General features: G+C 52.7%; 54 protein-coding genes and 1 pseudogene (1 of these 55 running past the window's edge). 43 read left to right on the top strand and 12 right to left on the bottom strand.

Going from position 1 to position 57,671, the window contains the following annotated elements; all coding sequences use genetic code 11:
- Positions 1 to 504 precede the first annotated feature (504 nt).
- Positions 505 to 921 carry an aspartyl protease family protein gene (locus tag LQZ19_RS06700; RefSeq protein ID WP_411046890.1) on the top strand — a complete coding sequence of 139 codons (417 nt, stop codon included), beginning with the start codon at positions 505 to 507 and terminating at the stop codon, positions 919 to 921.
- 87 nt (positions 922 to 1,008) lie between these two features.
- Here LQZ19_RS06700 and aroA read toward each other — a convergent pair whose 3' ends face one another.
- Genes aroA through LQZ19_RS06715 form a run of 3 tightly spaced genes read right to left on the bottom strand, consistent with a single transcriptional unit; the run spans position 1,009 to position 3,416 of the window.
- Positions 1,009 to 2,379 (bottom strand): 3-phosphoshikimate 1-carboxyvinyltransferase, encoded by a 1,371-nt coding sequence (gene aroA / locus LQZ19_RS06705; RefSeq protein WP_411046891.1) that lies wholly within the window; start codon positions 2,377 to 2,379, stop codon positions 1,009 to 1,011.
- Positions 2,379 to 3,056 (bottom strand): LrgB family protein, encoded by a 678-nt coding sequence (locus tag LQZ19_RS06710; protein ID WP_411046892.1) that lies wholly within the window; start codon positions 3,054 to 3,056, stop codon positions 2,379 to 2,381. Before LQZ19_RS06710 ends, aroA begins: the two co-directional genes overlap by 1 nt.
- Positions 3,057 to 3,059: 3 nt before the next feature.
- Positions 3,060 to 3,416, bottom strand: a complete 357-nt coding sequence (locus LQZ19_RS06715) for a CidA/LrgA family protein (RefSeq protein WP_411046893.1) — start codon at positions 3,414 to 3,416, stop codon at positions 3,060 to 3,062.
- Between the two features lie 127 nt (positions 3,417 to 3,543).
- Here LQZ19_RS06715 and LQZ19_RS06720 point away from each other — a divergent pair, with 127 nt between their 5' ends.
- Complete coding sequence (locus LQZ19_RS06720; RefSeq protein ID WP_411046894.1) at positions 3,544 to 4,182, top strand: lactate utilization protein; 639 nt, start codon at positions 3,544 to 3,546, stop codon at positions 4,180 to 4,182.
- Positions 4,183 to 4,246: 64 nt separating this feature from the next.
- Here LQZ19_RS06720 and LQZ19_RS06725 read toward each other — a convergent pair whose 3' ends face one another.
- Positions 4,247 to 4,717 (bottom strand): Hsp20/alpha crystallin family protein, encoded by a 471-nt coding sequence (locus LQZ19_RS06725; RefSeq protein ID WP_411046895.1) that lies wholly within the window; start codon positions 4,715 to 4,717, stop codon positions 4,247 to 4,249.
- Between the two features lie 568 nt (positions 4,718 to 5,285).
- Here LQZ19_RS06725 and LQZ19_RS06730 point away from each other — a divergent pair.
- Both LQZ19_RS06730 and LQZ19_RS06735 read left to right on the top strand, forming a co-directional pair.
- Entirely contained in the window at positions 5,286 to 5,567 is a 282-nt protein-coding gene (locus LQZ19_RS06730; protein WP_411046896.1) for a type II toxin-antitoxin system RelB/DinJ family antitoxin, read from the top strand.
- Positions 5,560 to 5,823, top strand: coding sequence for a Txe/YoeB family addiction module toxin (locus LQZ19_RS06735; RefSeq protein WP_411046897.1), 264 nt, complete (start codon positions 5,560 to 5,562; stop codon positions 5,821 to 5,823). The genes LQZ19_RS06730 and LQZ19_RS06735 overlap by 8 nt, the downstream gene beginning before the upstream one ends.
- 11 nt (positions 5,824 to 5,834) lie before the next feature.
- Here LQZ19_RS06735 and LQZ19_RS06740 read toward each other — a convergent pair whose 3' ends face one another.
- Positions 5,835 to 6,275: a Holliday junction resolvase-like protein gene (locus LQZ19_RS06740; RefSeq protein WP_411046898.1), complete on the bottom strand. Its 441-nt coding sequence runs from the start codon at positions 6,273 to 6,275 to the stop codon at positions 5,835 to 5,837.
- 224 nt (positions 6,276 to 6,499) lie between these two features.
- Between LQZ19_RS06740 and LQZ19_RS06745 the strand changes: the two genes are divergently transcribed.
- The 11 genes from LQZ19_RS06745 to LQZ19_RS06795 all read left to right on the top strand — a co-directional run bounded on the left by LQZ19_RS06745 (position 6,500) and on the right by LQZ19_RS06795 (position 20,839).
- Positions 6,500 to 7,984, top strand: coding sequence for an anthranilate synthase component I family protein (locus LQZ19_RS06745; RefSeq protein WP_411046899.1), 1,485 nt, complete (start codon positions 6,500 to 6,502; stop codon positions 7,982 to 7,984).
- The gene (locus LQZ19_RS06750; protein ID WP_411046900.1) at positions 7,981 to 8,556 is read left to right on the top strand and encodes an anthranilate synthase component II; all 576 of its coding nucleotides are present in this window, start codon (positions 7,981 to 7,983) and stop codon (positions 8,554 to 8,556) included. The genes LQZ19_RS06745 and LQZ19_RS06750 overlap by 4 nt, the downstream gene beginning before the upstream one ends.
- Positions 8,549 to 9,580, top strand: a complete 1,032-nt coding sequence (gene trpD / locus LQZ19_RS06755; protein WP_411046901.1) for an anthranilate phosphoribosyltransferase — start codon at positions 8,549 to 8,551, stop codon at positions 9,578 to 9,580. The genes LQZ19_RS06750 and trpD overlap by 8 nt, the downstream gene beginning before the upstream one ends.
- Positions 9,577 to 10,404 (top strand): indole-3-glycerol phosphate synthase TrpC, encoded by an 828-nt coding sequence (trpC, locus tag LQZ19_RS06760; RefSeq protein ID WP_411046902.1) that lies wholly within the window; start codon positions 9,577 to 9,579, stop codon positions 10,402 to 10,404. Before trpD ends, trpC begins: the two co-directional genes overlap by 4 nt.
- A complete protein-coding gene (locus tag LQZ19_RS06765; protein ID WP_411046903.1) occupies positions 10,401 to 11,063 on the top strand; it encodes a phosphoribosylanthranilate isomerase in 663 nt (220 codons plus the stop codon). Before trpC ends, LQZ19_RS06765 begins: the two co-directional genes overlap by 4 nt.
- A complete protein-coding gene (gene trpB / locus LQZ19_RS06770) occupies positions 11,060 to 12,268 on the top strand; it encodes a tryptophan synthase subunit beta (protein ID WP_411046904.1) in 1,209 nt (402 codons plus the stop codon). Before LQZ19_RS06765 ends, trpB begins: the two co-directional genes overlap by 4 nt.
- Positions 12,261 to 13,034 (top strand): tryptophan synthase subunit alpha, encoded by a 774-nt coding sequence (gene trpA / locus LQZ19_RS06775; protein WP_411046905.1) that lies wholly within the window; start codon positions 12,261 to 12,263, stop codon positions 13,032 to 13,034. The genes trpB and trpA overlap by 8 nt, the downstream gene beginning before the upstream one ends.
- Positions 13,035 to 13,093: 59 nt before the next feature.
- Positions 13,094 to 13,468, top strand: a complete 375-nt coding sequence (locus LQZ19_RS06780; RefSeq protein WP_411046906.1) for a hypothetical protein — start codon at positions 13,094 to 13,096, stop codon at positions 13,466 to 13,468.
- An 80-nt stretch (positions 13,469 to 13,548) separates the two neighbouring features.
- Complete coding sequence (locus LQZ19_RS06785; protein WP_411046907.1) at positions 13,549 to 13,995, top strand: PTS sugar transporter subunit IIA; 447 nt, start codon at positions 13,549 to 13,551, stop codon at positions 13,993 to 13,995.
- A gap of 186 nt (positions 13,996 to 14,181) precedes the next feature.
- On the top strand, positions 14,182 to 17,118 hold the full coding sequence (locus LQZ19_RS06790; RefSeq protein WP_411046908.1) for a PD-(D/E)XK nuclease family protein: 2,937 nt from the start codon (positions 14,182 to 14,184) through the stop codon (positions 17,116 to 17,118).
- Positions 17,111 to 20,839, top strand: a complete 3,729-nt coding sequence (locus LQZ19_RS06795; protein ID WP_411046909.1) for a UvrD-helicase domain-containing protein — start codon at positions 17,111 to 17,113, stop codon at positions 20,837 to 20,839. The genes LQZ19_RS06790 and LQZ19_RS06795 overlap by 8 nt, the downstream gene beginning before the upstream one ends.
- A 38-nt stretch (positions 20,840 to 20,877) precedes the next feature.
- Here the strand turns inward: LQZ19_RS06795 and LQZ19_RS06800 are convergent, their stop codons facing one another.
- A complete protein-coding gene (locus LQZ19_RS06800) occupies positions 20,878 to 21,681 on the bottom strand; it encodes a hypothetical protein (RefSeq protein WP_411046910.1) in 804 nt (267 codons plus the stop codon).
- A gap of 55 nt (positions 21,682 to 21,736) precedes the next feature.
- Positions 21,737 to 22,198 (bottom strand): hypothetical protein, encoded by a 462-nt coding sequence (locus tag LQZ19_RS06805; RefSeq protein WP_411046911.1) that lies wholly within the window; start codon positions 22,196 to 22,198, stop codon positions 21,737 to 21,739.
- 278 nt (positions 22,199 to 22,476) lie between these two features.
- Here LQZ19_RS06805 and LQZ19_RS06810 point away from each other — a divergent pair, with 278 nt between their 5' ends.
- The 13 genes from LQZ19_RS06810 (at position 22,477) to purD (ending at position 37,422) form a co-directional block, all read left to right on the top strand.
- The gene (locus tag LQZ19_RS06810) at positions 22,477 to 24,927 is read left to right on the top strand and encodes a helix-hairpin-helix domain-containing protein (RefSeq protein WP_411046912.1); all 2,451 of its coding nucleotides are present in this window, start codon (positions 22,477 to 22,479) and stop codon (positions 24,925 to 24,927) included.
- A gap of 19 nt (positions 24,928 to 24,946) precedes the next feature.
- Entirely contained in the window at positions 24,947 to 26,077 is a 1,131-nt protein-coding gene (locus LQZ19_RS06815) for a GGDEF domain-containing protein (protein ID WP_411046913.1), read from the top strand.
- Positions 26,077 to 26,751, top strand: coding sequence for a 16S rRNA (guanine(527)-N(7))-methyltransferase RsmG (gene rsmG, locus LQZ19_RS06820; RefSeq protein WP_411046914.1), 675 nt, complete (start codon positions 26,077 to 26,079; stop codon positions 26,749 to 26,751). The genes LQZ19_RS06815 and rsmG overlap by 1 nt, the downstream gene beginning before the upstream one ends.
- A 137-nt stretch (positions 26,752 to 26,888) precedes the next feature.
- Positions 26,889 to 27,383 (top strand): 5-(carboxyamino)imidazole ribonucleotide mutase, encoded by a 495-nt coding sequence (gene purE / locus LQZ19_RS06825; protein WP_411046915.1) that lies wholly within the window; start codon positions 26,889 to 26,891, stop codon positions 27,381 to 27,383.
- On the top strand, positions 27,380 to 28,093 hold the full coding sequence (gene purC / locus LQZ19_RS06830; RefSeq protein ID WP_411046916.1) for a phosphoribosylaminoimidazolesuccinocarboxamide synthase: 714 nt from the start codon (positions 27,380 to 27,382) through the stop codon (positions 28,091 to 28,093). Before purE ends, purC begins: the two co-directional genes overlap by 4 nt.
- On the top strand, positions 28,068 to 29,510 hold the full coding sequence (gene purF / locus LQZ19_RS06835; protein WP_411046917.1) for an amidophosphoribosyltransferase: 1,443 nt from the start codon (positions 28,068 to 28,070) through the stop codon (positions 29,508 to 29,510). The genes purC and purF overlap by 26 nt, the downstream gene beginning before the upstream one ends.
- A gap of 29 nt (positions 29,511 to 29,539) precedes the next feature.
- Complete coding sequence (locus LQZ19_RS06840) at positions 29,540 to 30,409, top strand: class II fructose-bisphosphate aldolase (RefSeq protein ID WP_411046918.1); 870 nt, start codon at positions 29,540 to 29,542, stop codon at positions 30,407 to 30,409.
- Between the two features lie 24 nt (positions 30,410 to 30,433).
- Complete coding sequence (gene purM, locus LQZ19_RS06845; RefSeq protein ID WP_411046919.1) at positions 30,434 to 31,519, top strand: phosphoribosylformylglycinamidine cyclo-ligase; 1,086 nt, start codon at positions 30,434 to 30,436, stop codon at positions 31,517 to 31,519.
- A 120-nt stretch (positions 31,520 to 31,639) separates the two neighbouring features.
- Positions 31,640 to 32,215 (top strand): phosphoribosylglycinamide formyltransferase, encoded by a 576-nt coding sequence (gene purN, locus LQZ19_RS06850; protein WP_411046949.1) that lies wholly within the window; start codon positions 31,640 to 31,642, stop codon positions 32,213 to 32,215.
- A gap of 12 nt (positions 32,216 to 32,227) precedes the next feature.
- Positions 32,228 to 33,382 carry an aldo/keto reductase gene (locus LQZ19_RS06855; RefSeq protein ID WP_411046920.1) on the top strand — a complete coding sequence of 385 codons (1,155 nt, stop codon included), beginning with the start codon at positions 32,228 to 32,230 and terminating at the stop codon, positions 33,380 to 33,382.
- 11 nt (positions 33,383 to 33,393) lie between these two features.
- Positions 33,394 to 35,055 (top strand): bifunctional phosphoribosylaminoimidazolecarboxamide formyltransferase/IMP cyclohydrolase, encoded by a 1,662-nt coding sequence (gene purH, locus LQZ19_RS06860; RefSeq protein WP_411046921.1) that lies wholly within the window; start codon positions 33,394 to 33,396, stop codon positions 35,053 to 35,055.
- A 10-nt stretch (positions 35,056 to 35,065) separates the two neighbouring features.
- Complete coding sequence (gene bioB / locus LQZ19_RS06865) at positions 35,066 to 36,037, top strand: biotin synthase BioB (protein ID WP_411046922.1); 972 nt, start codon at positions 35,066 to 35,068, stop codon at positions 36,035 to 36,037.
- Positions 36,038 to 36,087: 50 nt separating this feature from the next.
- The gene (gene purD / locus LQZ19_RS06870) at positions 36,088 to 37,422 is read left to right on the top strand and encodes a phosphoribosylamine--glycine ligase (protein ID WP_411046924.1); all 1,335 of its coding nucleotides are present in this window, start codon (positions 36,088 to 36,090) and stop codon (positions 37,420 to 37,422) included.
- Positions 37,423 to 37,429: 7 nt separating this feature from the next.
- On the opposite strand, the gene LQZ19_RS06875 is transcribed toward purD, so the two are convergent.
- Positions 37,430 to 38,062, bottom strand: a complete 633-nt coding sequence (locus tag LQZ19_RS06875) for an SAM-dependent methyltransferase (RefSeq protein WP_411046925.1) — start codon at positions 38,060 to 38,062, stop codon at positions 37,430 to 37,432.
- Between the two features lie 51 nt (positions 38,063 to 38,113).
- Between LQZ19_RS06875 and LQZ19_RS06880 the strand changes: the two genes are divergently transcribed.
- From LQZ19_RS06880 to LQZ19_RS06890, 3 genes are all read left to right on the top strand, one after another.
- Entirely contained in the window at positions 38,114 to 39,190 is a 1,077-nt protein-coding gene (locus tag LQZ19_RS06880; protein WP_411046926.1) for a polyprenyl synthetase family protein, read from the top strand.
- 8 nt (positions 39,191 to 39,198) lie between these two features.
- Positions 39,199 to 39,792 (top strand): bifunctional nuclease family protein, encoded by a 594-nt coding sequence (locus tag LQZ19_RS06885; RefSeq protein WP_411046927.1) that lies wholly within the window; start codon positions 39,199 to 39,201, stop codon positions 39,790 to 39,792.
- A gap of 64 nt (positions 39,793 to 39,856) precedes the next feature.
- Complete coding sequence (locus LQZ19_RS06890; protein WP_411046928.1) at positions 39,857 to 40,843, top strand: peptidoglycan DD-metalloendopeptidase family protein; 987 nt, start codon at positions 39,857 to 39,859, stop codon at positions 40,841 to 40,843.
- Positions 40,844 to 40,861: 18 nt separating this feature from the next.
- On the opposite strand, the gene LQZ19_RS06895 is transcribed toward LQZ19_RS06890, so the two are convergent.
- The gene (locus tag LQZ19_RS06895; protein WP_411046929.1) at positions 40,862 to 43,015 is read right to left on the bottom strand and encodes a hypothetical protein; all 2,154 of its coding nucleotides are present in this window, start codon (positions 43,013 to 43,015) and stop codon (positions 40,862 to 40,864) included.
- A gap of 156 nt (positions 43,016 to 43,171) precedes the next feature.
- Here LQZ19_RS06895 and hflX point away from each other — a divergent pair, with 156 nt between their 5' ends.
- Together hflX and LQZ19_RS06905 are read left to right on the top strand one after the other, a co-directional pair.
- A complete protein-coding gene (gene hflX, locus LQZ19_RS06900) occupies positions 43,172 to 44,443 on the top strand; it encodes a GTPase HflX (protein ID WP_411046930.1) in 1,272 nt (423 codons plus the stop codon).
- 168 nt (positions 44,444 to 44,611) lie between these two features.
- Entirely contained in the window at positions 44,612 to 45,772 is a 1,161-nt protein-coding gene (locus tag LQZ19_RS06905) for a Fic family protein (protein ID WP_411046931.1), read from the top strand.
- Between the two features lie 8 nt (positions 45,773 to 45,780).
- Here the strand turns inward: LQZ19_RS06905 and clpB are convergent, their stop codons facing one another.
- Entirely contained in the window at positions 45,781 to 48,387 is a 2,607-nt protein-coding gene (gene clpB / locus LQZ19_RS06910; RefSeq protein ID WP_411046932.1) for an ATP-dependent chaperone ClpB, read from the bottom strand.
- 98 nt (positions 48,388 to 48,485) lie between these two features.
- Positions 48,486 to 48,974: a flavodoxin family protein gene (locus LQZ19_RS06915; protein ID WP_411046933.1), complete on the bottom strand. Its 489-nt coding sequence runs from the start codon at positions 48,972 to 48,974 to the stop codon at positions 48,486 to 48,488.
- Positions 48,975 to 49,139: 165 nt separating this feature from the next.
- Here LQZ19_RS06915 and LQZ19_RS06920 point away from each other — a divergent pair.
- The 10 genes and pseudogenes from LQZ19_RS06920 to LQZ19_RS06965 all read left to right on the top strand — a co-directional run.
- Positions 49,140 to 49,493 (top strand): annotated as a pseudogene (locus LQZ19_RS06920) (ATP-binding cassette domain-containing protein); the annotation flags it as partial.
- The gene (locus tag LQZ19_RS06925) at positions 49,490 to 50,644 is read left to right on the top strand and encodes an aminotransferase class V-fold PLP-dependent enzyme (RefSeq protein ID WP_411046934.1); all 1,155 of its coding nucleotides are present in this window, start codon (positions 49,490 to 49,492) and stop codon (positions 50,642 to 50,644) included. The pseudogene LQZ19_RS06920 and the gene LQZ19_RS06925, both read left to right, overlap by 4 nt.
- 61 nt (positions 50,645 to 50,705) lie before the next feature.
- Positions 50,706 to 51,629 (top strand): patatin-like phospholipase family protein, encoded by a 924-nt coding sequence (locus LQZ19_RS06930; RefSeq protein WP_411046935.1) that lies wholly within the window; start codon positions 50,706 to 50,708, stop codon positions 51,627 to 51,629.
- 14 nt (positions 51,630 to 51,643) lie between these two features.
- Positions 51,644 to 52,528 (top strand): serine O-acetyltransferase EpsC, encoded by an 885-nt coding sequence (epsC, locus tag LQZ19_RS06935; protein WP_411046936.1) that lies wholly within the window; start codon positions 51,644 to 51,646, stop codon positions 52,526 to 52,528.
- Positions 52,529 to 52,539: 11 nt separating this feature from the next.
- On the top strand, positions 52,540 to 53,508 hold the full coding sequence (locus tag LQZ19_RS06940) for a carbohydrate kinase family protein (RefSeq protein WP_411046937.1): 969 nt from the start codon (positions 52,540 to 52,542) through the stop codon (positions 53,506 to 53,508).
- A gap of 36 nt (positions 53,509 to 53,544) precedes the next feature.
- Positions 53,545 to 53,853, top strand: coding sequence for a hypothetical protein (locus LQZ19_RS06945; protein WP_411046938.1), 309 nt, complete (start codon positions 53,545 to 53,547; stop codon positions 53,851 to 53,853).
- Positions 53,854 to 53,945: 92 nt separating this feature from the next.
- A complete protein-coding gene (locus LQZ19_RS06950) occupies positions 53,946 to 54,911 on the top strand; it encodes a metal ABC transporter substrate-binding protein (RefSeq protein ID WP_411046939.1) in 966 nt (321 codons plus the stop codon).
- Complete coding sequence (locus LQZ19_RS06955) at positions 54,911 to 55,672, top strand: metal ABC transporter ATP-binding protein (RefSeq protein ID WP_411046940.1); 762 nt, start codon at positions 54,911 to 54,913, stop codon at positions 55,670 to 55,672. Before LQZ19_RS06950 ends, LQZ19_RS06955 begins: the two co-directional genes overlap by 1 nt.
- Entirely contained in the window at positions 55,669 to 56,496 is an 828-nt protein-coding gene (locus LQZ19_RS06960; RefSeq protein ID WP_411046941.1) for a metal ABC transporter permease, read from the top strand. Before LQZ19_RS06955 ends, LQZ19_RS06960 begins: the two co-directional genes overlap by 4 nt.
- Complete coding sequence (locus LQZ19_RS06965) at positions 56,493 to 57,086, top strand: TIGR03943 family putative permease subunit (protein WP_411046942.1); 594 nt, start codon at positions 56,493 to 56,495, stop codon at positions 57,084 to 57,086. The genes LQZ19_RS06960 and LQZ19_RS06965 overlap by 4 nt, the downstream gene beginning before the upstream one ends.
- Positions 57,087 to 57,121: 35 nt before the next feature.
- On the opposite strand, the gene LQZ19_RS06970 is transcribed toward LQZ19_RS06965, so the two are convergent.
- Positions 57,122 to 57,671, bottom strand: partial view of a hypothetical protein gene (locus LQZ19_RS06970; RefSeq protein ID WP_411046944.1) — the 3' portion only. 194 nt of this gene lie beyond the right edge of the window; 550 of the gene's 744 nt are visible here — the last part of the coding sequence; its start codon lies off the right edge, out of view; the stop codon is at positions 57,122 to 57,124.

Here is a 57,671-nt window from a genome sequence, read left to right on the forward strand (position 1 = left end):
AAAAAAAAACGAAGATCTTTTTTTTTTTTTGGGGGGGAGGGGGGGGGGGGGGGGGGGGGGGGGGTAGTAATACTGCGGCAGCAATTGTGTTGTCAGGGGCTGCTTGCATAGCGGGGGTTTTCACGGGCTTTCTCCTTTGCGTTTTTTGGCCCCCATACGGGGACTGGGCTCTCTATGAGGGCTTTTAGGCGGGACTTTTGAGCCCGCTTATTTTAGAATACCATATTTACGGCTCCTGTCAATAGAGAGTACGTACATATAGGGGAATATATCACCGCGAAGGCGCAGGAGGCGAAAGAGGGAAAGAAAAATTGGACTCTTTCTTTCCCTCTTTCGCCTCCTGCGCCTTCGCGGTAAAAATTTCTTAAATTTTTGCTTTTTTTCCCGGACCCCTAATGTATTTTGTAAAGCGGCGCCATATACGGGGTGCAGGGGTAGCCGGATCGCAGTTTGCGGGAATACACCCCTTATGGTATACTAAATCTTAATGGAGAGCGAGGCAAAATGGTGGGAACAGTGTATGAAGAAATCACCCTGAAAAACCTGGGTGATGTAATTAATGTTGGGCGTGGGCTTATCGAGGAACCGGAAGTCCGGGAAATGACGGTACAGTGTGTGGTTGATACCGGTGCGGAGACCCTGGTTATCAGCGAAGCGGTGCAGAAGGAACTGGGGCTGCGGACGGAGCATCTGCACGAGTCTACCCTGGCAAATGGGGAAACGGTAGTGTGCAAGATAGCCGAGACCGTCCGGGTGTACTGGAAGGATCGCTTCATGGCCTGTGATCCCTGGGTGCTTCCCGGCGCGAAGGATGTACTCCTCGGATCAATCCCTCTGGAAAATATGGACCTCATGGTGGACTCGAAAAGCCGGAAATTGGTCGGCGTCCACGGCGACCAACCCCTGGGGCGTATCTGGTAACGTGTTGAAGAAGAATTAAAGGGATACCCTCTTTTCCTCTTCCTTCTGCGCCTTCTGCGACCTCGTGGTTTTTTATTCTTCTTAAGTTTATGATATGGCGCCAAGCATTTCCAGGAAGCCCGGGTACGTAACCGCGGCGCTTTCGGCAGCCGCAATTTCCACCGGCCCCGCGGCGCCCAGGGCTCCTGCGGCCAGGGCCATCACGATCCGGTGATCCCCCCGGCCATCCACCTGGCCTCCCGTAAGGCCCTTAGCTCCGTTGCCGTGGATGATGAGTCCGTCGGGCCGCTCTGTGGTCCGCACCCCCAGCTTGCCAAGCTCTTCCGCCATCACGGTGATACGATCCGTTTCCTTGATCCGCGCGTGGGCTACGTTTACCAGGGCGGTATCACCTTCGGCGTAGGCGGCTGTCACGGCCATCATGGGGAGCAGGTCCGGGGTGGCGTTCAGGTCGAACTCGCCGCCCCGGAGAGGACCGGTACGGGAAACGGTTAGGCTCCATTCCACCGGATTAGTGTTTGTACTCCGTTGCAAGTTGCGGGACCACTCCACGGCGCAGCCCATTTCGCTAAGCATGTCGAAAAAGGCCTTATCGCCCTGGGTATCCTCCCGGTCGAGTCCCAGGAGCGTGACCGGCCCCCCGGTAATGGCGGCGATACCTCCGGGGAAAGCGGCGGAGGAAAAGTCCCCCGGTACAGGGCCGTTCATGGGCCGGTAACGGGCGCCGCCGGGTATGCTGAACCGGGAAAAATCCTCGGTATCCTGGAAGGGTATGCCCTGGGCCTTTAAGTACGAAAGGGTCATCTCTATATAGGGCTTTTCGTTGAGCAGAGCTACGTCGATTTCAGTGACGGTTCCGGCCGGGGCCAGGGGGGCCGCCAGGAGCAGCGCCGAAAGGTACTGGCTGGTAGGGCAATCTATGCTCACCCGGCCGCCCTTCCAGGGGCCCCGGACGGTGATGGGGACGCAGCCACCGGGGGCGGATTCCACGGCGATACCCAGGCCGGAAAGGGCGTCCAGCAGGGGGCCGGCGCTCCGGCGGGCTATCTGCTCGTCCCCGGTAAAGGTTACCGGAACATCCCCCAGAGCGGCGGCGGCCAGAACCAGGAACAGGGTGGTGCCGGAATTGCCCACGTCTAAAGGCGTTGTACCGCTGCCCTTCATACCGCCGCCGGTTTCTGCCCCAAAACCCCGGACGGTCCAGCCGACCAATCTCTTGCCCTCCCCATCGGCGGGGTTAGGACAGCCGGGATAGTCGGCGCGGCGCTCCGCAATCTCCGCTCCCAGGGCGCGGCAGACACTCAGGCAGGAGCGGGCATCCAGGGAATCCAGGGGATAATCAATGGCCGAAACCCCTTCCCCAAGGGCGGCCAGGATCAGCCGCCGGATGGTGTGGGACTTTGAAGCGGGGATACGCAGGGTTTCGGAAAAATGTCCGGGGCTGATAGTCGCTTGCATTATATGAAAATAAAGATAAGGCTGGTAATAATCCCCATAATTCCTATGGCAATCCCCCCCATGGCTCCCTGGATTTCCCCCTGTTCCAGGGCCGCTGCGGTTCCTATGGCATGGCCGGAAGCTCCCAGGGCAACCCCTGCGGCTACGGGGTCCTTGAGCTTAAACAGCCTGATAAAGAAGGGGTTAAAAGAGGCGCTGAAAACACCGGTAACTATCACCGCAGAAACCGTAAGCCCCCCAAGGCCGCCATTTTGTACCGATAGTTCCAGGGCAATGGCGGTGGTAACCGACTTGGGCAGCATGGACAGGGTTACCATCTTATCAATAGAAAAGAGCCGGCAGAGCAGGATGATGCTCCCTATGGAAGCGAAGGAACCCGCCAGGCAGCCCAGGAGAATCGGAATGATATTTGCCCTAAGCAGGCTGCGCTGCCGGTAAATCCGGATGGCTAGGATGGTGGTAGCCGGGACTACAAACATGGTGATAATACTGCCCCCGGCCATATATTGTTCCAAGCGCAGGGGGGTGACGCAGACTATGAGGATCACCAGGACATTGGCTATCAGCATGGGGTTTGTCAGGGGGGAATGGAGAAGTTTCCCCACCCGGGACCCGAGAAAATAACAGACAATGGTGAGGATAATGCCAAAAACCGGCAGAGCAACGAGATTTTCCACAGCCTACCCCTGTTTTGCGAGGATCATACGGGAAAGCCGTACGGTACCGTAGGTGACAAAGAAGGTAACCATGGTACTGATAATCGCTATCAGAAACAGCTGTACCACCACCGGCTGTATATATCCGTAGTTTTCCAGGACGGTCACCGCAGCGGGGAGGAAGAAAAAAGCCATATTGGCGCTTAAAAAATCGCCCGTTTCCCCCAAATGTTCCGGTTTTACCAACCGTAACCCCAGGGCGGTCAGCATCAAAACCATCCCTAAAACGCTGGCGGGCATCCCCAGGGGGAGGTAATGGGAGATAATTTCGCCAAGAAATCCAAAGGCAAGAATCAGTCCCAGTTGTCTTAAAATACGCATACCTAACTATATAGTAAAACCCCATGATTATTACTAGTCCCGCTTGATTTTATACCAATTTCCAGTCATACAATATTAAGTATAAAACTGGGACATGGTCACGTACTAATTTATAAGAGAGGTTTCTATGGCTAATCCTATTGAAGTTCGTAATTCGAAGCTGGGACCCAAGGTGGTTAAGGCCCTGCAGAACCGGCGTTTTGACGCCTGGTACGTGGAGGAACCCCAGGAGGCGGCGGAGAAGGTCTTCTCCCTCATCCCCAAGGGCGATGTTATCGGCTGGGGCGGCTCCTTAACTGTGGAAGCCCTGGGCCTGACTAAGCTGGCCAGGGAAAAGGGCTACTCGGTCCTGGACCGGGACGCCGTAGCCCCGGAGAACCGGCTGGAAACCATGCGTAAGGTCATGACCTGCGACACCTTCCTCTGCAGTTCCAACGCCATAAGCGAAGACGGCCAGCTGGTAAACATTGACGGTTTTGGAAACCGGGTAGCGGCCATGATCTTCGGCCCCAAGCAGGTAATTTTGGTGGCGGGGATGAACAAGGTGGTTAAAACCCTCGAAGACGCTTATACCAGGACCAGGACCATCGCCGCCCCCATGAATGCCCAGCGTTTCCCCCAGAAAAAAACCCCCTGCCTGGAAACCGGAAGCTGCGCCAACTGTAATTCACCGGATTCAATTTGTACGTTTATCGTTGCCACAAGACTCTGCAATCCCCCGGGAAGGATCAAGGTGATCCTCATCGGCAAAGATCTGGGACTCTAAGCGGCGGAGATAAAAAAACCGGGACCCGCAGCTTATCACCGCAGGTCCCGGTTCTTACCTTTTTTTACTTTCCTTGAATTTGGATAACCCGTTTCTTGGCCTCCGCCATCTTCTTAATTTCCAGGCTGAGGAGCCCGTTTTTGAAATTGGCAGCAATGGCATCCAAGTCGGCGTTTTCCGGCAGCTTGAAGGACCGGCTGAAGGAAGCGCTCCGGCGTTCCCGGATGAAATACCGCTCTTCACCTTCTTTCCCGTCTTTGGAGGGGGATACATCCCGTTCAGCCTTCTCTTCCTTTTTCGTTCCAATGGTCAGAACACCGCCATCCACATGAACTTCGATGTTCTTCTCGTCATAGCCCGGAAGTTCCGCTTCCAGCACATAGGCGTCGCCGGTTTCCCGGACATCCACCGCCGGTTCCCGGGAATAGGAAGCCGGAGTCAGGGGGGATTCCCCGAAGAAGGATTCCATATACCGGTCAAAATCGTTCAGGGCCTTCTCAATAGTAACAGGGCGATACAGGGTTACAGCTTTCATAATTTATACTCCTTAAAAATTAATTTGTTTTTTCCGGCGCTACGCGCTTTTTGTGGTTTCCCACACCTATATATAAGCAAGGTCCGTGCCAACTTTTTGCAATAAAAACAAGTATTTTTATAAATTTTATATTTCTATACATTATAAGGAATTAAGAATGAACCCCGGGTATGCAAAAACTCAGTATTCGCCAAAAAGGATGTTCCGGAAACTATCATATTTTATAAATGTGTCATTATTACCCATATGGGTCATTTTGGTATTTCGGCTAGGTCAAAAAGAAACAAATAAGAGAATAACCATACCCCGATCGCTCTGTGCACTTGACCAAAAAAAAACCGCAAGGTCGAAGAAGGCGAAGAAGGTGAAGAAAAAACTACGGGGAAATACCATAAAGTCTCATGGTTTCCCCCTCTTCGACTTCGTTGACCTTGCGGTTAGAAATTTCTTTATGATAGGTAATCATAATTGATTTGTAGGTCAAGTTTAGCCGTTCTGCGGCGGGGTTGCTTGATTTTTTATGACTATACTATTACAATGTACGTATATTATGTGATAGGAGCTAGTTATGAGCCAGGTAGTACTTAGTATTCGTATGGATGAAGATATTAAACGGCGTTTTGATTTTTTTTGCGCCGATGCAGGGATGAACGCCACCGTGGCGGTCAATATGTTTGCTCGGGCAGTGTTACGGGAAAAGCAGATCCCCTTCAAGATTACCGGTAACGATGACCCCTTCTACGGCGCGAAAAATCAGGCCATCCTTGCAAAATCTATAGAAGACCTGGAAGCAGGGAGGGGACTGATCGAAAAAACCTGGGAAGAGTTAGAGGCCATGGAACGTGAGTAAAAGAGTAATTTTCCAGGCCGCCGCATGGGAGGAATACCAACGCTGGCAAAACCAGGACCGGAAGACTATAAAACGAATTAACCAACTCCTCAAGGATATCGAAAGAAACGAAAATGAAGGCATAGGCAAGCCGGAACCGCTAAAACACAAACCCGGTTACTGGAGCCGCAGAATTGATGATACTAATCGCCTGGTTTACCGTATCGTAAATGACTCAATCGAAATAGCCCAATGCCGTTTCCACTATGACGACTAAGGGCATTCCCCCTATCCCTGCTGCACATCATACTCCGCCCAGCGCACCCGGCCTGCCTGAACCGTATCCCGGAGCCGCTTTTCCTGCTCGTTCAGATTTTTCCCAACGCCGCTTTTAACTTCCAGAAAAATTACCTCGGTAATGTTTTTTTCGTTCATCCCCCGGAACACGATAAAATCTACCGGCTTCCCCACAAAGCGGCAATCCCCGGGATCAAAGGGAAAGTCCGGCAAAAGCGGCGCTATCTGTTCAGAAACGAGACCCCCAAGCACCGCCCGTGACGCCTTAAGCCGGGCCTTTACAATGTCCTGCAGCTTATGCCCTTCCCAATCCGCCCGTTCCTGCCGCCTCCCCTGGCTAAGTCCCATGCGGCGGCCTATAAGAAGGAAGAACAGACAGAACAGAACAACTACACAGAGAAGGATGATCGTTTTTATCTCCGGGTTTTCCATTTTATTTCTCCAATAGATGTACCTTTACATCGGGTCCTTCAATTAAATCACTATCCATATTTCTGATATTAGTATAATCAACAACTGCGCAACATGTAATAAATGATGGTCCCGCAACTCTAAAATTTCTAATCTTTTCCTAAAACCTCTTGACAAATTTATATGTTTCTATGTAAAGTAACATATGAGTGTTTCTGTATACAGAAACACCTCAAGGAGACTTTATGCTCTATAGACCCAGTCCGGAAGAAGCCGCCTCCCTTGCCGGGGATTTCAAGTCCATCCCCATATCGCTAACCCTGCCTGCGGGGGGGCATACTCCGGTGGAGACCTTCCGGATCCTCAAGAACCTGAGCCGCCAGTGCTTTATCCTGGAAAGCCTGGAAGACCCCAACCGGCACGGCCGCTATACCTTTCTGGGCTATGATCCCAAACTGGAGATTTCCTGTACCAATGGCGCCCTCAGCATAAAAAACGGGACCCATATCAATATGACCGTTAAAAATCCCGGCGTGAATATCAATCAAATAATAGAAGAAAACAGAAGTCCCGAGCTTCCCTACCTTCCCCCGTTTACCGGAGGCTTGGTGGGGTACTTTTCCTACGACTATATCAAGTACAGCGAGCCGGGACTGAAGCTTGACGCCGATGATCAGGAACATTTTAAGGATGTGGACCTCATGCTCTTCGACAAGGTTGTGGCCTACGATCATCTGGAAGAGAAAATCATCCTTATGGTGAATATCAAAGCCGATGCGGCGAAGGAAAACTACAACCGGGCGGTGACGGAACTGGAAAAGTTGGCCCGGATCATCGAAAGCGGAACCCCTGCGGAAATGAAGCCCCTCAAGATCACCTCTCCCTTCCGGCCCCTTTTTGACGAGGCGCAGTATTGCTCCATGGTCCGGCGGGCCAAGGATTATATCAAGGAGGGGGATATTTTCCAGATGGTACTTTCAAACCGGCTGGAGGCCGATGTAGAGGGCAGTCTCTTTGACACCTACCGGATACTCCGGGAGCGGAACCCTTCGCCCTATATGTTTTACTTTTCCAGCGACGACATTGAAATTGCCGGCGCCTCTCCGGAAACCTTAGTAAAGCTGCTCAAGGGCGAGCTCCTCACCTTTCCTCTGGCAGGTACCCGTCCCCGGGGCAAGACCGAAGACGAGGATACGGCCTTAGAGCGGGAACTTCTTACGGATCCCAAGGAACTGGCGGAACACAATATGCTGGTGGACCTTGGCCGGAACGATCTGGGGAAGATCAGCCGCTTCGGATCGGTGATGCTGGAACGCTATCTTTCGGTAGAAAAGTTTTCCCACGTGATGCATCTGGGCTCCACCGTACGGAGTCTTATCCGGGAGGGCAAGACCGGGACCGATGCGGTGGAGGCGGTACTGCCCGCAGGAACCCTGTCGGGGGCGCCGAAGATAAGGGCCTGCGAGATCATCAACGAGCTGGAAAACAACAAGCGGGGTATCTACGGCGGGGCCATAGGCTACCTGGCCTTTAACGGGGATATGGACACCTGTATCGCCATACGGATCGCCTTTAAGAAAAATGGCAAGGTCTTTGTCCGGTCCGGGGCAGGTATTGTGGCGGACAGCGTTCCTGAAAAGGAATACCAGGAATGCAAAAACAAAATGCAGGGTGTGCTGAATGCCCTGGAGGAAGCCCAGTCATTGGCGGTAAGGGAGCATAAAAAGTGATTTTACTCATCGACAACTACGATAGTTTTTCCTACAATCTCTACCAGCTCATCGGCGGCCTCAATCCCGACATCCGGGTGATCCGGAATGACGAAATGACCGTGGCGGACATTGTGGTCCTCCGTCCAAGCCACATCGTAATCTCCCCCGGTCCCGGCCGGCCCGCCGATGCCGGCATCTGCGAAAAGCTGATCGCCGCCCTGGCCGCGCAGATCCCCATCCTTGGGGTGTGCCTGGGTCATCAGGCTGTCTGCGAAGTGTTCGGCGCTACCGTAAGCTACGCAAAAACTCTGATGCATGGCAAGTCTTCGATGATCAAGGTGGATACCGGGAGCCCCCTCTTTGCAGGCATGAACGAAACTATACAGGGCGCCCGTTACCATTCCCTGGCCGCAAGGGACAATACCATTCCTGCGGATCTAAAAATTATCGCCGCCGCCGATGACGGAGAAGTTATGGCGGTACAGCACCGGGAATATCCGGTCTACGGTGTACAGTTCCACCCCGAATCTATTTTAACCCCCGATGGGAAACGGATACTTATCAACTTTTTAGGAGTTCACCATGATTAAGGAAGCTATTATAAAAGCGGCGAGCCGGGAAAACCTGAACTACGAAATGGCCGAGGCGGTGATGGACGAGATCATGGGCGGTAAGGCCAGCGATATCCAGATGGCGGCCTACCTTGCCGCAATGGCGGTAAAGGGCGAGACCATCGAAGAGATCACCGCCTCCGCCGCGGGTATGCGGAAGCACTGTATCCGCATCCTCCACGATATGGATGTTCTGGAAATCGTAGGAACCGGCGGGGACCGGTCTAATTCCTTCAATATAAGTACCACATCTTCTCTGGTAATTTCCGCTGCGGGTATCCCGGTGGCAAAGCACGGTAACCGGGCGGCTTCCAGTAAGTCCGGCGCAGCGGATGTGTTGGAAGCCCTGGGTGTGGACATCACCGTTTCCCCGGACCGGAGCCTCCATCTGCTCAAAACCATCGGCCTCTGTTTCCTCTTTGCCCAGAACTATCACCTTTCCATGAAGTACGTAGCTCCGGTACGGAAGGAGCTTGGTATCAGAACTATTTTCAATATCCTGGGTCCCCTGGTTAATCCGGCGGGGGCGAACATGGAACTCCTGGGGGTCTACGATCAGGATCTTACTGAGCCCATGGCCCGGGTACTTTCAAACCTGGGTGTAAAGAGCGCACTGGTGGTGTACGGCCAGGACGGGCTGGACGAAATTTCCATGAGCGCCCCTACTTCGGTCTGCGAAGTACGAAGCGGAGTTTTCAAGTCCTACGTCATCGAACCGGAGCAATTCGGTTTTAGGCGCTGTAACAAGGAAGATCTGGTGGGGGGAACTCCGGCGGAAAACGCCGCCATAAGCCGGGCTATCCTTTCCGGCGAGAAGGGACCCAAGCGTGACGCGGTGCTCCTCAACTCCGCTGCGGCCATCCACATCGCCAAACCGGAGTTTTCCATAGCCGATGCTATCGGTATCGCTAAAGAAACTATCGACAGCGGCAAGGCGCTAAACCAGTTGGAACAGTTTATCAGCCTTTCTAAAGTGGTCGAAGTGCCGGAGCTTAGTGTATGATTCTGGATGATATCGCGGCAAGTACCCGTATACGGGTGGAAAAAGCAAAGGCTACGCGATCCCCGGAACAGGTGCGGGACGCAGCCATGACCCAGACTGGTCTGAACCGGGAAGGGGAGGGTAAACAACTCCCGCTCTTCGAACAGGCCCTGGCCGTACCGGGCTTGTCTTTTATCTGTGAGGTCAAGAAGGCTTCTCCCTCCAAGGGAATTATCGCCAAAGATACACCCGGCGCGCCGGGTTTCCCCTACCTTGAAATAGCCAAGGATTACGAGGCTGCCGGAGCTTCGGCTATTTCGGTACTCACCGAGCCGGAATATTTCTTAGGCAGCGACGGGTATCTGCGGGAGATCGCCGCTGCGGTACAGGTCCCGGTATTACGTAAGGATTTTATTATTGATACGTATCAGATTTACGAAGCTAAACTCCTGGGCGCTTCTGCAGTACTGCTAATTTGTGCCCTCTTGGACACAAAAACTATCGGCAGCTATATTAAGACAGCGGATACTCTTGGTCTTGCCGCTCTCGTGGAGGTTCATAACGAAGATGAAGTCCGGTCCGCCCTGGACGCCGGCGCCAGGATAGTGGGGATAAACAACCGGGACCTTAAAACCTTCACCGTGGATCTTGCAACCACAACAAGGCTGCGGAAATTTGTTCCCGCGGGGATACTCACGGTGTCCGAAAGCGGCATACGCGGGCCGGAGGATATACGGGTTTTAACCGCGGAAACGAAAATCGATGCGGTGCTGATCGGGGAGACCCTTATGCGGGCAGCGGATAAGAGGGAATATTTACAGGAACTTCGCGGGAGACTTCGTTGAAAGCAGCGGACTGCGGGTTGGGCAGGATGAAGATAAAAATTTGCGGGCTTTTCCGGGATGACGATATTAGTTTTGCTAACGAGGCCGGGCCGGATTATATCGGCTTTGTATTTGCCAAAAGCAAGCGCCGGATTTCCCCGGAATGTGCGGCACGTTTGAGGGCACGATTGAGACACGATATTGTACCGGTTGGGGTGTTCGTGAACGCTCCTCCGGAAGAAATCGCCGCCCTTTACCGGGATGGGGTTATCGGTATCGCCCAGCTCCACGGAGACGAGAGCCGGGAATATATAGCGGAGCTTAAGGAGCTTACTGCGTCGGTCAGTTCCGTCCCTGTTCCGGTGATTAAAGCAGTGCAGACGGAGAGCCGGGAGGATATTCTGGGCGCGGTGAGCAGCGGGGCGGATTATCTCCTGCTGGATCATGGGACGGGAGGGACCGGGAAATGCTTTGACTGGACTTTGTTGGAGGATGGTGATTTTTTGAATGGATTGCCCGTCCCCTGCTTCCTTGCGGGGGGCGTTAATGTGCATAATATAGAAGAGGCCCTGCGGTTTAAGCCCCTTGGGATCGATGTTTCCAGCGGCGCGGAGACCGGATCGGTTAAGGACCGGGACAAGATGATACAGCTTGTACAGAAAGTGAGGAATTGGAAATGAGCGACTTGCAAGGAAGTTTCCCGCGTAAGGGCAGATTTGGTGATTATGGCGGGCAATACATTCCGGAAACCCTGATGAACGAGATCATCAATCTGGAGAAGGCCTACAACCATTATAAGGATGACCCGGCGTTTAATGCGGAGCTTACGGATCTGTTGAATAACTATGCGGGGCGGCCTTCGTTGTTATACTACGCAGAAAAAATGAGCGCCGATTTGGGCGGGGCAAAGATTTACCTTAAGCGGGAAGACCTGAACCACACGGGGTCCCACAAGATCAATAACGTTCTCGGGCAGGTGCTGCTGGCAAAGAAGATGGGTAAGACCCGGATCATTGCCGAAACCGGGGCCGGTCAGCACGGAGTTGCCGCAGCCACCGCCGCGGCGCTCCTGGGCCTGGAATGTGAGATCTTTATGGGCAAGGAAGATACGGAACGCCAGGCCCTGAATGTGTACCGCATGGAACTTCTCGGCGCCAAGGTCAACGCGGTTACTTCCGGTACCCAAACCCTGAAGGATGCGGTGAACGAGACCATGCGGGAATGGGTCGGCCGGGTTTCAGATACCCACTATGTGCTGGGTTCCGTCATGGGGCCCCATCCCTTTCCAACCATAGTACGGGACTTCCAGAGCGTTATCAGCAGGGAAGCCCGGGAACAGATCCTGAAACGGGAGGGGAAACTTCCCGCCGCGGTGATCGCCTGTGTGGGCGGGGGCAGCAACGCCATGGGTATGTTCTACCACTTTATTCCTGACAGCACAGTAAAACTGATAGGCTGCGAGGCTGCCGGCTTAGGGGTGGATACGGAAAAACATGCGGCCACCATTGCCAAGGGAAGCGTAGGCATATTCCACGGCATGAAGTCCTATTTCTGTCAAAATGATGAAGGACAAATCGCCCCGGTCTATTCGATTTCCGCCGGGTTGGACTACCCCGGTATCGGACCGGAACACGCAAACCTCCACGATACCGGCCGCGCCCAGTACGTACCGGTAAGCGACGAAGAGGCGGTGTCCGCCTTTGAATACCTGGCCCGAAGCGAGGGGATCATCTGCGCCATCGAAAGCGCCCACGCGGTAGCCCACGCAAGGATCCTGGCGCCGAAAATGGGTAAGGATGACAGTATTATTATCTGCCTCTCCGGTCGAGGAGACAAAGACGTGGCCGCCATCGCGCGGTACCGGGGGAACAATATTCATGAGTAATATCAACAGGGCTTTTCAAAACAAGAGCGCATTTATCGGTTTTGTCACCGGCGGCGATCCCAGCATCGAAAAATCCGAAGAGTTTATCCTGGAGATGATCCGGGCCGGCGCGGACCTGGTGGAAATCGGCATCCCCTTTTCAGACCCCATCGCCGAAGGCCCGGTGATCCAGGAGGCTAATATCCGCGCCCTTTCTGCGGGGGCAACGGTAGAAAAACTATTCGGCCTGGTAAAGAGCCTGCGCGCCAAAACCGAAGTCCCCTTAGTTTTTCTCACCTACCTGAATCCGGTTTTCCATTACGGCTACGATGCTTTTTTTAAACGAAGCCGGGATGTTGGCCTGGACGGCATCATCATCCCCGACCTTCCCTTTGAAGAACAGGCCGAAGTTCGGGAGGCCGCTGTAAAATACGGCATAGATATTATTTCCCTTATCGCTCCTACATCCCGGTCACGGATACAGGAAATCGCTAAGGCCGCTACGGGCTTCATCTACCTGGTATCTTCCATGGGTGTTACCGGGGTACGCAGCGAAATACGAACCGATCTTGGTTCCATTGTTGCCGCAGTCAGGGACGTTACCAAGGTTCCGGCGGCGGTGGGGTTCGGTATCCATACCCCGGCCCAGGCTTCTCAAATCGGGAAGATTGCCGATGGGGTCATTGTGGGAAGCGCCATTGTCAAGATCATCGCCGAACATGGAGGCGATGCGGGGAAGTATCTCTACGAATATGTGAAAGCGATGAAGGCAGCTATCGGGCAATGAAAAGCCGGAAAAATGTATTTTCTATTGAATAAAATATTAGCCTATGGTATATTAATATTATGGTGTTGTTTTTAGGGAAAAAATGGCCCAGTCTCGTTTTAGGGACCTATCTTACCTTTGCTATAATGGGAATATTTACCTTTGCAGCGGTAGATACTCTCCGTTCCGGTGATTTTTGTGAGGCTAAATCGGGTTTGGGCGAGTTTTCCGCGCTCGTAGACCATACCGTTGATTGTCTGGCCGAAGACACGATTGTAATAAGCAAGTCCCGCGGGAACTCCTTTTTTCAATTACGTAATGTATCGCTGCGTGTCCTGATGCCACTGGGGACGAAAGACGCCAGAGCCGTTCTTTCGCTATCCCTTTTAAAGGCACTCGAAAAAACACGTTGTCTCAATATAAAAGATACCCTTCATTTGAAACTCCGAATCTGATACCCCTTTCCTCCCGGTCATTAATTTTTTCTCGCTTTACCGTCTTCGCGGTAGGACCCGTGTTAGAAAGGAGTATAATTATGTTATTAAATGACGTTTTTGATAAACAATCAATAAAATTGAATCTTGAAAGTAAAACCAAAGAGACAATTTTTACAGAACTTGTCGACACAATAGCGGATGTTCACCATGAATTGAATAGGGATGAAATGCTTGCCGTGGTACGGGAGCGTGAAAACAAAATGAATACCTCCGTAGCCTCCGGTATTGCGGTGCCCCACGGCTATTATCCGGGGGCCGGTGTTGTTGGAGCCATAGGTATTTCACCGGCAGGTATAGATTACGATGCGCCGGATCATAAACCGGTTCATGTTATTTTTTTGATTATAATGGGCGAAACATACCGCGAAAAGCATTTACATGTTTTAAGCCGGATTTTGTCTATAATCAAATCCGGAGCACTTCCCCATATACTGGCAACCAAGGGACCCCAGGAGGTGTACGAGATTTTATCCCGGTTTAATTAGGACTATTGGAAAAACATAGTATGCTTCGGCGGTAGTAATAGAATATCAAAAAAAATAATCAAGAGGGGGTGGGGGGCTTAAAACAATAATGCCCCTCACCTCTTTAATGATGAATGTCAAACCGCTCCCTTGAAAAGATTCTAAAATTGCCTTACACTATTCTTAATCCTTCGGTAAAGGGCAGTTATGGCTGATACCCAATATAACCTAGTAGAAACTATACTCCTCGAAAACATTGATAAGCCCGATACGCTTTTCGTGTTTCCTACGGATATTGCAGTAAACCATTGGGCGGATCATCTCCTGAGCCTTCGGGGAGGCGGTACGCTTGCCATGGAACGGTTTACCGCCTGGGATACTTTTAAACAGGAGTCCATACGGGCGCAGAAGCAGGATAAGAAAAGTGTACCCGCAGTTTTGCGGAAGATCTTTGTAAGCCGTCTTGTTCGGGAAAACACGGAAAATTGCGGGGCCGGAAAGGCGCCCCTGTTCAGCTCCCTCCTGCCTCCAAAATATGCCTATGCCGGGGGCGCCTTTGTTTCCTGGCTTACAGGGATACTGCCCCAGCTGGGTTCGTGGTTTGAAAAAACTGCCGGACTTCTCCCGGCGCTTATGAACGAAAAAAACGGTATCCTTGCGGGGGAAAGCCTTGCAGGCGATGACCGTGACCTCTATACGCTGGCTTCCCGGTATCAGCAGTTTCTCGATGAACATGGGCTCTTTGAACCCGCCTGGGAGAAGCCGCCCTTTGAAGATACGGGGAAGACCTGCTTCATCTTTTTTCCCGAGTCCCTGATGGATTACAGTGAATATGCGGAGCTTCTGGAAAACACCGGCCATGTTAAGCCGGTACGGATTTCCGGCGCCGGCGCCGCGGCTAAACCCTATAAAACATTTTTCTACACCAATTCCCGCAGCGAAATTACCGAAGCTGCCCTGTATATCAGGGCGCTCCATGAAAACCAGGGAGTCCCCTTTGAATCAATGGTGGTGAGCATCTCCGATGAGTCAAGCTACGAACCCTATGTGCTTCGGGAATTTGCCAACCGGAACATTCCCTTTGTACGCCGGCAGGGGAAACCGCTGGCTTCCTACCCTGCGGGTCAGCTCTTTACTGCCATTGCGGATTGCGCTTCCCGGGATTTTGCCTTTGATGCGCTTACGGGGCTTCTGTTGAATAGTCATCTCCCCTGGAAGGACAGGGAAGTTATTAATCAGCTCATAGATTTTGGGATCAGGAACAACTGTATTACTTCCTGGAAAGAAACTGATGAACAAGGAAGTGTTGGAAGGGAGATCCATGTATGGGAGGATGCTTTTAAATCCCCCATGGGGAACAGGGAGGAGCGCGCCCGGTCGTTTTACGAAATTCTCAAAACCGATATAGAAAAATTATGCCGCGCCCCTTCTTTCGAAGATATACGAACCCGTTACTTTATATTCCGGGAAAAATTTCTCAACATGGGTGAATGTCTCCCCGAAACGGATTTAATCCTGTCCCGGTGTATATCAGAACTGTTGTCCCTGATAGAAATTGAAAAATCCTTTCAGGACCTTGCCGTTCCTGATCCCTATACATTTTTTACCGAATACCTTCAAGAGAAAAACTATCTTCCCCAGCAGTATTCATCCGGGGTGAGCATACTTCCTTACCGGACCGCAGCGCCGGCGCCCTTTGAGTGCCATATCATTCTTGGCTCAACCCAGAACAGTCTTTCGGCGGTTTTTTCACGGCTTGGGTTCCTGTCCCGGGCAAAACGGGAGGAACTCGGCCTGCAGGACGATGATGCCTCCGAGGCGTTTATCAACCTGCATAAGTTGAATTCCCGTCTCCCTGCGGCCTTCTTCTGTGCCCAGGAAACCTTTTCCGGTTATGCCATCCCCCACAGTCTCCTTAGGGTTACGGAAAAACCCCGTATGCGCTATGGCGCCGATGATACGGAAGCCTTTGCGGAGGATCTTTTTGAAGCCGAGCAGGGATTGTACCGATCCCTGCAAGCCGCGGCATCTGTACCGTATTTCCCGAGCCGGCTCCATAGGGGGCAGCTGCAGGGGTTTAACGCCTGGGCTGCCAGGAGAAACAGGAATGGTGATGAGGAAAGATGGAAGGCGGACCCGGCGCTGCTGAATCTTATCAGAGAACGGTATTGCTACAGCGGGGATTTTCCGGGAAAATTCAGTGTCTCCGCATCGTCTCTGGAACCGTACTATAACTGCGCTCTGCAATGGCTCTTTCAGAGAGTTCTTGTCCTTGAAAATGTACGCATTGAAACAAGTTTGATGGCCGAAAATATCATGGGTTCCGTGTACCATGCGGTGCTGAACTGGTTTTTTACGGCGGTAAAAAAAGACGGAGCCGTGCTTTCCCCGCTTCAAAACGGCGCCCTTCCGCAGGATTACGGTGTTTTGCTTACGGAATGTGTTGAAACCATACTGAAGGGGCTTCCCGCATTGCTGCCGGGTAAACAACCGGAGATGAGCGCCCTTACGGTACGGCTGATCCGCGCAGAGAAAAAAAATATCCGGGCAAAGCTTGAAACACTGCTCATCGCCTTTCTTTCTTACTTTGGAGGGTATCGTGTCCTGGGAAGCGAAACATCCTGGAAACTAGAGAAGGATTCCTTTTATCTTAACGGTAAAGTGGATTGTATGCTTGAGGATATTTGCAGCGAAGTTCCCCGCGCAGTAATTGTGGATTTCAAGCTGTACTATATGCCGGATTGGGATTCCTGTACCGCCTCCGGAGATGAGGGGCTTACGAATTTTCAGCTTCCCCTGTATATGACCCTGGCGGAAGAGAAGGGCGGGAAACCGGTAAACACGGCGCTCTTTTTCAGCATCCTGCAGGCTAAGCCCCAGGTAATATTCGGCGTTGTAACGGACAGAGAAACCGGAAAGTCCCTGCCGAAAGATCCTGTGGCGGATGACCAATTTCAGCTCATAATGGAGGAATTCCGGGAAAAGACGGAACGATACGCTGCGGAAATCAGGGCCGGTAATTTTTCTACCATCAGTAACAGTTTTAAAAAATGCGCCGCCTGTGACTATCATCCCGTGTGCCGTACAAGTTATACGGTAGATAGAGAATCGAACCTGTTACATTGGGGCGTTAACAATGGGTGATGCAAAAACAAAGCCGGAACTCAATGCTGAACAGCGGGCGGCGGCCTATTGCAAAGAAAATGCCGTGGTTGCCGCAGGGGCCGGATCGGGGAAGACCTCCGTACTGGCGAGTCGTTTTGCCTATCTCCTGACCCAAAAGGGGTACCGGGTTGATCAGATCCTCACCCTCACCTTTACGAAAAAGGCCGCTGCAGAAATGTACCAGCGTATCTACAATACCCTGAGCGAAATTGCCGCGAATGATCCGGGGCCCGGGGGCGAAAAAGCGCGGGATGGTATCAAAGATTTTATCCGGGCCAGGATACAAACCCTGGATTCCTACGCTGTTTCTATTGTCAAGCAGGCCGCATCCCGGTACGGCATACGCCCGGATTTTACCAATGATAATGAACGGTGCCGCGCCATTGCAGAGGAGGTCTCCCTTCCGTTCTTAATTGCCCACCGGCATCATCCGGCTGTGGAAAGATTGTATCCCCAAAAAAGCCCTTCCGGTATTGCGGGGGATATTTTTGCGGCGGCAATTTTTAATTACAGTTATATTGACGAGCCCCATGCCTTTATCGGGGATGTCAAGAAGCAATTCAGTATAATATGTGCGGAATGGAAAAAGCTGAGTTCTGCGATAACAGCGCTGCTGAAACAACTTGCGGATATCCTTTCGCAAAATGGCGGGGACAAGCTGCTGCCCGATCTGGTCCCCCTGATGGCTCAATTTAGCTCCGGCAAGATTACGTTTCCCGGCGAAGAGGAAATCCGCAGTTTTTTTGATTCCCTGCTGCCCCTTTCAGACCTCGAATGTATTGCCGGAGCGGAATCCCATCCGGTTAGGGCTGCGGTACTGGAAATCCTCACCTACATGGGTGAATTGTACGCCCTTGACCTCCGAAAGGGTAAACGGAGTGATAATCCGGCCAAGGACTTAATAAAGCAGTTTCGGAACTCTTTGTTTGGCGCCTTTTCATCCCTGGCGGTTTTTTGTATGCAGGCGGGGTTTATCCTTTCCGTTATGTTTCTTTTGGACTCCCTGCAGGAATTGTATCTTGATAAAAAACGGGCGGAGGGGGTTCTTACCTTTACCGATGTGGCCCGGCTGGCAAGAACCATACTAAGGGATCATCCTGATATCAGGAAAAGCGAGAAGAAAGCCTTTGAGGCAATTATGATCGATGAATTTCAGGATAACAATGAGCTGCAGAAGGAATTACTTTTCCTGCTTGCGGAACATCCTGACCGGATGGATACAAGCATTCCCCCTCCGGATGAACTTGAACCGGGCAAACTCTTTTTTGTGGGTGATGAAAAACAGTCTATCTACCGTTTCCGAGGGGCCGATGTTTCGGTGTTCAGAAAATTAAAGGATGAATTAGCCGCCGGAGATCTTCCCCTTAAGATCAACTACCGGTCGGCGCCGGAACTTATCGGAGCCTTTAACGCCATCTTTGGGGGAAGCCAATACGATCCCATGGGCGAGAAGCCGCCGGCGGAATTCGCCTCGGTCTTTGCCTCCGGCCTGCCGCTGCCGCTTTATGAAGCTGCGTACAGTCCCCTGCAGGCGGGCAGCGCCAATGAGGGGAAGTTTACCCTATGCGTCCTCAACACCAGTGATGAGCCGGATGATGATACAAGTGATGCGGACCAGCTTAGCCCCCTTGAAAACGAAGCCCGCTTTACCGCAGAGCGTATACAAAAACTGTTGACGGAAAGGGACGCAAACGGCGGCCCAATCCATAGGCCCGATGATATTGCCATCCTTTTCCGTACCCACAGTCCGCAGCATTTGTTTGAGAAGCACCTGCGGCTGCTGAATATCCCCTACGCCAGTGAAGCTATTAATGGCTTTTTTTACGGCGGCCCGATCAATGATTTAATGTCGGTACTCCGTCTCGCCGCATATCCCCTGGATACCGAAGCCTATGCGGTGATGCTCCGCTCCCCCTTTGTGGGACTTTCCCTGCAGAGCCTCGCCGTCTGTCTTGCGGCTATGAACAGCGGCCCCGCCAAAACCCCCTTCTCCGATGATGCCCTTTCACAGCTCCCGGAACTGGAACAGGCCCGGTTCCTCCATGGCCGCACTTTATATGAACGCATCCGCGGCAGGACGTCGGAGAGCACCCTGGCGGAGATGGTGAGCGAGTTATGGTACGCCGAAGGGTACCGCTACGAGACCGAGTGGAATCCCCAAACCGTAGTTTACCGGGAATTGTACGACTACCTGTTCCACCTTGCCGCCAAGGCCGATGAGGATGGCTTGGGTCTTGCCAGTTTTACGGATACGATACAAACTCTGCGTGAGAACGATGGCGGCCTGGAAGAAATTGACATTCCTCTGGAACGCCCCGGGGCGGTACGCCTTATGACGATCCATAAAAGCAAGGGCCTTGAATTTCCCGTAGTATTCCTTTGCTGCTGCGGCAGCCATGGCAGAAGGGGCGGCGGTTCCGCTGATGTGTATGACGCCGGGCCGGGCGGTATATCTTTTAACCCCCCCATGCCCCCTGAATGTTTTGGTATATCCGGTGTTAAGAGAAACTTTTTCTACGAACAGTCTTCCGGAGAGGAAAGACGGAAACAAACAGCGGAACTGCGGCGCCTCCTCTATGTTGCCATGACCAGGGCGGAGCGGGAATTGTACCTTACGGGCAGCCTTGATCTTGGGGAGGATGAAAACGAGGTGGGGGATCTTTCCCTCCGGTTGAAAGCCTTTGTTGATGGAAAGCGGGCGAATAGTGATACGGCGGATCGTATCGCCGGGGACACCATCCTGGATAACGATACTTTTTTCGGCCTGTTTCTTCCGGCCCTTGCGGATCATATTCCCCCGGAGGGGCTTCAAACAATGCCGTCCTTCTTTAGCCTTGAATCAATTCCGGTGTATACCGATACGCCGGTGAACAGTCCGGGTCAACAGGGCGCGGTATTTTACAATGACCGCAGGGGTCTTGCCGGTTTCCTTAAGGAGGCGGCGCCCTATTATGACAAAATAAAGGAAGAAAATAGTATTACTACTCCGGTAATCGAAAACAATCACCGGACTCCCACGTCATTCCACGTTGAAACCGATTCTGCCCGGTTTAGTTATACTATTGACAAGGGTAATTCCGGAAAAGCGGCTGCTGAAATATTCGCTAGGGTTGACGATATCCTCAAACGCTTTGCTGCGAAAGGCAAAGCCGCCGGCCTTGATCCCGGGGCGGAGGCATTTACCCCGGCTGACTTCGGGACTATTGCCCACGCCTGTGTGGACGCCCTGATGAATCATGAGACGCCGGCTATACCCGCCAAGCTTGGGGGCCCCCTTTCCCCCCAGGAAGCGGACACCCTGCTTTCTGCGGGACTTGAACTGGCAAAACGGTTTCTGGAATCACCCCTGGGACAGTCGGCCCTAAGCGCGCCTTTACGGAAAAGCGAATGTCGCTTCCGCAGCCTCTACGGCGCACCCGAGAGCACTGCGCACACCGGGTGTTCTACGCACACCTTCATTAATGGAACCATTGACCTTCTCTTTGAGGATGACAGGGCTGTTTATGTGGTTGACTTTAAGACCGACAGCATTGAGGAGCCCGGGGAACATCTGGCTCAGATGGCCTTCTACTACCGGGCGGCCATGGATCTCCTGGGTAGGCCCCACGGCAAGGACTGCAAGTTGTGGCTGTACTATCTCCGTACCGGTCATGCGGTGGACATGACGGATGCAGCGAAGGACTGCCCGCTTCCGGTGTAGCGAACCACAAGGCGCAAAAGGGAAGAAAAAAATATGGTTTAATGCTCCCGGTTTTCCCGTCTTAATGTATTAACTCGATAAAATTCTCTATGCACTTCTTTGTCGTCTCTATAGTATACTGATTGTGTAACAAGGGGTACCCAAGCAAGCCCTATTTTTAACGTTACACTATAATGAGCGCTGCCCAACAGGGATATATCCCGGTAATATGATCCTCCGCCGGGTATATCTACCATTCCACCCAGTATTGTATCATTATTCGGGTAATAATCTCCCAGCATCATACCGAAACTTGCCTCAAAGGAAAATGCTTTAATCAAAGCCTGAATACCGGCCCTAAAAGAAAATGACGCCTGATAATCATCTTTAAATTTATGCATGTCAAAATTCGGCTGTAATTCAATACCAACAAAAGGAGCCAGCTCTGTAAATCCTCCGATAAAAAAGGGATATCTTAGATTGAAATCTATTGCAAAAAGCGAGAAAAAATTTGAATAATATTCATCTTCCTCATAAGTGGAAAGTTCATTAGTCCCGGATGATGAAAGCAGAACCGGAATATTGATGTTTATAAAGCTAAATGAAGCGTATTTAAAAAGCAATAGATAGTCGAAACCAAAGATTTGGTGCTGTAAGGAAACTTCAGATTCCAGCTCGGTAAAATTATTCCGTATCTTAATGTCATCAAAAATGATTCCATAATAGGGCATAGCTGCGAAAGTTATGCTATGATCATAATACTGTGTAGTACTTTCTCGATCATAGCTAATCCAATAGGGGGTAGCATGGATATTTATGCCTGATAACAGTAATACACCAATACAAACAAGCATTTTTCTCATCTCGGTTCTCCTTTTATTGAAAAATTCAATATAATTGTGGCAGTTCCCTTAATCATCAATCTAAAAATTCAACATAACTTTCGGTATCATACGTTGCTGAGATGTCTTCAGAATCAGTATAAATTTTATCTTCTGTACGAGAATGTATCCGGGTTTTAACATGACTGCCCGCATCATCCGCAGCCTTTATAATTTCCGTCCCACCATTTATATACGTAACGGTTTTGTTTGCATTGGGGTTCAAGGTGAATGAACCCGGCCTAAGAGTTACGGTAACGCGATGGGAAGATGAGTTTTTGTACTCCACGGATACCAGCGTAACCGGCTGTGTTTCGCCGCAGCCGGTTAGAAACAGCGGCAGGAAACAGCCAAGAATAATAGCGGCCGCGGCAGCCGCATGTTTAAATTTGCGATCCCGTAGGATCAATATTGTTTTATACATAATACCTCCTAACTGAACAAATAATAAAACGTTTATGCCAACCGCTCCTGAAGCGGTAATGGCCAATGCTTGCATCTTCAGTGAATAATGGGGGGGGATAACGATACTGCGGTAGCAATAGTGTTGTCAGTGGCTGCTTTCGGAGCGGAGAGTTTCATGTGGTCTCCTTTTGCATTGACAGTTTGGCCCCCTACTGAGACCGTTGGTCCAATGGCCTTTTTGACCAGCCATGGTATAGTATTACCGATTTAGGGGAGCATGTAAAGCCCCAGCCGCCGGTGCCGGGGCCTGGACTACTCCCGGTTACAAATCATCTGGAAAAAAGATCCCGACTTGTGATACACTACCCTTATATGGAATTAACGCAGGAATTTATCGATGGCCTAACGGTCAACGAAGTAAGCATCATGAAGGGTATTGCCGAGCGCCTGGGGGTAAACCTGGGGCAGGTTTCGGCGGTGGTCGGCCTTTTGGGGGAGGGGAGTACGGTTCCCTTTATCGCCCGGTACCGGAAAGAGCAGACCGGCACCCTGGACGAGGTCCAGGTTCGGGACGTGGATCACCTGTTTTCCAGCGGGAAAAACCTGGAAACCAGGCGGCTGGAGATTGTCCGGGGGATCTTTGACCAGGGAAAACTTACCGAATCCCTCTACGAAAATATAACCAAGGCGGCGACCTTAACGGAGCTTGAGGATATTTACCTCCCCTATAAACGGAAGAAGAAAACCCGGGGCATGGCCGCCATAGAAAAGGGCCTGGAACCCCTGGCCGACGCCATGTTGGAACTGAAAGACGCCGCTCTGGTACAAAAGGCGGCGGAGTTTATACGGGAAGATGCCGAAAACCCCGCCCTGTCGGTGGCCACCGCCGAAGAGGCGCTCCAGGGGGCCATGGACATTCTGGCCGAGCGGGCAGCCCAGGAGCCGGAAAACCGGGCGGCCGTCAAGAGCTTCTACGGGAAGGACGGGCGGATTATCGTCAAGGGTGTGGGGGACGAGGAGCTTAAGAAGACCTCCACCTACCAGATGTACTGGGATTATACGGAAAACCTGTCCCAGATAAAGAGCCACCGGGTATTGGCCATAAACCGGGGTGAACGGGAGGGGCTTCTGGAGGTGACCATCGACGTGGACGAAAACACCGCGGCGGAACTTTTGCAGCGGAAGTACCGTATCAATAACGATTACCATAAAACCGCCATTGAGGATGGGCTTAAACGGCTCCTCTCCCCGGCGGTTATCCGGGAGCTCCGGGGGGACCAGAGCGACACCGCGGACGATCACGGGATCTCCGTGTTCAGCCAGAACCTCAAGAACTTGCTGATGCAGCAGCCCATTAAGGGTACCCGGGTATTGGGCGTGGACCCGGGGATCAGGACCGGGACCAAGTGCGCCTTTCTGGATGATACGGGGAAGTATCTGGCCAATTTTGTTATTTACAACCACAAGGTCGAGGAGGCCAAGCGGCTCCTCCTGAGCGGTATCAAGAACTACGATGTGCAGCTTATCGCCGTGGGGAACGGGACGGGTTCCAAGGAGGTTCAGGAAGTTGTTACGGCGCTTATTGCCGAAAACAACCTGGATGTCCTCTACACCGTGGTGGACGAGGACGGCGCTTCGGTGTACTCCGCCAGCGACATTGCCCGGGAGGAATTCCCCGAGCTGGACCTGACGATCCGTGGGGCTATTTCGATTGGCCGACGTCTCCAGGACCCCCTGGCGGAACTGGTAAAGATCGACCCCAAGTCCATCGGGGTGGGGCTCTACCAGCACGACGTGAACCAGAAGAAGCTTTCCGAAACCCTGGACGAGGTGGTCTCTTCGGTGGTGAACAACGTTGGTGTGAACCTCAACACCGCCAGCGCTTCCCTGCTGCGCTACGTGTCGGGGATTAACGGCCCCCTGGCCAAGAAGATCGTCAAGTACCGGGACGAGAAGGGAAAGATCGCCAGCCGGGAAGAGCTTACCTCGGTGCCCGGCATGGGGCCGAAAAGCTTTGAACAATGCGCGGGGTTCCTCAAGATCCCCGAAAGCCCGGAAATTCTGGACAATACCTGGGTGCACCCGGAAAACTACGCCATAGCGCGGGTCATCAGAAACACTATTACTACCACCGGTAACCTTGCCGCCGGAGAAGCCAAGGCTCTGAAGGAGCAGTACAACGTGGGGGACACCACCATAAGCGATATTGTGGAGGAATTGAAAAAGCCCAACCGGGACCCCCGGGAAGGGTTCCCCAAACCCATCATGCAGAAGGGGGTGGTGACCTTCGAAGATCTCAGCGAAGGGATGATGATCACCGGGAAGATAAAAAACGTGGTTGACTTCGGGGCTTTTGTCGATTTAGGTATCAAAGAAACAGCGTTGGTGCATATTTCCGAACTGAGCGATCATTTTGTGAAGGACCCCATGGACGCGGTTAAGGTGGGGGATGTGCTGGAATTCCGCATCATCGGCCTGGACCGTGACCGCCGCCGGATCAGCCTGTCCCGGAAAAGCGATTCAGCCCAGCCGAAACAGGAACACGCCCAAGAGCGGGGGACAAAAGCCCCTCAAGCGGCGGGCGGCGAAGGAAAGAAAAAGCTTGTGGTGGTCAGGAAAGCAGGGGAGGCCGGAAACATCGGCCATGGTGGCGGTAACGGCGGTTCCGTAAGCGCCGGGTCCGGCAGGTCCGGGGGCGGGTCCGGCTACACGGGCGGCGGCGGTACGTTGCGTAATTCCAGGGACCGCAGTAACCCTGACGATGACGGCACCATGTACAACCCCTTTGCGGAGGCCCTGAAAAAAATGAAGGAAAAGAAATAAGGGAGGATAAGTAAAAAAGGTGCATATATCTGTAGTGCTGAATTCCATTATTGGATCAGCTTTGGTAATTATCCTCATCTTTGCTGATTATTTTCGGAAGTATAATACCGATGGTTTTCAGCGGAATGCTTTTTTCCACATCCTGCTGACTGCCATAGTAGCAATGCTGGCGGACTTTGTTTTCTATTCGCTCAACGGTGTTCCGGGAACGGTAGTCCGTTATGTGTTGTATGTTGATTTATTGATTTTCTTTATTTTTCAGATCGCCTCATTTTATTATGTTTTTATCTTTATTGATTATTTAACTTTTAAGGAAAAGGAACGGACAAAAAGGATTGCCAAAATTGCCTGGGCCATGTTTATCCTCAATGGGGTTCTCCTGCTTATCAACATGCATCTGGATTTTTATTTTTATCTTACACCGGGTAATGTATTTCAGTATGGGAATAAATATTTTCTCCGCCTTATCATTAGTTATTTTCCCGTAGTGATGGTACTCGTTGATATATTTTTTCTGGCAAAAAATTTTAGAACATCCCAGGCTTATCTGTGCTTCTTTTTTATCCTCTTTACCGGTCTGGGTTCTTCTATAGATATACTTTTTAAAACAGTCGGCCTGATCTGGCCTTGTTTTACCTCGGCTCTTCTCTACGCATATTTTTTTATCGTCCAGTCGGATTCAAAAATCGACAGCCTCACCGGTATCGGGAACCGGTACAGCTTTAATGAGTTTATCAATCAGGTTTCCGGTCAGAACGCAAAGCAGCCCTACTCGGTGGTGATGATAGACATGGATCACTTTAAGGAGATCAACGATACCCTGGGTCATCTGGAGGGGGATAATGCCCTGCGGGATATGGCGGCCATTATTAAGGGCTGTATCCGGAATTCCGATTTTGCCGCCCGCTACGGCGGGGATGAATTTGTATTAGCCGCTAAGAAAGAGAGTGATGTTATCCGGCTCATGGAACGGATACAGCAGGCTATAGATAATCAAAATGAAAAGAAGATACGTCCCTACACTATTCAAATCAGTTACGGCTACGATGTGTTTATCCCTAATAGCGGCCAATCTATAGAAGCCTTTCTTTCCCACATTGACAGCCTCATGTACAAGCATAAGGCCGGCAAGCGCCGGAGCACGGATTAATGGTCCTGGAGGAAGGGCTTGCCCTTTTATGCCAGGGAGATCCGGATATAGAGGCGCTCCTGGGCAGGGGTAATGACAGGGCGCTTCACTTGCTTACTAAATACATAAAAGCGATTGAACTCCATAATCCTACTCTCAGCTTGGTGGGCGCCACGGAACACCGGGAACTGGTGATACGGCATATCCTGGACTCCCTCTCTCCCTTGGGGATCCTGCAGCGCTTGATTCGGGAACAAGGGAACGTTCCTCCTATCGCCGATGTGGGTTCCGGGGCGGGGCTTCCGGGGATACCCCTGGCCATAACCCTGCCGGATTGCTCCTTCACCCTTATAGAGCGGAAGACCAGACGGGCGGAATTTCTTCGAAATGTTTTGCCGGCTCTTGGCCTGTCCAATGCGTCGGTGGAAGAGCGGGAAATGGAAAAGGCTCCCCGGTTCCGCTTTGGGATAATTACGTTTCGGGCCTTCCGTCCCCTGGACCCCGCTATCCTCAAGGGGCTTTTTCGGCTGCTGATGCCCGGGGGTGTTCTGGCCGCCTATAAGGGCCGGCAGGAAAAGATTGCGGCGGAAATGGATGCTGTCAGGGAACTGCTCGGTTCCTGGGAGTCCATCCCCTGTCCGGTCCCTTTCCTGGATGAGGAACGCCACTTGGTGATCATAAGACCGAGGATTTAAGAAATAACCCCCGACCGCACGGACAAACTCTATATTATCGTCTTTGTCCGTGTGGTCCGTGGTTAAATTTGGAATTCCTATGGTAAGGCTCTCCCCCCTTGTTCAGGGTTCCCCGTACGTGGTAAATTTTCACTATCATGAAAGCCGCCATTATCTTTGGGTCTCAGTCGGATAAGCCTGTGATGAAGAAAGCCGCCGATGTCCTTCGGGAATTCGGGGTGGATTTCTCCGCCCATATCATTTCGGCCCACCGGGTCCCGGAATTGCTGACCGAAACCCTCAAAAAGCTGGAAACCGGGGGGGTTGAGGTGATTATCGCCGGGGCGGGGCTTGCGGCTCACCTGCCCGGGGTTATCGCCAGCCAGACCCTTGTCCCGGTAATCGGGGTGCCCATCTCGTCCGGCGGGCTCGGCGGCCTGGACGCCCTGTTTTCCATAGTCCAGATGCCTAAGCCTATTCCGGTGGCTTCCGTTGGGGTGGACAACGCCGCCAATGCGGCCTACCTTGCCTGCGAAATTCTTGCCCTTAAATATACAGAAATGAAGGATAAATTGGCGGCCTTTAGGGTCAAAATGAAGGCCGATTTTGCCCGGGACAATTCGTTAGTAAATAACGGGGGAGTGGATCTATGAGTGAAGTCAAGCAGGGAGCCCAGCTGTACGAGGGCAAGGCGAAGAAGGTTTACGCAACAGACAGCCCGGATCAGGTTATCATCCATTATAAGGATGATGCCACCGCCTTTAATGGGGAAAAGAAGGGCCAGATCGAGGATAAGGGGGTGATGAACAATAAGATCGCCTCCGGGCTTTTCGAACTGCTGGAAAAATCCGGCCTTCCCACCCATTTTATCTCCCGCCTTAACGAGCGGGATATGCTCTGCAAAAAGGTTACCATCGTTCCCCTGGAGGTGATAGTCCGGAATGTGGCCGCCGGGTCCATGGCAAAACGCCTGGGCCTTGCCGAGGGGACGGAGCTTAAAACTACGGTGTTCGAGCTTTCCTATAAGGACGATGCCCTGGGGGACCCCCTGATCAACGACTACCACGCAGTGGCCATCGGCGCCGCAAGCTTTGAGGAAATCGAAAAAATTAAGGCCCTTACCTTTAAGATCAACGATGTTCTTTCCGCATTTTTTCTAAAGAAGGGTATCAAACTTATTGACTTCAAACTTGAGTTCGGGAAAACCAATACGGGTGAACTGGTGCTGGCGGATGAGATTTCCCCGGACACCTGTCGTTTCTGGGACGCCAAGACCAACGAAAAGCTCGATAAGGATCGGTTCCGCCGTGACCTGGGAAACGTGAAGGAAGCGTATATTGAAATCCTCAATAGAATTGGATGACGACAAACTTCAGCATGGAGTTTGTCTTCCTGATGAAGACAAACTCCATGAGGAGTGCGGGGTTTTTGGGATTTTTCTCAACGACCCGGCGCGGGATGCATCTTCCCTGGCCTACTACGGGCTGCTGTCCCTGCAGCACCGTGGGCAGGAAAGCGCCGGTATCGCCGCTGTTCACGAAAAACTAATCGACTGCCGGAAGGGGATGGGCCTGGTGGGTGATGTCTTTAACTCCGACATCATTGCCCAGCTCAAGGGTTCCGCCGCAGTGGGCCATGTGCGCTACTCCACCGCCGGCGGATCATTCATCGAAAACGCCCAGCCCTTTGTAAGCCGCTTTAAGCTGGGGTCCATCGCGGTGGCCCATAACGGTACCCTCACTAACGCTGATGTGGTCCGGGAACTCCTGGAGGACGCCGGCATCGGGTTTACATCCTCCAGCGACAGCGAAGTTATCGTCAATCTGATCGCCAAAAACTACAAGAAGGGGCTGGAAAAAGCCCTGACCGATACGATCAAATTTATTAAAGGTTCCTACGCCCTGGTTGTCCTTACCGACGACGCCCTGGTTGGCGCCCGTGACCCCAACGGGATCAGGCCCCTGTGCCTGGGGAAGATCAACGGGGGCTGGGTATTAGCCAGCGAGTCCTGCGCCATTGATGCTGTGGGAGGGGAATTTGTCCGGGACATAGAGCCCGGGGAACTTATTATCATCAATAATGATGAGGTCCTCTCCTTCAGCTTTAGTGAGAAAACCCGGCGGGCGGTCTGTTCCTTTGAGTATGTCTACTTTGCCCGGCCCGATAGTATTATTGACAAGATCGATGTTTATGGTTCCCGGATACGGGCAGGGGAAATTCTTGGCCGGGAATCGGCGGTTTCCGCGGATCTGGTTATCGGGGTGCCCGACTCGGGGGTTCCCGCTGCCATAGGGTACGGCAGGGCAACAGGAACACTGTTCGGTTTAGGCATAGTAAAGAGTAAATATGTTGGGCGCACCTTTATTGCGCCGGATCAGCAGACGCGGGAAAAGGCAGTTTCGGTAAAGCATAACGTGATCCACCGGGAAGTCCGGGGAAAGCGGGTGGTGATCATCGATGACTCAATAGTCCGGGGTACCACCAGCAGACGCCTGGTTTCTATTTTACGGAATGCCGGCGCCAAGGAAGTTCATATCCGGATTTGTTCCCCTCCGGTACGGTTCCCCTGTTACTTTGGCATTGACACACCTCACCGGAAGGATCTTATCAGTAACGGTAATAGTGTTACCGAGCTTTGCAAGTCCCTGGGTGCGGATAGTCTTGCGTTTATTTCCGTGGAGGGTCTTTTGGAGTCCTTGGACGCCGATGAGGACCGATCCTATTGTCTGGGCTGTTTTATCGGAGAATATCCTATCCCGGTTTCGGGAGAAACGGGCTAGGATAAATTTATATTTTTTGGAGACATTTTGTGTTGTTGAACGGAAGCGATTCGAAAGAACTATTGGTTAAGGCAAAGCGGGAACATTTCGCCATAGGGGCATTTAATGTTTTTGACTACATGACTGCGGAAGCAACCTTTGTTGCTGCAGAGGAACTGGGGGTTCCGGTTATGATAAGTACCTGGGATTATTTCGATCCCAGCTCTCCTGAAGGGAGTAACATGCCGGAATTCGCGGCCCGGAATTTTAATCATTTTCTTCTGGAACGATCCAAGGCGTCTCCTATTCCGGCAATTCTTCATCTTGATCATACCCCCACTTACGAAGGTTGTATTCGGGGCATTCAAAACGGCCACGCTTCTGTTATGATCGATGCCTCTATGAAGCCTATTGATGAGAACATTAAGTTGACCAAGAAGGTTGTTGAAGCTGCCCGGGCCTGTGATGTTTTAGTAGAGGGTGAAATTGGACATATTGGGGGTCATGTAAACTCCTCCGAAGTTCCTTATACTGAAGTTGACGATGCAAAAAAGTATGTTGCCGAAAGTGGAATTGATCTTGTGGCAGTATCAATAGGAACTGCCCATGGGGTATATAGCTCCGAACCGGTTCTTAACTATAAACGCATAAGCGAACTTCGTGAGGCCGTTGATGCCATCTTGGTGATGCATGGTTCTTCCGGTTTGAAGCCCGAACAGTTCAAGGAAGCTATTAAAAATGGTATTGTGAAAATAAACTTTGGTACTTATACCCAGCTCGCCGGGGGAAAGGCTACCTATGATGCTGCTAAAGCTATGGGTGATAAAATTTATTTCAAAGAAATAATTACTGCGGGTACGAGGGCCGCTGCGGATTATCTTAAAGAGCATATGATAATATTCGGAACAAAAAAGGTATAGTGAAATCGGAAATGGAGATATTTGATGGATTATAAGCAGGCGGGTGTCAACATTGAGGAAGGCTATCGGGCGGTGGGAAAATACCGGGACCTGGCGGCTTCCACCGCCAACGCCTCGGTGCTGAACGGCATAGGTAGTTTTGCGGGGATGCTCTCCATTGGGGATCTTATCCGCGCCGGGAAAGGCATGGAAGAACCGGTCCTGGTCTCCGGGACCGATGGGGTTGGGACCAAGTTGGACATTGCCTTTCAGCTGAAAAAGTATGACACCGTGGGTATCGATTGTGTGGCCATGTGTGTAAACGATGTAATCTGTCATGGCGCCCGTCCTCTGTTTTTCCTGGACTACCTTGCCTGCGGTAAACTGGACGCCGATGTGGCTGCGGAACTGGTTAAGGGCGTCGCCGTGGGCTGCCGGGAAACCGGGAGCGTCCTCTTAGGGGGCGAGACTGCGGAAATGCCCGGTTTTTACGACGAGGGAAAGTACGATATTGCGGGATTTTCCGTGGGTATCGTTGATAAGAAAAATATTATTGACGGCAGGAATATTAAGGAAGGGGATGTCCTGGTAGGTGCAGCTTCATCGGGTCCCCATTCAAACGGCTTCAGCCTGATCCGCAAGTCTCTGCCGGACTTACATGAGGATTTTGGCGGCATGTCCCTGGGGTATGCCCTCCTGGAACCGACCCGGCTCTACGTTAAGCCCATCCTTGCCCTTCTGGAACAGATAGGCATCCGGGGCATGGCCCACATTACTGGCGGGGGCTTCTACGAAAATATCCCCCGTATGTTCACCGCGCCTGCGGTTTTTGATGCGGTGATAAAAAAAGGTTCCTGGACCATTCCCGCCATCTTTGCCCGTATTGCAGCCGGCGCCGCGGGGCTTAAAGAAAAAGGACCCGCTGCCCGGGAAGCGGGTGCAAAGCTGCTTGAAACAGACGCCTCCTTACGGAAACAGATGTTTAATACCTATAATATGGGTATCGGCTTTGTGCTGGCCCTGAAGCCTGAGGACAGCAGAAAAGCTATCGAATTTCTGGATAGCAAGGGCTTCCCCTCCTGGGAAATAGGCCGGGTAGAAGCGGGGAATGGGGTAGTGCGTTTTGAGTAAGGATACTGCGAAAAAACCTCCATCGCCTCTTCTTACGATCCTTGTCCGTCTTGGAGGTTTAATAATTTTTATTTTAGCAGCGTTCCTGTTTGCACATTTTGCTTTTTCGAGGCAATGATAGTGAATATTTTAGTGTTAGTTTCCGGAACCGGTACCAACCTTCAGGCGTTGATCGATGCGGAGAAGGCGGGCCGTCTTGGGCCGGGACGAATTGCCGGAGTTATTTCTGACCGGCCGGCGTATGCACTGGAACGGGCTAAGGCTGCGGGGATACCCGGCCTGGTCGAAAAAGCGGGCAGCGGGCTTTCAGACCGGATTCTTCACGATGCCCGGGAAATGGATGCGGGGTTTATCATTCTTGCGGGATTTCTTTCCATACTGGAAGGGGAAATCATCAGCGCCTACGGGGGGCGTATCGTCAACCTTCATCCGAGTCTGCTGCCGAAATTCGGCGGGGCGGGGATGTACGGCGAACGGGTCCATCGGGCGGTATTGGATGCCGGGGAGAAAGAGTCGGGTTGCACGGTGCATTTGGTAGACGCCGGTACCGACACCGGGCCTATCCTGCTGCAGCGGAAAGTTCCGGTGCTGCCCACCGATACTGCGGATTCACTGGCTGAGCGGATCCATACGGAAGAACATATCGCCATCGTTGAGGCTGCGGCTCTGATGGCTGAACGGTTAAACAGTAAATAGAGGGGTGTTTGTATGGAAAAGCGTTTTATTAAAAAGAGCGGCGAGGAGCTTTCTCTTTTGGGTTTTGGTTTAATGAGGCTGCCCTTAAAGGCCGGTACCCAGGAAATCGACAAAGCCCAGGCTCTGGACATGGTGGACTATGCCCGGGACAAGGGTATCAATTACTTTGATACCGCTTATATGTACCATGAGGGAAACTCCGAATCCTTTGCAGGGGAAGCCCTGTCGCGGTATGACCGGAGCAGCTTTAACCTGGCCACCAAGATGCCCCTGATGCGTGTAAAGACCGAAGCGGATGTGGAACGGATCTTTCAGGAGCAGCTCAAGAAATGCCGTACCGAATATTTTGATTACTACCTGCTTCACAATATCAACAAGGAACATCTTCAGGTTACCGAGACCTTTAAGATCTATGAGAAACTCAAGGAAAAGCAGAAGCAGGGGCTGATACGCCGCCTGGGTTTTTCTTTCCACGATCAGCCGGAATTGTTAAGGCAGGTGGCACAGAAATATGATTGGGACTTTGCCCAAATACAGCTTAACTACCTGGACTGGGAGCAGCAGAACGCCAAAGAGCAGTACAAGATACTCACTAAAAACAATATCCCGGTGAATATTATGGAGCCCGTTCGGGGAGGAACCCTGGCGGCCCTTTGCGATGAATCGACGCTGATCTTTAAAAATGCGAATCCCAATGTCAGTGTCGCCTCCTGGGCCATACGGTACGCAGCTTCCCTGGATGGAGTTCAGGTTGTTCTGAGCGGTATGTCCAGTATGGAGCAGATGAAGGACAATATCAGTACCATGGAAAGCTTTAAGCCCCTTAGCATAGAGGAATATCAGGTGATCGATAAGGCCCTCATAGCCTACAAGACATCCGGGTCTATTCCCTGTACCGGCTGCCGGTACTGCATGGACTGTCCCCAGGGCATCGACATTCCTAAAGCCCTTGCGATTTACAATAACTACCTTTTTAACAAATCGAGGAATCGGCCGAACTATAATTTTAGTTTCGAGATGGAATACCGGGTACTTGGGGAAGAAAAACAGGCCCATCACTGTGTGCAATGCGGCGAATGCGCCGAGAAATGTCCCCAGCATATTGATATCCCCCACTGGATGACCCTTATAGATGAAGTACACCAGGCGCAGCTGCCTAAAAAATAACAGGAGAGATGATGAAGAAGCGGGCCTTAATTAGTGTTTTTGACAAGGACGGGATCCTGGAGCTTGCCTCGTATTTAAGCGGGGCGGACTGGGAGATTTTATCCACCGGAGGAACCTCAAAACATCTCCAGGAAAACAATATCCCTGTTACCGATGTATCGGCGGTTACGGGTTTTCCTGAATGCCTTGACGGCAGGGTAAAGACCCTGCACCCGGCGATCCACGCAGGGCTCCTTGCCCGGCGGGATGTGGCCTCCCATATGGAGACCCTGGAAAAGCAGGGTCTTTCTCCCATCGACCTGGTCTGCGTAAACCTCTATCCGTTTTTTGATAAGGTTCAGGCCGGGCTTTCCCTGGAGGAGACCGTGGAGTTTATCGACATAGGCGGGCCCACCATGCTCCGGTCCGCGTCGAAAAACTATCGGGATGTGATCGTCCTTACGGATCCTGCGGATTACACCGAAACCATTCGGGGCCTCAAGGCCGGTCACGTCCCCGTGGAATTCCGTATGCGTCTGGCAGGGAAGGTGTTCAACCTCACCTCCGCCTATGACGCCGCTATTTCCCGGTACCTCCTGGGAACCGGAACTGTGGATACGGCGGAAGCCTACCCCAGCTATTGGCCCCAATCTCTGAAAAAAGCCCAGGGCCTGCGTTACGGCGAGAACAGCCACCAGTCGGCGGCTTTCTATATCAATACGGATCGTCCCGGCGCTCTGGGTTCCATGGAGCAGCTCCAGGGTAAGGAGCTGAGTTACAACAATATACGAGACCTGGATCTGGCCTGGAAAGCGGCCTGCGCCTTCGGTCTTCCCGCGGATAACACGCCGCCCCAGGGGGAGGATGATGTGGCCCGGCTTTTACCCGGATATACCCTCAAGGCATTGGGATCACCGGTGTGCTGCGTTGCGGTTAAGCACAATACTCCCTGCGGAATAAGTCTGGGACGGAATCTGGAGGAAGCCTATGCCAAAACCTTTGCCTGCGATCCGGTTTCTATCTTCGGAGGTATCGTAGCTTCCAATGTGATCATGGATGTTGCTACCGCAGAAAAACTGGGGGAACTTTTTTTAGAAATAGTGGTGGCGCCGGACTTTGAGAGCGGGGCCTTGGAAATTTTCAAAAAGAAAAAGAACCTCCGGGTCATGAGGGCTCTCCGGGCCCCCCGGGAGAATCAGGAATGTGTTTCCGTGGACGGCGGCCTCCTGGTGCAGGAATCCAACCGGAAGCTCCTGGAAAAGTGGGATGTGGTTACTAAGGCTGCTCCCGAAAGTGCGGATATTCCGGATATGCTTTTTGGTATGCGGGCGGTGAGCTATGTAAAGTCCAACGCCATCGTGGTGGTAAAGGATACTGCGGCGGTGGGCATAGGGGGCGGCGAGACCAACCGTATCTGGGCGGCGGAGCTTGCCCTGAACCGGAGTGCCCACACCATTGCTGCGGCCGCTGAAAAAGGTGCGCCCGGCGCCATTAAGACCGACGGCGCTCCTGCCCGGGTGCTTGCCTCGGACGCCTTCTTCCCCTTCCCGGACGTGGCGGAGGCCGCAGCCGATGCTGGGATACGGACTATCATCCAGGTGGGTGGTTCCCAGAACGACAATCTTTCTATCGAAGCCTGCGATAAGCTGGGGCTTGCCATGGTCTTTACCGGAACCCGGCATTTCAAACACTAACAGAAAAGGTATGCCCGTGATTTTAAAAAAGGATTTTGAAACCAGTCCCCTGTCAAAGGATGAAGCCCTGGGCATTCTTGATTTAAATGATGGGGATTTAGCGGAGTTGTTGGACGCCGCCTATGCCCTGCGGAAGAAGTACAAGGGTAATGTCGTGGGGGTGCAGCTCCTCACCAACGGACGGAGCGGGAACTGTTCCCAGAACTGCGCCTACTGCGCCCAGTCCCGGGAAGCAAAGTCGGATATCGAAACCTACCGCCTGGTCCCCTACGAAAAACTCTCCCGGGACGGGCAGGCGGTTATGGAAAAGAAGCTGGCCCGGCACTGCATAGGTTTGAGCGGCATCCGTTTCTCCGATTCGGAAATAGATGAATTCGCCGCCCATGTCCGGAGCCTGAAAAAAGAAGCGGGAACACATATATGCTGTTCCATCGGTTTCCTTAGCCCCGCCCAGGCGGAGAAACTCAAGGATGCCGGAGTAAACCGGATCAACCATAACCTCAACACCAGCCGGAACTACTATCCCCAAATATGTACAACCCACAGTTATGATGAGCGTCTGGCCAATATCAGGATGCTCCAAGGCCTGGGCTTTGAAATCTGCAGCGGGGGAATAGTCGGCCTGGGGGAAAACAAGACCGATGTGGCGGATATGCTCTTTGAGCTGCGGGCGGTAAATCCCCAGTCGGTGCCCATCAACTTTCTCCTCCCCCTAAAGGGGACGGCTTTGGAAGGAAGCGATACCTCTCATCTCACCCCGGAATACTGCCTGAAGATCCTCTGCCTTGCCCGGCTTTTGATGCCAAAATCGGATATACGCTGCGCCGCCGGAAGAGAGGTATACCTGAAGGGCCGTGAACGGGAGATGTTCAAAGCGGTGGATTCGATATTCGCCTCGGGCTACCTTACCGCCGGAGGACAGGGCATAGACGATACCATTAAAATTATCACCGATGCAGGGTTTGAATACCAACAGGGCTAGGACAAAGGTTTCGTCTTCCACAGACAGGAACAAAATGGTAAGATAGGTTTATGAAAGTTTTAGTTATAGGTTCCGGCGGCCGGGAGCACGCCATGGCTTGGAACTTGGCCCAATCGGCAAATGTAGAAACGGTTTGGGCGGCCCCGGGAAACGGCGGGACTGCAACGGAAGCTAAGTGTAAAAACACTCCGGCAAGCTTGGGCGACCCCTCGGCGTTAGCCGTAACAGAAGCGGGGCAGGATGTCCTGATCGGCTTTGTTCAGCGGGAGGGGATAGCCCTCACCGTGGTGGGTCCCGAGCTTCCCTTGGCTGAGGGCATCGTTGACCGGTTCCGCGCTGAAGGACTCGCCATAGTGGGCCCCGGGAAAGAGGCCGCCCGGCTTGAGGCGAGCAAGGTTTTCTCCAAATCATTTATGCGTAAATACGGTGTCCGCGCCGCCGGAAGCGAAAATTTTACTAACCCCGCAGAAGCCCTTAGTTATGCGAAAAAGTATTTTGACGGGAAGCAGGCGCCCTTAGTAATAAAGGCCGATGGACTTGCTGCGGGAAAGGGTGTGGTTATTGCCGCAGACCTTGCCGAAGCGGAGTCCTGCCTCAGCTCCTTTATGAAGGATGGTTCCTTGGGCGCCGCCGGTTCTTCAGTGGTGCTGGAAGAATTTCTTGAGGGCAAGGAAGTTTCGGTTCTGGCAGCGGTGAGCGTACAGCCCGGCGGCAAGGGGGTGATAAAGCCCTTTGTTTCCGCCCGGGATCACAAACGCCGCTTTGACGGCGGCCAGGGTCCCAATACCGGCGGCATGGGCTCCATCGCTCCGGTGCCGGATTTTACCCCCATCGCACAGAAAGACTTTGAGACCGCCATACTTCGACCCACCCTCAGGGGCATGGAAGCCGAGGGTATGGATTACCGGGGCTTTATCTTTTTTGGCCTCATGGTAAAGGATGACCGTTGTTCTCTGCTGGAGTACAATGTACGCCTTGGTGACCCCGAAACCCAGGCGGTGCTCCCCCTGGCGGATTTTGACTTTGCCGGTCTCTGTTCCGCAATCCTGGATGGAACCCTGGCCGCATTTCCTCTCAACTGGAAGCCCGGCGCGGTCTGCGCCCCCGTGGCGGTAGCCGACGGCTACCCCGGCTCCTACCGCAAGGGGGACCCTATCACCCTAAACGAAGCGGCCCTCGCCAAAACCGGCGCCCGTATCTTCATCGCCGGAGCCCGGTTGGACGAAGCCGCTGCCGTACCGGTTCTCCGCAGCTCAGGCGGCCGGGTCCTGGCAGCCTCCGCCTGGGGCGCCGATGCCGATCAAGCCTGGACCAAGGCCTACGAAGCCCTGGGGGCGCTCAGCTTTGCGGGTATGGCTTATAGGAAAGATATAGGACGGGAGTAGGTCTCCATTATTTTTTTCCCAGTCCCAAATAGTAAGTTTCAAAGGATTCGCTGCGGCAGGCTTCGGGTTTAAAGCTTTTACCGGTTTTAAAAAGTTCCCGTATGCGTTTGAGTATCGAAGCGGTGTCTCCGCCCTGGAACACCTTTACTGCGAGGCTGCCGCCAACGGCCAGGGCAGTTTCGGCATAGCCCAGGACCGCCTCCGCCAGGGCCAGGGAACGGAGGGTGTCCACGGAACGGTTCCCCGTAGTGGCCGGGGCAGCATCGCTCATCACCAGATTGAAGGGGCCCCGGGCGTGGATAGCCTCCCGGATTTCCGCCTCGGTGATATCACCCCGGATAAAACAAAAGTTCTCTCCATCAAAAAGACCCTTGTCGTACTGCCGGGAAAGGGGGGAAAGGTCTACGGCGGTAAGCAGGCAGCGTTTGTCCTGTTTCTGTTGGAAATTCCGCAGGGCGTAGAGACTCCAGCTTCCCGGGGCGGCCCCCAGGTCCAGTACCTTGAGCGCCGCCGAGCCGGAGGGGGGACGGAATAGGCCGAACTTTTCGTCCATCTCCTTCAGCTTGTACACCGAACGGGCAGGGTAGCCCTCCTTCTGTGCTCTTAAAGACCAGTGATCCGGTTTTTCGTAGTTTGCCATGCTTGTCCCTTGGGGGCTTTTATTTACAATTTGCCCCGTGTAAAATGGGGCATGGATCCACAGTATACCCATCGCTTAGCAAAAATAGAAGCCGTTTTAAACGCCCAATTGCCGGAAAATCCGGATCTCCCCTGGGTGAGCGGTAATTTTCCCGCTCTGCCCGGCGCAGTTTCCCCAAGTCTGGTGAAGTCCCTAACCCTTCCCGGCTGGGACCTTGTTTCCCGGGGAGGCAAGCGGTGGCGGCCCCTGCTGACTACCCTGATCTGCGAGAGCCTTGGCGGGGGCGATGGGGCGTTGGCCCTGGTTCCCCTGGTGGAACTGCCCCACAATGCCAGCCTTATCCACGACGATATTGAGGATAGTTCCGATGAACGCCGGGGAAAACCCGCGGCGCACATTCTCTACGGAACCGATACGGCGATCAATGCCGGCTGCTTTTTGTATTTCCTCCCCCTCACCTGTATTGAAGCCTGGGATGCGCCGCTTGAACTGAAAAACGCCGTGTACCGTCTTTGGGGGGAGCATATGCGGCGGCTCCACCTGGGGCAGGCCATGGATATCAGCTGGCACCGGGACCATGGATCTCTGCCCGGCCTGGAGGAATACGACCTGATGTGCCGTCTTAAAACCGGTTGTCTGGCCAGGTTCGCGGCGATCCTCGGTATCCACGGGGCAGCCGCTTCCGGGGGAATATCCGTGGAGAAGATTGATGAATGGGCCGGGATACTCGGGGCTGCGGCGGAGAAACTGGGGGTAGGCTTCCAGATCCTGGATGATGTTAAGAACCTGACCACCGGCAACCCCGGCAAGAAACGGGGCGACGATATTGTGGAGGGGAAGAAAAGTCTTCCCGTATTGCTCTATCTCCACGGGCAGAAAGACGCCGCATTGGTAAGCCGCTGCTTTCAGGCAGCCGGGGTTTTGGGAATAGGCGCGCCTGAGGTGGAGGAGCTTATTGCGGAGCTGGATCGTTCCGGGGCGCTGGCGGAAGCCAAAGCCCGGGGGCTTTCCCTCATTGCCGAAGCCCGGGAGGCATTTACCGCGGGAAGCTTCGCTGGAAGTACCGCGGGAAGCTTCGCTGGAAGTACCGGCGATCTGCTTGTGGGGTTGATCGATTCGATTAGTTAGGGGGAAGCATGAACAAGATGCTGGAAGCTGAAATATGGACCATCGCCCAGATGGATGACGGAACTGCGGTGCTTCTGAGGCCCTTGGGTTCCGATATCGCGGTCCCGATTTTTATCGGGGAAAGCGAAGCCCAGTCCATACTCCTCGGTCTGGAGGCGGTTTCCCGGCCCCAGACCCATGATTTGCTTCTGGAACTTATCAAAAAGGGTGGGCTTGCGCTGTACCGTGCGGAGGTTCATGATTTAAGAGATAATATCTTCTATGCCCGGCTGCTTCTTACGGGCAGGGAATTTTCCGAAAAAGCCCCACTGATCCTGGATTCCCGCCCTTCCGATGTCCTTGCCCTGGCTGTTCGCTGTAAATGCCCGGTTTTTATTGCCCCAAAGGTGGCGGATCAGGCAGGGCTGCCGGTAGAATTTTTTCTTGACGCAGTTGGTAATAGTACGGAGATTTCTGCCGATACTAGTATAGGAAAATTAAATGCCCGGCGGGAGACCCTCCAACTGGAATTGGATCGGGCAGTGGCCGCCGAAGAATACGAAAAGGCTGCGGAATTACGGGATGTTTTGGCCTTGATGGATAAGGAAAGAAGGGATGAATAATCGTAATGCCGGATTTTTCATTATTGTAATTGCTAATTGTAGAAAAAGCGTATAAAATACAATAATGGAAAAAATAGTCAGATTAGTCATGGTGCTTTCTCTCGTTTATTTTTCCCCCTTCCCGGGTTATTCCCCCGGAATTATGAGGGAGGCTGCCTTTAAAAGGCCCCCCAAGTCTAAAATTCTCGATACCGAAAACGGTATGGGTATGCCCTATATCGAAAATGCCGCACTGACCTTGCCGGAAGCTGCGGGCTTATCCCTCAATTCCGATGCCTATGCTTCCCTTGCCGGGATGCCGGAGCCGGAGGCCTATTCCAAACCTCAGATGCTGCTCAGTTTTTCCTATAAGGTTCAGCAGGGCGATACCATCGGGGTTCTTGCGGAGACCTTCGGCCTAAACCAGGATACCCTGTTATCCCTGAATGGGATTAAAAATTCCCGGCTGCTCCAGATAGACCAGATGCTTAGGATCCCCAATCAGGATGGTATCCTCTATACCGTAAAAACGGGGGATACCCTCGCTGCTATTGCTGAAAAATACGAAACCAGCCCCGAAACTATCTTAACGGCAAACGAGCTTTTTTCGGAAAACATAAATCCCAAGACCAGCCTGTTTATTCCCGGCGCCCGGCTTTCCCAGACGGATCTCCAGGAAATCAACGGGGACCTTTTCCTCTGGCCTATCCGGGGCTATATTACCTCCCCCTACGGCTACCGGCCCAGTCCCTTTACCCGGGAGCGGCAGTTCCACACCGGTCTTGATATCGGCGCGCCTCAGGGGACCCCCATACGGGCGGGCATGGCTGGCAGGGTTTCTTCCGTTGGTTATGACGGTACCTCCGGCAATTACGTGGTAATTACCCACCATTCCGGATACCGGACCCTTTACGCCCACATGAGCTTTGTCAGGACAAAGACCGGCGCCTATGTCCGTACCGGAGATGTTATCGGAGACGTTGGCAGCACTGGTTTAAGCACGGGCCCCCATTTGCATTTTACGGTTTACAAGAACGGTGTTACGGTTAATCCCCGGGCATTGATAAAATAGGGCCATTAAAATGGCGTCCTAATCGTTGTTAAGTACCGAATCGATAAGGTTTTTAAAATTCCGGTCCAGGCTTTTTAGGGTTTTCTCATCCGGCGTAAGAATGTTTTCGTTAATATAACTAATCCCATCCCGCTCGGCAATGATTTCTTTTTCTTCGTCTACCGCCGCTTCTGTCTCTTCAACCAAGGTTGCTTCGTCTTCGACCTGTGCCTCAAGTACTTCGAGTTCATCGTATAATGCCGTAAAAAAAGGCTTGGAGAGCATGGGTTTTACGAAATTGGAACTCAGCCGTTCCGCCGCAATTTCCGGGGAATCATGCGGTTCTATCAGCCCTTCCCTTTCAAGGGATTCAAGGTTTTCTGCGGGTTCCGGCTCAAATTCCACTTCGGATAACGTCGAAAAGATAGCGGTAAAAGGCGATTGAATTTCAAGACCATCGACCAGGGATTCTGCGGCCTCTTCTTGCGCCTTCTCAACTTCCTCCGGAACGGGGCTGAATTCAATCTCACTGGCCAGGCTGCTCATACCCTTATCGGAGGTATCCTCGGAGCCACCTAATTCCGAAGGATCGATCTGCTCGAATTCCGGACCCACGTCCATGGGTTCAATCTCTTCCAGCTCTTCCGGCTCCGGCTCTTCGAGCAGTTCCGGTTCAATATCCTGCGCGTCTTCTTCCAGCGGTACCAGTACCTCCGGCGCTTTCAGCGTTTCCAGAGAGACTTCTTCCATGGTTACTTCCGGCATCGAGGGCAATTCATGTTGTACATCTTCCATCGCCTCTATTTCGTCAATGGCTTCAGCTTCTTTCAGCTCTTCCAGATCAAAGGTAACGGGCGGAGTTTGGATGGGGATTCCCGGCTTTTCCTCTGCCGGTTTGGATGAGGATATTACGGGAGCCGCGACGAGGAACCGGTTCAGGATGGTCTTGAGCTTTTCTTCGTCAATGACGGTCCTTCTTTCTGCCTGGCCGCCGATGATCGCAAGGAGATCTTCCCAGGATTTATCTATAAAAATATCGATTTCCGTTGGGTTCTTGTTTTTTATGCCCCGTTTTAATTCGGAATGAACATCCTCTTTACGCTGCTCAAGCTCTTTTCGCCAGCGGTTCAGATCCAAATCGCTCTTGTGTTCATAATATTCCTCGATCAGGTTGATCTGCAGCCGTTTTAGCCTGTTCTGGATAATCGTCATATTGTCCTGGCGGATGTTGAGGAGCAGAAAAATAATGAGATAGACCGTGATGAGGAACGAAGCGAGAAGTATGATCCTCATGGCCAGGGGGAAGCTCAGTATGGATTCGTTTACCATGCGGCCTATATAGATGCCCGTGGAGGTTTTTGCGGAGATAAGGGCCAGGTTCGTTTCCGTAAGGCCGGATCTGAGTCTACTCAGGGAAAGGATATTTTCACTCCAGACCCGGGAGATAAGTGGAATCAGGGTACTTTTTCCCACAAAGGGAAGACCCATAACCATTCCCGGAGGATCGGAGATGATAGATATATCCTCCCCAACTTTTATCCGCCCCTCGGTAACCATCCGTTCCATCACGGCCCTTACGGATAGAGAGAAGATGGCGGTTCCCCGGTATACTTCAAAGGAATCGTAGAAGGGATGGGAAAAGAGGATACGCTCCCCGGCTTCGTCCAGTATTAGCCTTGGGTTTCCCCGATCCGGAACTTCTATCTGCAAATAGGGGATATAGCCGGAGCTATTGTCATTACGGGTATCATTATAATTCCGGTACGCAATGGATGTCTGATTCTGGCGCAGAATATCGGGCTGCCAGGTAGAGTAGTGGATACGACTCCCCGCAGCATCAATGAACCGTACCGATTGGAACCCAGCCAGGGATTCCAGGAGGGCGCCGTAAATATTTGCCCGCCGGATGATATCTTCCCCTTCCAGGTTGGAGAGAAAGCTCCGTCGTACCGCATCTTCCTGTAGGGTAGCGGAAAAACAGGCCTGCAATTCCTCCAGAAATTTTTCTATGGTTTCGGTATCTTCGGTAATTTCCCGGCTTACAGCCTTTGTTACGGCCGGATTATAGAACCGGGTTTCTACTAACTCAAATAACCCCGTAAACGTCAGGGCTGAAAAACCGGCGAATAAAACAACGGAAATGAGTAGGCTCAGTACAGCCTTCCGGGAAATAATCACTAAAAATCCTGCCAAATTCAAATATATACTTTATTATAGGTGATTTGGGGTGCTTAGTATAGGCTGGGCGTATCCCTTTTTATCACCCTATCCTGTGTTAGAATGCCCTTTAAGGAGATACCCAATGCCCGGATAGTTCCTTTTCCTGCAATAGGATGTCATAGTAAATCCATGACAGAATTATACGAGACTAAAATCGCCCCCAAACGGGCTTTCCTGATAGGCATTCGGGATAACCGGTCCGACACGGCGGCGGCAGAATCCCTGGCGAAGGAGCTTGTTGGGTTGGCGAAGACCCTGGGCTTTGAGATTGCCGCCCAGGAGAAGGTCCATATCCGGGAGCATCGTCACAAATTTGGGCTGGGGACCGGAAAGGCTGATGAGATTGCCGGAAAGGCTGCGGAACTGGGGGTGGATTGCCTGGTTTTTGACGGGGACCTGAGCCCCTCCCAGCAGCGGAACTGGGAACGGCTTACGGGGATTGCTGCGGTGGACCGGCAGGAGCTTATCATCCAGATATTTGCCGGGCGGGCCAGAACCAGGGAAGCGGAGATCCAGGTTGCCCTGGCGGAGCTTTTCTACTCCCTGCCCCGGCTGACCCATAAGTATATCGATCTGTCCCGGCAGCGGGGAGGCCGCTACGGGACCAAGGGTTCCGGGGAGACCAAGCTGGAAACCGACCGGCGTCAGGTGGAGCAGCGTATACACCGGCTTGAGGAAGAGCTGGCGGAGGTGCGCAAACAGCGGGCGGTCCAGCGGAAGAAGCGGGACCAGGAATCGGTGTCCTGCGCCCTGGTGGGTTACACCAATTCGGGGAAGTCCAGCCTGCTTAACGCCCTAACCGGTGCGGAGGTTTTGGCGGAAGACAAGCTCTTCGCCACATTGGACGCCACCACCCGGGTCCTCCCCGCCAAGGGACGCAATTTAGTCATCACCGATACTGTGGGCTTTATCCGCCGACTCCCCCATGCCCTGGTAGACGCTTTTCGTTCAACCCTGGAAGAAGCTGTCCAGGCGGATCTGCTGGTCCATGTCCTGGACGCTTCGGACCCGGATGTGGATGCGTATTTTGAAACTACCCTTTCGGTGCTCCGGGAACTGGGGGCCGACAAAAAACCTATGCTCACCGCACTGAACAAGATCGACCGCCTGGAGCCGTCTCCGGATGCTTTGGAATCTCTGTTCCGCCGCTACCCCGGCAGTATTCCTGTTTCCGCCTTGAACGGCGCCGGCTTGGACGAACTGAAAGCGCGGATGATCGACGCTCTTTCCGGCCCGGTCCGTCGTTTCCGCTTTCCCCCGGACCGTTCCGACCTGGCGGCTCTGGTACACCGGAGCGGGACGGTGCTGCAGGAAATATACGAAGGAACCTACATTGAGCTGGAAGCCCAGGTGGAAGAGGATGTGGCGGGAAAACTGCGGGAATATTTGGTTGACCAATGAGGGTAAAAACTGAAATAAGGCAGGAAAATAAGTAATTTTATTTCATTTTCACTTGCAAAAATGAAATAATAATAATAAAATGAAGTTGTTATTTCAGTTTCATATCTGAAACTGAAATAAGCGCCTTGTAAAGACGCTGTTATTTCATTTTCAGGTAGGTAGGAAGGTATGCAACTGGCAGGTTATCTTAAAGCTCAATTAAGCGGGGAGGCGCGGTATTTTTCGTTTCTCCCAAGCCCCCTACAGTCCATAACACTGAATGGGCTGGATGATACATTCTATTTTTTAATGGCCCAAACCAGGCATCAGATTGGGGTTCTTGACGTACTTTCTTCCCGAATTCCAAACATGGACCTGTTTATTTCCATGTATGTCCGCAAAGAGGCGCTCTTGTCATCCCAAATAGAAGGGACCCAGGCGACCCTGGACGATATCCTCGATCCCCAGGCGGAACGGAACCGCAATCTCAATGTGGCGGAGGTTATCAATTATATAAAGGCGGTTCATTTTGCATTGGATCGTCTGGGGAAACTGCCCCTCTGTATCAGGCTGCTCAGGGAAACCCATGGGATACTCCTTGCGGGTAACCGGGGCGGAGAAAAAGCCCCGGGCGAATTTCGGCGTACCCAGAACTGGATAGGCCCCGGGGGAAGTACTATTAAGACCGCAAGCTTCGTTCCGCCGGCCCCGGAGGATCTGGCCCCGGCCCTGGATGATCTGGAACGGTTCATCAACGACGATATCCCGCTTACGGCGGAGTTTGCCGTTGATCCCCTTATTAAGGCCGCCCTGATTCACTATCAGTTTGAAACTATCCACCCTTTTCTGGACGGAAACGGCCGCATGGGCAGGCTTTTAATCATCCTCTACCTCTGTGAAAAAAAACTGCTCTCCAAGCCGGCGCTGTATCTTTCCTGCTTTTTAAAACAGAACCAGGCGGAATATTACAACCGGCTCAGTGAAGTCCGCCGAAGGGGTTCCTATGAGCAATGGATACGTTTTTTCATACGGGGCATTAAGGACACGACGGAAGACGCCATTGGTGCAATAGAACAGATGACGGCCCTGCGGGAATGGAACACCGGGCGCATCGCCTCCCTGGGAAGATCCGCCAAAACAGCCCGGAAGCTGTATGCGTATATTGAACGGAACCCCATTATCGAGATCGGCAAAACCGCGGAGGACCTGGGCCTTTCCTTTAATACTGCGGCAAAGGCGGTGAACCACCTGACGGCCCTGAACATCCTCCGCCCCACCGCCGATGCCAAGCGGAACCGCTGCTTTGCCTACGAGGACTACCTGGCTATACTGCGAAAGGATACGGAGTAGGGCAGCGCCTACCCCTTCCTGAACGCCAAAGCTTCTGTCTTTCCGTCCGGAGCCCGGTCTGCAAGCACGGTTTCCCCATCCTTGATCTTCCCGGCGATTATGCCCTTGGCCAGGGGGTTTTCCAGATCCGACTGTATGGTCCGCTTTAAGGGCCGCGCGCCGAAAAGGGGATCGTAACCCCGTTCCGCTAATAGTCTCCTGGCGCCGTCGGTGACCGTAAGGGTGATCTTCCGGTCCAGGAGGCGCTTCATCAGGCGCTTGAGCTGGATATCCACAATTTTACTAATCTCTTCTTTGCCAAGCCGGTTGAAGATCACCGTCTCGTCGATACGGTTCAGGAATTCCGGCCGGAAGCTTTGTTTAAGAAGCTCCATCAGGCCATCCTTGATGTCATCCGGAGACTTTGCCTCCAAGATCAGGTCCGAGCCGAGGTTGCTGGTCATGATGATGATAACGTTCTTAAAGTCCACCACCCGGCCCTGACCGTCGGTGAGGCGGCCGTCGTCGAGGATCTGGAGGAATACGTTGAACACCTCCGGGTGGGCCTTTTCGATTTCGTCAAAGAGAATAACGCTGTAGGGGCGGCGTCGTACCGCTTCGGTAAGCTGGCCGCCCTGCTCGTAACCCACATAACCCGGAGGCGCCCCGATGAGGCGGCTTACGGAATGTTTTTCGCCGTACTCGCTCATGTCGATCCGGGTCAGGGACTTTTCATCATTAAAGAGAAAGTCCGCCAGGGTTTTTGCCAGTTCCGTCTTACCCACACCGGTGGGACCCAGGAATAGGAAGGAGCCCAGGGGACGGGCTGCGTCGGAGAGCCCGGCTTTGTTGCGCCGTATGGCGTCCGCCACCGCTTCTACCGCAGACCGCTGGCCCACCACCCGCTGTTCCAGTACCTTTTCCAGTTCCAGGTACTTCTGCAGTTCCCCGCTGAGCATCTTTGAAACCGGGATACCCGTCCAGGTTGATACTACCTGGGCAATATCTTCTTCGCTCACCTCTTCCCGGAGCAGAGCCGGGGCGCCTTTGCCGGCGGAGCTTTCCCGCTTCGCCTCCATAAGGCCGGTGAGCCGGGTCAGTTCCCTCTGCGCCTCGGGTATGCGGCCATGCCGAAGTTCCGCAGCTTTTGTGAGGTTACCCTCCCGTTCGTAACGGGTCTCCTCAATCCGCAGTTCTTCTATCCGCTGTTTGATCTCCCGGATCTTTTGAATGTCCTGTTTCTCGTTATCCCACCGGGCTTTCATGGCGTCCCGTTCGGAGCTAAGGTCGGCAATTTCCTTTTCCAGCTTTTGCAGCCGGTCCTTGGATGCGCCGTCCTCCTCACGCTTCAGCGCCTGCTGTTCGATGGAGAGTTGCAGCAGCCTTCGTTCCAGTTTGTCCAGTTCCGTGGGCCGGCTGTCCAGCTCCATCTTGAGCCGGCTTGCCGCCTCGTCCACCAGATCGATGGCCTTGTCCGGGAGGAAGCGGCTGGTAATGTACCGATCCGACAGTGTTGCTGCGGCAACCAGGGCTTCGTCTTTAATCCGTACCCCGTGGTGTACCTCGTAGCGTTCCTGCAGGCCCCGCAGTATTGCTATCGTATCCTCCACCGAAGGCTCTGCGGTATAGACCTGCTGGAAGCGCCGTTCCAGGGCGGCGTCCTTCTCAATATGTTTGCGGTACTCGTCCAGGGTGGTGGCGCCTATGCAGCGGAGTTCCCCCCGGGCCAGGGCGGGCTTCAACAGGTTGGAGGCGTCGGTAGCCCCCTCTGCGGCCCCGGCTCCAACCAGGGTGTGGAGTTCATCGATGAACAGTATTATGTTTCCGTCCGCAGCCTGGACTTCGTGGATCACCGCCTTGAGCCGTTCCTCAAATTCGCCGCGGAACTTTGCGCCTGCCACCAGGGCGCCTAAGTCCAGCGACAGGAGCTTCTTCCCCTTGAGCCCCTCGGGTACATCCCCGGCAACAATACGCCGGGCTAAGCCTTCGGCGATGGCGGTTTTGCCCACACCGGGTTCGCCGATGAGGACCGGGTTATTTTTGGTGCGGCGGGACAGGACCTGCATTACCCGGCGTATCTCCTCGTCCCGGCCTATCACCGGGTCCAGCTTTTCCTGCCGGGCCAGGGCGGTGAGGTCCCGGCAGTATTTGTCCAGAACCTGGTACTTTCCCTCGGGGTTTTGGTCCGTAACCCGGGCATTCCCCCGGATTTGTTTCAGGACCCCCAGGATAGCGGTTTTTGTGATCCCGGTTTTTTTAAAAAGTTCCGTAACTTTTCCTTCCCCGGCGGCAATGGCGAGAAGGATATGCTCGGTGGAAATGAAATCATCTTTCAGGGCGGCCGCTTCATTTTCCGCTTTAGCCAATACCTTGGAGGCTGCGGAGGATAAGTAGATCTGGGCAGCATCGCCGAAAATTTTTGGATTCGCCGTAACCAGGGCTTCGGTATCGGTTTTGATCCGGTCGGCATCGGCCCCGATTTGTTTGATAATGGGAAGGGTCAGTCCGTCTTCCTGACGGAGCATAGCCAGGAGCAGATGTTCGGTTTCAATCTGAGGGTGGTCGTTTTTTTGGGCAATTCCGGAAGCCTCATTGATGACTTCCTGGGCTTTTATAGTCAATTTTTCGAAATCCATGTTTTTTCCTTTATGTATAAGATACGAAAAGGAGGAGGGACGGACAAGTTCATTATGGGGAGTAAAATCGGCCGGGTTTATTGTCTATTGCTAGGTTTCTAAAGCCCCTTTACCCACTCTTCAATCTGTTTAGTCAAGGCTGGGCGGTCCTGACCGGCGGGATTTATAAAATCGATCTCGCCGGCAATGGTGTTTCCCGGAAGCAGGGCTTTGAGCTTATCCAGGGCTTTTCCTTTACCCCCGGCGTGGCAGCAGAAAAGGGCAAGCTTTTTGCCGCTTATCTTGGTTTCCCCCAGGAAGCTTAGCAGGGCCGGAGCGGGGGAGCCTGCCCAGACCGGAGCGCCCAGGATGATAAGGTCGTATTCTTCAATATTAACCGTATAGGGCTTGAGTTTTGGGCTTTTATGGGTAAAGACCTGTTTTCCGCCCCAGAGGTACTTTGCAAAACCGGTTCGCTTGGTATCGTCTTCGGTCTTAAGTTCCAGAATATCGCAAACCGATGGTCCGGCTCCGGCGGCTTTTTTTAGCTCCCCGGCCACCAGGGCGCTGTTTCCTTCGTAAGAATAATAAATGATAAGGGTTTTCATAGTAGCCTCCATTAACTTATTTATGATAAATTATACATAGAGTGTTAGCAAGACATGAATTTTGAAAAATCGCCCCTGGGGATATTTGCTTCCTATTATCGACCCCATTGGAAGCTTTTTACGGCGGATATGTTCGCCGCGTCTTTAATTGCCGCCATGATGGGGATCATGTACCTGTTCCGCATGGGCTTTACCTATCCGGCGGGGAAAACGATTGCCCTGGTGGGTCCTTCCGGGGGCGGTAAGACCACTCTCTGCCGTCTCCTGCCCCGGTTCTGCGAAACCCGTGGGGGTAGTATTACTGTTGATGGTATGGATATCCGGGATGTTACCCTGGTCATCGCCCACCGGCTTTCCACCATCCGTAATGCCGATTCAATCGTGGTGATCACCGATGACGGCATCCGGCAGCAGGGTTCCCATGACGAGCTCTTAGCCAAGGGCGGGATCTACGCGGAACTGTATGCGGCGCAGTTTGATCCGGTGAAATTGGGCGCCCGGGAGGTTAAGGTTGTATGAAGGAATTACGAGTATATCTGAACAACGCCGCCGGGGCTTTCCCCCTTGCACCGGGGGTTATGGAAGCGGTGATCGAATCCATGGAAAACCCGCCTCGTCTTTCAGGCCGGGACGCCGTGGGCGCCGAAGACAAGCCTGGAGAATGCCGCCGGAACTTAGGCCTGCTTCTTGATGTACAGCCGGAGGAGGTAGTCCTCTGTTCCGGCGCCACTGCCGCCTTGAATATCGCCATACTTGGCATGGGATTGTGTCCCGGGGATTTGGTGATAAGCTCAGTGATGGAGCATAATTCGGTTCTGCGTCCCCTGGCCCGCTTAGAAAAGCTGTTATCCATTCGGGTTGAATATGTACCCCTGGATCATCAGGGGAATTTAAATACCGCGATGTATGAAAAGCTGCTCCGAGGTAAGCCCCGTCTGGTGGCTTTGACCCACGGAAGTAATGTGACGGGCAGGATCAATCCGGTAAAGGAATGGTTTGAAAAAGCCAAGGATGCCGGGGCTCTTACCCTGCTTGACGCAGGCCAGACTGTGGGCCATATCCCCCTACACCCTGCCGCCCTGTACGCCGATATGGCAGCTTTTTCCGGGTACAAGGGCCTGGCGGGTCCCCAGGGAACAGGTGCGCTCTATACTGCATCTTCCATAAAACTGGCCTCCACATTCACGGGAGGTACGGGCTTTAAGAGCGATAACCCATTCCAGCCGGAAGAAATGCCCATACGGCTTGAGGCGGGAACCCCCAATACTGCGGGTTTTGCGGGGCTGAATGAGGCGGTTAAATACTATCTGGGGAATGAAGTTCTCATCACCGCGAAGGAAGCTGAAATTACCCACACCCTTATAGAGGGTCTTTGTTCAGTAAAGGGAGTACGGATACTTGGCCGGCAGCTTCCCCCGGCGAAGTATATTTCCCAGACTGACCTGCCGGTGGTAGCCTTTGTCATAGAAGGAATGGATAGTGAGAAGGTGGGGTTTGCCTTGAATGAAGGGTTTGCCATTACATGCCGTACCGGTCTTCAATGCGCCCCCCTGATGCATATAGCCCTTGGATATTATCCCGAAGGTTCTGTCCGTTTCAGCCCGTCCTACAGGACATCCCCGGAAGACATTGACTATGCCATAGAAGCGGTGAGACGCATCGTACCATGAAGCTGACGGGGACAGAAATATTGGCAAGAAGGGGAAATATTCCCTATATTTGTGATAGGATATGCGTATTAAAAAAAATCTGAAGTGGGCTCTGGTTTTGGCCGGAGGAGGCGCCCGGGGTATAGCCCATGTGGGGGTATTAAAGGCCCTGCTGGAAATGGGGGCTCCCGAGCCATCCCTGGTGGTGGGAACCTCCATGGGAGCTATTATTGGGGGGCTCTATGCCTCTGGGATGAGCCCCGGGGATTTGTCCCGGTTTATTATTGATGATTTTGATATCACCAAATATCTGGATAGTTTTGCCTTTAAGATGTCCGGCGCCATGGGGAAGGTGTTTCAGACCGGACAGATCCTGGGAAATGTGGCAACCCGGCCGGGGATCGATTCGGGGCAGCGGGTACTGAAATTGCTTGAGGAACTGTCCGGGGGTAAGACCTTTGCGGAAACCCGTATACCCTTTCGGTGTAATGCGGCGGATCTGGTCAGCGGCAGGGAGGTGGTGTTTAGTTCCGGTTCCATTGCTCGGGCAATACGAGCCTCCATGTCCTTTCCGGGATTTTTTGAACCCTACTGGATGGGGGAGTTGTGTCTGGCCGATGGGGGAATTTGTGACAATATGCCCATAAGTATCGCCAGAAAAGAAGGGTTTAAGCGGATTCTGGCGGTGGATGTTGGGATACTCCAGCCGGCGTCCGCTGCGGATCTTAAAACTTTTTCCAAAGTTGTGTATCGTTCTATTGAAATGATGCTCGATATGGCGGGGAAAAAACGCCGTCCCAAGGCGGCACTGATCCTGCGGGCTGCAAACGGGGTGGTACCCTTTGACTTTTCGCGAAAGCAGGAGCTTATTGATCTTGGTGAACAGGCGGTGAAGGTGAGTAAGAAGGCGCTATACCCCTTTTTCAGCGGCGGTATAGCCGCCTATGCCGCCCGAAGACGGTACCGTGAATGTGGGATATATACCGGTCAAAATCCGGATGTATGACGAGGAGGATGCCCTTGCAACGACTGCATAGAAGTATAGAAACCCTGGTTCGTTCCTACGATACCTACGGTTTGGTAAACCAGGCGGGCAGCGAAAATCTACCCAGCCGTGACAGTATTGCGGATATACTCCGCGGGCTGGACGAGCTGGTATTTCCGGGGTTCCGGGAAATTGGGGCCCTGGATCACGATAACCTGCGTCTGTCCACCGCCGAAAAGGTGTACCACTTAGCCCGGGAGCTTATCGGGGAAGTTGAAAAAAGCATCGCCTTTTCTTCACGACTCGGAGAAGCCTCCTGCGGCCATGACGGGTGCCACGCGGCGGCGGAGCTTATTGTGGATGATTTTTTCGACGAGCTCCCCCTGATCCGGGGTATGCTTGCCAAGGATCTGCAGGCAGCCTTTGAGGGAGACCCGGCGGCAAAAAGCACCGCCGAGGTGATCCTGTCCTATCCGGGGTTTGAGGCTATCACCATCCATCGTATGGCGCATTTTTTCTGGACCCGGGAGGTACCCCTTATTCCCCGCATCATGAGTGAACTCATCCATGGCCGTACGGGGATCGATATTCATCCGGGCGCTGAAATCGGCGAATCCTTTTTTATTGATCATGGCACGGGGGTGGTGATCGGAGAAACCACGGTGATCGGTAGAAATGTAAAACTCTATCAGGGAGTAACCCTGGGCGCCCTTTCGGTCAAAAAGGATGGGGTTAACAAGAAACGGCACCCTACAATCGAAGACAAGGTGACCATCTATTCCGGGGCCACCATCCTGGGCGGCGAAACGGTGATAGGCCGGGGCAGTACCATTGGGGGCAATGTATGGATCACCGAATCGGTGCCTCCCGGGGCCATGGTGTATACCACCAGCGGCGATCAGGTGGTCAGGACTAAATAAGGAGGTGTGATATGATCTTATCCTGCGGCGAAGCGCTTATTGACATGGTTCCGTTGAATATTCCCGGTAGGGGAGATGGCTTCCTGCCCTGTCCCGGAGGCAGTCCCTACAACACCGCCATAGCCATCGGGCGGCTTGGAGTACCGGTACGTTTTCTCAGCAGGCTTTCCACAGACTTTTTCGGGGAAACCCTGATGCACGGGCTTGTTCAGAATAATGTGGGGATCGATTTGATCCGCCGGACGAATCAAAATTCAACCCTGGCCTTTGTTAAGCTTGAAAAGGATAAGGAGCCCCAGTACGTCTTCTATACCGAAGGCGCTGCGGATCGTTCCTTTTCCCCGGAGGATCTGCCCAAAGAATTGCCCGCCGAAATCAAGTGTATCCTCTTCGGTTCCATCGCCCTGACCATGGAGCCATCGGCTTCCACAATTGAATCACTAATTGTGCGGGAAGCCGGCAGGGATAGTAATTCTGCTCTTGTCATTTCCCTGGACCCCAATGTGCGGCCCTTTATGATCGGGGATCAAAAAGCGTATGTCCGGCGCTTTGAAAACTGGGTACGCTACGCCACCATTGCCAAAATTTCCGAAGTTGATTTTGATTTTATCTACCCCGGTCTGGGTCTGGAAAAATCCCTGGAAAAAGTTCTGAGCCTGGGACCCCGTATGGCCCTTACTACCCTGGGAGCCAAGGGCGCCATGGCCCTGCTCCGGAATGACGACGGCAAGGTCCTCCGGGTGAGCGCTCCGGTGGTGGACCTTCCCGTGGTGGATACCATAGGCGCAGGAGACACCTTCCACGGCGCCTTCCTCTCCTGGCTGGAACTCCGGGGCAAGATGTCCCACTCCGCTCTGGCTTCACTCACCGAACAGGAACTCTACGACGCGCTTTACTTTGCTAACCGGGCTGCTTCTCTGGTCTGCTCACGGCAGGGCGCCGAGCCGCCTACGTTGAAGGAAGTAGAATCGCTGAAGTAAGCCGCCGTGATAAGGCAGAACCGTGAAAGGAGTTATATGGATCGTCCGGACATAAAACGAACAATTTTCCTCGCCCTTACGATCTGTTTTTGCCTGACAGCTCTTTTTTCAGGGGCATTTATCTATACCCATCTTGATCACGATTGTACCGGGAGCGAAAACTGCCCGGAATGTATCCAGATCCGGGGGGCGCAAAATCTCCTTGAACAATTAAAAAACGTACTGATAAGCGTCCTGCCCGCTGTTTCCATAGCTTTGTTTGCCCATGGTACCGTAGGTAAAATTCCGGTTTTTTATCCCGCCCTTCTTACAGCGGTAACGCTGAAAACACGCCTGAATAACTGAAATAAGCTCCCCCTAAAGAAAGCCCTCTCCTCTTTTATCGTAGGGGGTTTTCTTTAAATTGCGTGAAAATACAGCAAATTAAGGAGCTTAATGTGAAAAAGCAAATAACATTTTCAATTTTAATCTTATTCATTGTCCTGGTATGGTCCGGGTGTGAAAAAGAAAAACCAGCGGTATCTACGGCGGATACCGGAATCACCGTAACGGCAGCTACCTTCCCCGGCTTTGATTTTGCCCGGGTAATTGCGGGGGACCGGATCAACCTGACTATGCTCCTGCCTCCGGGGGCCGAGAGCCATTCCTATGAGCCCACCCCCCAGGACATTATCAAAATACAAAACAGCGATGTCTTTATTTATACCGGCGGAGAGTCCGATTACTGGCTTGGGGAGATCATCGGTTCCGTGGACAACGGTTCCATGCGTATCCTCTCCCTGATGGATATGGTCGATGTGGTGGAAGAAGAGATCGTGGAAGGGATGGAGGATGAGGAGGAGGAAGATTCTTTTCCGGAGGAACCGGTATCCCCGGAATATGACGAGCATGTATGGACCTCGCCCCGTAATGTTAAGCGTATCATCGGGGCTATTGCCGCTTGTCTTGAGGAAGCGGACCCGGTAAACGCCGGTCTGTACCGGGAAAACGCCGCCGCGTACCTCGTGAAATTGGATGAACTGGACGCCGCCTTCCGGGGAGTGGTGGATCAGGGCAGACGGAAAACCATAGTATTTGGGGATCGCTTCCCCTTCCGCTATTTTGCCGATGCCTATGGTCTCAGTTATTACGCCGCCTTTCCGGGCTGTTCAACCGAAACCGAACCCAGCGCCGCCACGGTAGCCTTTCTTATAAACAAGATCCGCGCGGAGAAGATTCCGGTAGTATTTCATATCGAACTTTCCAACGAACGGATGGCGGATACTATCGGTGAAGCTACGGGTGCAAAGAAATTGCTGCTCCACGCGGGGCATAACATATCCAAAAAAGATTTTGAAGCAGGATTAAGCTATTTGGATTTGATGAAAGGAAATGTGCTGAACCTAAAGGAGGCTTTACAGTAATGAGCAAAACTACGCGGGATAGTCAAACCGGTTCTTATATCACCTGCGAAAACCTGTCATTAGCCTATGATGGGTATTTCGCGGTACAGGGAATCAACTTTAGTGTGGATCGCGGCGACTATCTTTGCGTGGTCGGCGAGAACGGTTCCGGCAAAAGTACCCTGATCCGGGGTCTTTTGGGACTGATGGAAGCGGAACAGGGAAATGTCATTTTTGGAGGCGCCCTGAGGCGAAACGAAATAGGCTATGTACCCCAGCATGAGGCGCCCAGGAAAGATTTTCCCGCCGGGGTATTTGAAATTGTTTTATCCGGCTTGCTTGGAAGCCGAAGCTTCCGTCCTTTTTATTCAGCCGCGAACAAACAGGAAGCGGAACAAAACCTAAAACTCATGGGGATTGAGGAATTACGGAACCGGTGCTACCGCGAATTATCCGGGGGACAGCAGCGGCGGGTACTTCTGGCCCGTTCTCTCTGCGCCGCCCGGAAGCTCCTCGTTTTGGATGAACCCGCCGCAGGGCTAGATCCCGCCGCAACGGCGGAATTGTACCGGCTGCTTGAAAAGATAAATCGTGAAATGGCAATGACCATCATCATGGTTTCCCACGACATTAAAAATGCGGTTTTCTACGGAAATCGCATACTTCATCTGAAAAAGGAGCAGCTCTTTTTTGGAAGCTCCGCTGAGTATGCGGCGTCAACTCTGGGCCGCTCTTTTTTGGCTGCCGGCGGTGATACTTCGGTTCCGGAGGCAGGGGCATGATTACTACCTTTCTTGAAATGTTATCCTATGCCTTCCTTGTCCGGGCTTTAATCGTAGGCGTTCTGGTTTCCCTCTGCGCCAGCCTTCTCGGGGTAAGCCTGGTCCTGAAACGGTATTCAATGATCGGGGACGGCTTATCCCATGTGGGGTTTGGAACCCTGGCAATCGCCACCGCCCTGAACGTGGCCCCCCTTATGGTCTCTATCCCGGTGGTGGTAATCGCCGCTTTTCTGCTGCTCCGGATCAGCGAGAATTCAAAAATCAAGGGAGACGCCGCCATTGCCCTGATCTCATCCGGCGCACTGGCCATTGGGGTTGTGGTAATCTCCATGACCACCGGCATGAATACCGATGTATGTAATTATCTGTTCGGCAGTATCCTTGCCATGAGCAAAAGCGATGTATACCTAAGCATAGCCCTTGCCGCAGTGGTACTTTTCCTGTTTCTGCTGTTCTATCACCGGATATTTGCGGTTACCTTTGACGAAACCTTTGCCAAAGCTGCGGGTATCAAGACGGGGGTATACAATATGCTCCTTGCCTTTTTAACCGCCATTACCATTGCGCTGGGTATGCGGATGATGGGGGCAATGCTCATATCCAGCCTCATTATCTTCCCCGCCCTCTCCTCCATGCGGGTATTTAAGCAATTCAAAACCGTTACCATAAGTTCAGGGTTGATCTCGGTAATCGCCTTCGTTATTGGTGTAGTTATTTCGTATCTCTATGCTACCCCCACCGGGGCAAGCGTAGTGATTGTGAATATGTTTATTTTCATTTTATTTTGGGTAATAAAAATATTTAAAGGGAGAACAGGATTATGAAAAGAATAGTAATAGCGGGACTTATCAGTTTTATTGTCTTCGCCGGATGTGACGGAAATAGAAAAATCGGAACAATAAAACCAAACAAGGCCGGTACTCAGTCGGTAAACATTCAATGGCCGGCTGTTGAAAATGTTTCTGAAACATATATAACAATCCCGGAGGATGGCGCTGTTTTTCAAAACCCCCTATCCCCCACAGGCGGGGAAATAGTCGAAATAAAAGAAAAAATGTTTCTTGCACAGACCAATGATGTGTATCTCAATCCTGAAGATTACCTTGGGAAGACAATCAAATTGGAAGGCCTTTTCAAATCCCAGTATTATGCGGAGAATGACGCTGCGTATTGTTTTGTCCTCCGTTATGGCCCGGGTTGCTGCGGTAATGATGGAAATGCCGGTTTTGAAATAGCCTGGGATTCATCGGATTTATCGGATTTAAAAAATCCGCAATATCCGGAAGATGATGCCTGGGTGGAAGCGGTGGGGGTTTTATCTTCCTACGAAGAAGAAGGCTACCCGTATTTATATATTGCCCTATCGAGTCTGATGGTTAAGGAAGAAAGGGGGGAGGAATTCGTTGCCCAATAAACTCTAACCTTTATCCTAAAATCGTGTTATACGGATCAGTTTTTAGAGATCCCCAGAATCCGTTCCCGGTACGCCGTCCCGATCCGCTCCAGGGCCTGTGCCGTGGTTTCTCCCCGCTTGGCTTGTTTGTGCAGGTCTATCGTAAACTGGTTCATGGAAAAATGCCGATAAAAATAAAGCTGGTCAAAAAGGGTGCCAGGCACCTTTTTGACGGCTTCGGTGTATACCTCGAAAATGCCCCCCCGTTTCATTTCCGAGTAACCTATGATCCATACCGGGATGGGGGACAGGGCTTGGTAGAAATCCTCCAGGACCCGGACCATGCTTAGCTGGGATTGGGCGATTGCTTCGGTTAGGGCTGGGCCTCCAAGGCGGCAGAGTTCCCGGAGTTCCACGGTACGGGGAGTGTGGACAGGGGTCTTGTTCAGGATGAGTACGTTTTTGCGGAAGTCTATGCCCAGGGAAGGCTCCTCCCGGAAGAAGCGTTCGGTAATTTTGCCCGAGGGGCCTACCAGGTAACGGCGGTTTTCCGCGGCCTGTTCACGGCGGCCGGGGTTATCCGCCACCAGGATGAGCTTAATTTCG

The sequence above is a fragment of the Treponema primitia genome (assembly GCF_046533075.1).
Classification (GTDB): Bacteria; Spirochaetota; Spirochaetia; order Treponematales; family Breznakiellaceae; genus Termitinema; species Termitinema primitia_B.

Coding starts and splice junctions, on each gene's coding strand:
- LQZ19_RS06700 (WP_411046890.1), top strand. CDS start 505: ATGGTGGGAACAGTGTATGAAGAAATCACCCTGAAAAACCTGGGTGAT.
- aroA (WP_411046891.1), bottom strand. CDS start 2,379: ATGCAAGCGACTATCAGCCCCGGACATTTTTCCGAAACCCTGCGTATC.
- LQZ19_RS06715 (WP_411046893.1), bottom strand. CDS start 3,416: ATGCGTATTTTAAGACAACTGGGACTGATTCTTGCCTTTGGATTTCTT.
- LQZ19_RS06720 (WP_411046894.1), top strand. CDS start 3,544: ATGGCTAATCCTATTGAAGTTCGTAATTCGAAGCTGGGACCCAAGGTG.
- LQZ19_RS06725 (WP_411046895.1), bottom strand. CDS start 4,717: ATGAAAGCTGTAACCCTGTATCGCCCTGTTACTATTGAGAAGGCCCTG.
- LQZ19_RS06730 (WP_411046896.1), top strand. CDS start 5,286: ATGAGCCAGGTAGTACTTAGTATTCGTATGGATGAAGATATTAAACGG.
- LQZ19_RS06740 (WP_411046898.1), bottom strand. CDS start 6,275: ATGGAAAACCCGGAGATAAAAACGATCATCCTTCTCTGTGTAGTTGTT.
- LQZ19_RS06745 (WP_411046899.1), top strand. CDS start 6,500: ATGCTCTATAGACCCAGTCCGGAAGAAGCCGCCTCCCTTGCCGGGGAT.
- trpD (WP_411046901.1), top strand. CDS start 8,549: ATGATTAAGGAAGCTATTATAAAAGCGGCGAGCCGGGAAAACCTGAAC.
- trpC (WP_411046902.1), top strand. CDS start 9,577: ATGATTCTGGATGATATCGCGGCAAGTACCCGTATACGGGTGGAAAAA.
- trpB (WP_411046904.1), top strand. CDS start 11,060: ATGAGCGACTTGCAAGGAAGTTTCCCGCGTAAGGGCAGATTTGGTGAT.
- trpA (WP_411046905.1), top strand. CDS start 12,261: ATGAGTAATATCAACAGGGCTTTTCAAAACAAGAGCGCATTTATCGGT.
- LQZ19_RS06780 (WP_411046906.1), top strand. CDS start 13,094: ATGGTGTTGTTTTTAGGGAAAAAATGGCCCAGTCTCGTTTTAGGGACC.
- LQZ19_RS06785 (WP_411046907.1), top strand. CDS start 13,549: ATGTTATTAAATGACGTTTTTGATAAACAATCAATAAAATTGAATCTT.
- LQZ19_RS06790 (WP_411046908.1), top strand. CDS start 14,182: ATGGCTGATACCCAATATAACCTAGTAGAAACTATACTCCTCGAAAAC.
- LQZ19_RS06795 (WP_411046909.1), top strand. CDS start 17,111: ATGGGTGATGCAAAAACAAAGCCGGAACTCAATGCTGAACAGCGGGCG.
- LQZ19_RS06800 (WP_411046910.1), bottom strand. CDS start 21,681: ATGAGAAAAATGCTTGTTTGTATTGGTGTATTACTGTTATCAGGCATA.
- LQZ19_RS06805 (WP_411046911.1), bottom strand. CDS start 22,198: ATGCAAGCATTGGCCATTACCGCTTCAGGAGCGGTTGGCATAAACGTT.
- LQZ19_RS06810 (WP_411046912.1), top strand. CDS start 22,477: ATGGAATTAACGCAGGAATTTATCGATGGCCTAACGGTCAACGAAGTA.
- rsmG (WP_411046914.1), top strand. CDS start 26,077: ATGGTCCTGGAGGAAGGGCTTGCCCTTTTATGCCAGGGAGATCCGGAT.
- purE (WP_411046915.1), top strand. CDS start 26,889: ATGAAAGCCGCCATTATCTTTGGGTCTCAGTCGGATAAGCCTGTGATG.
- purC (WP_411046916.1), top strand. CDS start 27,380: ATGAGTGAAGTCAAGCAGGGAGCCCAGCTGTACGAGGGCAAGGCGAAG.
- purM (WP_411046919.1), top strand. CDS start 30,434: ATGGATTATAAGCAGGCGGGTGTCAACATTGAGGAAGGCTATCGGGCG.
- LQZ19_RS06855 (WP_411046920.1), top strand. CDS start 32,228: ATGGAAAAGCGTTTTATTAAAAAGAGCGGCGAGGAGCTTTCTCTTTTG.
- purH (WP_411046921.1), top strand. CDS start 33,394: ATGAAGAAGCGGGCCTTAATTAGTGTTTTTGACAAGGACGGGATCCTG.
- bioB (WP_411046922.1), top strand. CDS start 35,066: ATGCCCGTGATTTTAAAAAAGGATTTTGAAACCAGTCCCCTGTCAAAG.
- purD (WP_411046924.1), top strand. CDS start 36,088: ATGAAAGTTTTAGTTATAGGTTCCGGCGGCCGGGAGCACGCCATGGCT.
- LQZ19_RS06875 (WP_411046925.1), bottom strand. CDS start 38,062: ATGGCAAACTACGAAAAACCGGATCACTGGTCTTTAAGAGCACAGAAG.
- LQZ19_RS06880 (WP_411046926.1), top strand. CDS start 38,114: ATGGATCCACAGTATACCCATCGCTTAGCAAAAATAGAAGCCGTTTTA.
- LQZ19_RS06885 (WP_411046927.1), top strand. CDS start 39,199: ATGAACAAGATGCTGGAAGCTGAAATATGGACCATCGCCCAGATGGAT.
- LQZ19_RS06890 (WP_411046928.1), top strand. CDS start 39,857: ATGGAAAAAATAGTCAGATTAGTCATGGTGCTTTCTCTCGTTTATTTT.
- hflX (WP_411046930.1), top strand. CDS start 43,172: ATGACAGAATTATACGAGACTAAAATCGCCCCCAAACGGGCTTTCCTG.
- LQZ19_RS06905 (WP_411046931.1), top strand. CDS start 44,612: ATGCAACTGGCAGGTTATCTTAAAGCTCAATTAAGCGGGGAGGCGCGG.
- clpB (WP_411046932.1), bottom strand. CDS start 48,387: ATGGATTTCGAAAAATTGACTATAAAAGCCCAGGAAGTCATCAATGAG.
- LQZ19_RS06915 (WP_411046933.1), bottom strand. CDS start 48,974: ATGAAAACCCTTATCATTTATTATTCTTACGAAGGAAACAGCGCCCTG.
- LQZ19_RS06925 (WP_411046934.1), top strand. CDS start 49,490: ATGAAGGAATTACGAGTATATCTGAACAACGCCGCCGGGGCTTTCCCC.
- LQZ19_RS06930 (WP_411046935.1), top strand. CDS start 50,706: ATGCGTATTAAAAAAAATCTGAAGTGGGCTCTGGTTTTGGCCGGAGGA.
- LQZ19_RS06940 (WP_411046937.1), top strand. CDS start 52,540: ATGATCTTATCCTGCGGCGAAGCGCTTATTGACATGGTTCCGTTGAAT.
- LQZ19_RS06945 (WP_411046938.1), top strand. CDS start 53,545: ATGGATCGTCCGGACATAAAACGAACAATTTTCCTCGCCCTTACGATC.
- LQZ19_RS06955 (WP_411046940.1), top strand. CDS start 54,911: ATGAGCAAAACTACGCGGGATAGTCAAACCGGTTCTTATATCACCTGC.
- LQZ19_RS06960 (WP_411046941.1), top strand. CDS start 55,669: ATGATTACTACCTTTCTTGAAATGTTATCCTATGCCTTCCTTGTCCGG.
- LQZ19_RS06965 (WP_411046942.1), top strand. CDS start 56,493: ATGAAAAGAATAGTAATAGCGGGACTTATCAGTTTTATTGTCTTCGCC.